The organism is Streptomyces sp. NPDC006544, assembly GCF_040611715.1.
Classification (GTDB): domain Bacteria; phylum Actinomycetota; class Actinomycetes; order Streptomycetales; family Streptomycetaceae; genus Streptomyces.
On record NZ_JBEXOV010000040.1, the window covers coordinates 1 to 57236 of the forward strand.

48 protein-coding genes, 1 tRNA gene and 1 riboswitch (1 of these 50 running past the window's edge) are annotated in these 57236 nt (G+C 72.3%); of the genes, 32 read left to right on the forward strand and 17 right to left on the reverse strand.

The annotated features are described in order from the left end of the window. Nucleotides 1-119: 119 nt before the first annotated feature. The gene (locus ABZY44_RS19710; RefSeq protein WP_356655456.1) at nt 120-2549 is read right to left on the reverse strand and encodes a YfhO family protein; all 2430 of its coding nucleotides are present in this window, start codon (nt 2547-2549) and stop codon (nt 120-122) included. Nucleotides 2550-2741: 192 nt separating this feature from the next. Between ABZY44_RS19710 and ABZY44_RS19715 the strand changes: the two genes are divergently transcribed. Together ABZY44_RS19715 and ABZY44_RS19720 are read left to right on the forward strand one after the other, a co-directional pair. Continuing rightward, nucleotides 2742-3362 (forward strand): SurA N-terminal domain-containing protein, encoded by a 621-nt coding sequence (locus tag ABZY44_RS19715; RefSeq protein WP_356655458.1) that lies wholly within the window; start codon nt 2742-2744, stop codon nt 3360-3362. A gap of 23 nt (nt 3363-3385) precedes the next feature. Next, nucleotides 3386-4375: a nucleoside triphosphate pyrophosphohydrolase gene (locus ABZY44_RS19720; protein ID WP_356655460.1), complete on the forward strand. Its 990-nt coding sequence runs from the start codon at nt 3386-3388 to the stop codon at nt 4373-4375. 71 nt (nt 4376-4446) lie between these two features. Here ABZY44_RS19720 and ABZY44_RS19725 read toward each other — a convergent pair whose 3' ends face one another. After that, complete coding sequence (locus tag ABZY44_RS19725) at nt 4447-5736, reverse strand: globin domain-containing protein (protein WP_356655462.1); 1290 nt, start codon at nt 5734-5736, stop codon at nt 4447-4449. Between the two features lie 172 nt (nt 5737-5908). Between ABZY44_RS19725 and ABZY44_RS19730 the strand changes: the two genes are divergently transcribed. From ABZY44_RS19730 to ABZY44_RS19760, 7 genes are all read left to right on the forward strand, one after another. Beyond that, nucleotides 5909-7147 carry a cytochrome P450 gene (locus ABZY44_RS19730; protein ID WP_356655548.1) on the forward strand — a complete coding sequence of 413 codons (1239 nt, stop codon included), beginning with the start codon at nt 5909-5911 and terminating at the stop codon, nt 7145-7147. 142 nt (nt 7148-7289) lie between these two features. Further along, complete coding sequence (locus ABZY44_RS19735; RefSeq protein WP_356655464.1) at nt 7290-8315, forward strand: transglycosylase family protein; 1026 nt, start codon at nt 7290-7292, stop codon at nt 8313-8315. 276 nt (nt 8316-8591) lie between these two features. After that, nucleotides 8592-8763, forward strand: a riboswitch (cyclic di-AMP (ydaO/yuaA leader). A 2-nt stretch (nt 8764-8765) separates the two neighbouring features. Then, entirely contained in the window at nt 8766-9470 is a 705-nt protein-coding gene (locus ABZY44_RS19740) for a transglycosylase family protein (RefSeq protein ID WP_356655466.1), read from the forward strand. Between the two features lie 320 nt (nt 9471-9790). Continuing rightward, nucleotides 9791-11077: a phosphopyruvate hydratase gene (eno, locus tag ABZY44_RS19745; protein ID WP_356655468.1), complete on the forward strand. Its 1287-nt coding sequence runs from the start codon at nt 9791-9793 to the stop codon at nt 11075-11077. Between the two features lie 99 nt (nt 11078-11176). Next, nucleotides 11177-11665, forward strand: coding sequence for a septum formation initiator family protein (locus tag ABZY44_RS19750; protein WP_356655470.1), 489 nt, complete (start codon nt 11177-11179; stop codon nt 11663-11665). Nucleotides 11666-11717: 52 nt separating this feature from the next. Continuing rightward, nucleotides 11718-12284: a DUF501 domain-containing protein gene (locus tag ABZY44_RS19755; protein WP_356655472.1), complete on the forward strand. Its 567-nt coding sequence runs from the start codon at nt 11718-11720 to the stop codon at nt 12282-12284. Further along, a complete protein-coding gene (locus ABZY44_RS19760; protein WP_356655474.1) occupies nt 12281-13252 on the forward strand; it encodes a Ppx/GppA phosphatase family protein in 972 nt (323 codons plus the stop codon). The genes ABZY44_RS19755 and ABZY44_RS19760 overlap by 4 nt, the downstream gene beginning before the upstream one ends. Nucleotides 13253-13315: 63 nt before the next feature. Here the strand turns inward: ABZY44_RS19760 and ABZY44_RS19765 are convergent, their stop codons facing one another. Beyond that, nucleotides 13316-13573 carry a type II toxin-antitoxin system RelE/ParE family toxin gene (locus ABZY44_RS19765; RefSeq protein WP_356655476.1) on the reverse strand — a complete coding sequence of 86 codons (258 nt, stop codon included), beginning with the start codon at nt 13571-13573 and terminating at the stop codon, nt 13316-13318. Further along, nucleotides 13570-13842, reverse strand: a complete 273-nt coding sequence (locus ABZY44_RS19770) for a type II toxin-antitoxin system Phd/YefM family antitoxin (RefSeq protein WP_356655478.1) — start codon at nt 13840-13842, stop codon at nt 13570-13572. Before ABZY44_RS19770 ends, ABZY44_RS19765 begins: the two co-directional genes overlap by 4 nt. A gap of 481 nt (nt 13843-14323) precedes the next feature. Between ABZY44_RS19770 and ABZY44_RS19775 the strand changes: the two genes are divergently transcribed. Continuing rightward, complete coding sequence (locus ABZY44_RS19775) at nt 14324-15703, forward strand: NAD(P)/FAD-dependent oxidoreductase (RefSeq protein ID WP_356655480.1); 1380 nt, start codon at nt 14324-14326, stop codon at nt 15701-15703. 243 nt (nt 15704-15946) lie between these two features. Continuing rightward, complete coding sequence (locus ABZY44_RS19780) at nt 15947-17272, forward strand: cyclopropane-fatty-acyl-phospholipid synthase family protein (RefSeq protein ID WP_356655482.1); 1326 nt, start codon at nt 15947-15949, stop codon at nt 17270-17272. Nucleotides 17273-17371: 99 nt separating this feature from the next. Here ABZY44_RS19780 and ABZY44_RS19785 read toward each other — a convergent pair whose 3' ends face one another. Next, nucleotides 17372-19924, reverse strand: a complete 2553-nt coding sequence (locus tag ABZY44_RS19785) for an FtsX-like permease family protein (RefSeq protein ID WP_356655484.1) — start codon at nt 19922-19924, stop codon at nt 17372-17374. A gap of 65 nt (nt 19925-19989) precedes the next feature. Further along, nucleotides 19990-20754: an ABC transporter ATP-binding protein gene (locus ABZY44_RS19790; protein ID WP_356655550.1), complete on the reverse strand. Its 765-nt coding sequence runs from the start codon at nt 20752-20754 to the stop codon at nt 19990-19992. A gap of 606 nt (nt 20755-21360) precedes the next feature. On the opposite strand from ABZY44_RS19790, the gene ABZY44_RS19795 reads away from it, so the two are divergent. Further along, nucleotides 21361-21442: transfer RNA gene (locus ABZY44_RS19795), tRNA-Leu, on the forward strand. 246 nt (nt 21443-21688) lie between these two features. Then, a complete protein-coding gene (locus tag ABZY44_RS19800; RefSeq protein WP_356655486.1) occupies nt 21689-22540 on the forward strand; it encodes a Bax inhibitor-1/YccA family protein in 852 nt (283 codons plus the stop codon). 120 nt (nt 22541-22660) lie between these two features. On the opposite strand, the gene ABZY44_RS19805 is transcribed toward ABZY44_RS19800, so the two are convergent. Continuing rightward, nucleotides 22661-22891, reverse strand: a complete 231-nt coding sequence (locus ABZY44_RS19805) for a DUF4287 domain-containing protein (RefSeq protein WP_356655488.1) — start codon at nt 22889-22891, stop codon at nt 22661-22663. A gap of 101 nt (nt 22892-22992) precedes the next feature. Between ABZY44_RS19805 and ABZY44_RS19810 the strand changes: the two genes are divergently transcribed. Continuing rightward, nucleotides 22993-23358, forward strand: a complete 366-nt coding sequence (locus tag ABZY44_RS19810; protein ID WP_356655490.1) for a hypothetical protein — start codon at nt 22993-22995, stop codon at nt 23356-23358. Here the strand turns inward: ABZY44_RS19810 and ABZY44_RS19815 are convergent. The 3 genes from ABZY44_RS19815 to ABZY44_RS19825 all read right to left on the reverse strand — a co-directional run bounded on the left by ABZY44_RS19815 (nt 23342) and on the right by ABZY44_RS19825 (nt 26921). Further along, nucleotides 23342-24160 carry a hypothetical protein gene (locus tag ABZY44_RS19815; protein ID WP_356655492.1) on the reverse strand — a complete coding sequence of 273 codons (819 nt, stop codon included), beginning with the start codon at nt 24158-24160 and terminating at the stop codon, nt 23342-23344. The genes ABZY44_RS19810 and ABZY44_RS19815 overlap by 17 nt on opposite strands. Nucleotides 24161-24547: 387 nt before the next feature. Beyond that, nucleotides 24548-25768, reverse strand: a complete 1221-nt coding sequence (locus tag ABZY44_RS19820; protein ID WP_356655494.1) for an acetyl-CoA C-acetyltransferase — start codon at nt 25766-25768, stop codon at nt 24548-24550. Nucleotides 25769-25835: 67 nt separating this feature from the next. Then, nucleotides 25836-26921: an SGNH/GDSL hydrolase family protein gene (locus ABZY44_RS19825; RefSeq protein WP_356655496.1), complete on the reverse strand. Its 1086-nt coding sequence runs from the start codon at nt 26919-26921 to the stop codon at nt 25836-25838. Nucleotides 26922-27052: 131 nt separating this feature from the next. Between ABZY44_RS19825 and ABZY44_RS19830 the strand changes: the two genes are divergently transcribed. Further along, a complete protein-coding gene (locus ABZY44_RS19830; protein ID WP_356655552.1) occupies nt 27053-28441 on the forward strand; it encodes a cystathionine beta-synthase in 1389 nt (462 codons plus the stop codon). A gap of 344 nt (nt 28442-28785) precedes the next feature. On the opposite strand, the gene ABZY44_RS19835 is transcribed toward ABZY44_RS19830, so the two are convergent. Beyond that, a complete protein-coding gene (locus tag ABZY44_RS19835; RefSeq protein WP_356655498.1) occupies nt 28786-29157 on the reverse strand; it encodes a hypothetical protein in 372 nt (123 codons plus the stop codon). A gap of 264 nt (nt 29158-29421) precedes the next feature. On the opposite strand from ABZY44_RS19835, the gene ABZY44_RS19840 reads away from it, so the two are divergent. Further along, nucleotides 29422-30264 (forward strand): MurR/RpiR family transcriptional regulator, encoded by an 843-nt coding sequence (locus ABZY44_RS19840; protein WP_356655500.1) that lies wholly within the window; start codon nt 29422-29424, stop codon nt 30262-30264. 232 nt (nt 30265-30496) lie between these two features. Here the strand turns inward: ABZY44_RS19840 and ABZY44_RS19845 are convergent, their stop codons facing one another. Then, nucleotides 30497-31948, reverse strand: a complete 1452-nt coding sequence (locus tag ABZY44_RS19845) for a diaminopimelate decarboxylase (protein ID WP_356655502.1) — start codon at nt 31946-31948, stop codon at nt 30497-30499. Between the two features lie 105 nt (nt 31949-32053). On the opposite strand from ABZY44_RS19845, the gene hutU reads away from it, so the two are divergent. The 8 genes from hutU (at nt 32054) to ABZY44_RS19885 (ending at nt 41890) form a co-directional block, all read left to right on the forward strand. After that, a complete protein-coding gene (gene hutU / locus ABZY44_RS19850; protein ID WP_356655504.1) occupies nt 32054-33718 on the forward strand; it encodes a urocanate hydratase in 1665 nt (554 codons plus the stop codon). Between the two features lie 35 nt (nt 33719-33753). Continuing rightward, nucleotides 33754-34944: an allantoate amidohydrolase gene (locus tag ABZY44_RS19855; protein WP_356655554.1), complete on the forward strand. Its 1191-nt coding sequence runs from the start codon at nt 33754-33756 to the stop codon at nt 34942-34944. After that, complete coding sequence (locus ABZY44_RS19860; RefSeq protein ID WP_356655506.1) at nt 34935-36323, forward strand: formimidoylglutamate deiminase; 1389 nt, start codon at nt 34935-34937, stop codon at nt 36321-36323. Before ABZY44_RS19855 ends, ABZY44_RS19860 begins: the two co-directional genes overlap by 10 nt. A 26-nt stretch (nt 36324-36349) precedes the next feature. Then, nucleotides 36350-37528, forward strand: coding sequence for an imidazolonepropionase (gene hutI / locus ABZY44_RS19865; protein ID WP_356655508.1), 1179 nt, complete (start codon nt 36350-36352; stop codon nt 37526-37528). Between the two features lie 165 nt (nt 37529-37693). After that, a complete protein-coding gene (locus ABZY44_RS19870; protein ID WP_356655510.1) occupies nt 37694-38380 on the forward strand; it encodes an LPXTG cell wall anchor domain-containing protein in 687 nt (228 codons plus the stop codon). 17 nt (nt 38381-38397) lie between these two features. Further along, nucleotides 38398-39414: a hypothetical protein gene (locus ABZY44_RS19875; protein ID WP_356655512.1), complete on the forward strand. Its 1017-nt coding sequence runs from the start codon at nt 38398-38400 to the stop codon at nt 39412-39414. Continuing rightward, nucleotides 39411-40622 carry a hypothetical protein gene (locus ABZY44_RS19880; protein ID WP_356655514.1) on the forward strand — a complete coding sequence of 404 codons (1212 nt, stop codon included), beginning with the start codon at nt 39411-39413 and terminating at the stop codon, nt 40620-40622. The genes ABZY44_RS19875 and ABZY44_RS19880 overlap by 4 nt, the downstream gene beginning before the upstream one ends. A gap of 14 nt (nt 40623-40636) precedes the next feature. Further along, nucleotides 40637-41890, forward strand: coding sequence for a hypothetical protein (locus tag ABZY44_RS19885; RefSeq protein WP_356655516.1), 1254 nt, complete (start codon nt 40637-40639; stop codon nt 41888-41890). A 75-nt stretch (nt 41891-41965) separates the two neighbouring features. Here the strand turns inward: ABZY44_RS19885 and ABZY44_RS19890 are convergent, their stop codons facing one another. Continuing rightward, nucleotides 41966-43483, reverse strand: a complete 1518-nt coding sequence (locus ABZY44_RS19890) for an oligopeptide:H+ symporter (RefSeq protein WP_356655518.1) — start codon at nt 43481-43483, stop codon at nt 41966-41968. Between the two features lie 488 nt (nt 43484-43971). Between ABZY44_RS19890 and ABZY44_RS19895 the strand changes: the two genes are divergently transcribed. After that, nucleotides 43972-44649: a response regulator transcription factor gene (locus ABZY44_RS19895; RefSeq protein ID WP_267753822.1), complete on the forward strand. Its 678-nt coding sequence runs from the start codon at nt 43972-43974 to the stop codon at nt 44647-44649. A gap of 98 nt (nt 44650-44747) precedes the next feature. Continuing rightward, a complete protein-coding gene (locus tag ABZY44_RS19900; protein ID WP_356655520.1) occupies nt 44748-46013 on the forward strand; it encodes an ATP-binding protein in 1266 nt (421 codons plus the stop codon). A 24-nt stretch (nt 46014-46037) separates the two neighbouring features. Here ABZY44_RS19900 and ABZY44_RS19905 read toward each other — a convergent pair whose 3' ends face one another. Beyond that, nucleotides 46038-46571: a GtrA family protein gene (locus ABZY44_RS19905; protein ID WP_356655522.1), complete on the reverse strand. Its 534-nt coding sequence runs from the start codon at nt 46569-46571 to the stop codon at nt 46038-46040. A gap of 222 nt (nt 46572-46793) precedes the next feature. Here ABZY44_RS19905 and ABZY44_RS19910 point away from each other — a divergent pair, with 222 nt between their 5' ends. The 4 genes from ABZY44_RS19910 to ABZY44_RS19925 all read left to right on the forward strand — a co-directional run bounded on the left by ABZY44_RS19910 (nt 46794) and on the right by ABZY44_RS19925 (nt 51034). Continuing rightward, nucleotides 46794-47933, forward strand: coding sequence for a 5-(carboxyamino)imidazole ribonucleotide synthase (locus ABZY44_RS19910; protein WP_356655524.1), 1140 nt, complete (start codon nt 46794-46796; stop codon nt 47931-47933). After that, the gene (gene purE, locus ABZY44_RS19915; protein ID WP_356655526.1) at nt 47930-48466 is read left to right on the forward strand and encodes a 5-(carboxyamino)imidazole ribonucleotide mutase; all 537 of its coding nucleotides are present in this window, start codon (nt 47930-47932) and stop codon (nt 48464-48466) included. Before ABZY44_RS19910 ends, purE begins: the two co-directional genes overlap by 4 nt. Before the next feature lie 5 nt (nt 48467-48471). Further along, entirely contained in the window at nt 48472-49686 is a 1215-nt protein-coding gene (locus tag ABZY44_RS19920) for a dipeptidase (protein ID WP_356655555.1), read from the forward strand. A 256-nt stretch (nt 49687-49942) separates the two neighbouring features. After that, nucleotides 49943-51034, forward strand: a complete 1092-nt coding sequence (locus tag ABZY44_RS19925) for a membrane dipeptidase (RefSeq protein ID WP_356655528.1) — start codon at nt 49943-49945, stop codon at nt 51032-51034. 42 nt (nt 51035-51076) lie between these two features. Here the strand turns inward: ABZY44_RS19925 and ABZY44_RS19930 are convergent, their stop codons facing one another. Together ABZY44_RS19930 and ABZY44_RS19935 are read right to left on the reverse strand one after the other, a co-directional pair. Continuing rightward, nucleotides 51077-52417, reverse strand: a complete 1341-nt coding sequence (locus tag ABZY44_RS19930; protein WP_356655530.1) for a glycosyltransferase family 87 protein — start codon at nt 52415-52417, stop codon at nt 51077-51079. A 141-nt stretch (nt 52418-52558) separates the two neighbouring features. Continuing rightward, nucleotides 52559-53914 carry a UDP-glucose/GDP-mannose dehydrogenase family protein gene (locus ABZY44_RS19935; RefSeq protein ID WP_356655532.1) on the reverse strand — a complete coding sequence of 452 codons (1356 nt, stop codon included), beginning with the start codon at nt 53912-53914 and terminating at the stop codon, nt 52559-52561. A 226-nt stretch (nt 53915-54140) separates the two neighbouring features. Here ABZY44_RS19935 and ABZY44_RS19940 point away from each other — a divergent pair, with 226 nt between their 5' ends. Both ABZY44_RS19940 and ABZY44_RS19945 read left to right on the forward strand, forming a co-directional pair. Next, nucleotides 54141-55313, forward strand: a complete 1173-nt coding sequence (locus tag ABZY44_RS19940; RefSeq protein ID WP_356655534.1) for an acyl-CoA dehydrogenase family protein — start codon at nt 54141-54143, stop codon at nt 55311-55313. Between the two features lie 203 nt (nt 55314-55516). Next, on the forward strand, nt 55517-56599 hold the full coding sequence (locus tag ABZY44_RS19945) for an NDP-sugar synthase (protein ID WP_356655536.1): 1083 nt from the start codon (nt 55517-55519) through the stop codon (nt 56597-56599). A 64-nt stretch (nt 56600-56663) separates the two neighbouring features. Here ABZY44_RS19945 and ABZY44_RS19950 read toward each other — a convergent pair whose 3' ends face one another. Next, nucleotides 56664-57236: the 3' portion of an LCP family protein gene (locus ABZY44_RS19950; RefSeq protein WP_356655538.1), read on the reverse strand. 807 nt of this gene lie beyond the right edge of the window; 573 of the gene's 1380 nt are visible here — the last part of the coding sequence; its start codon lies off the right edge, out of view; the stop codon is at nt 56664-56666.

Sequence of the window (57236 nt, forward strand, 5' to 3'; positions counted from 1 at the left end):
CCCTCGGGGGGCCGGGCCCGCGGCGCCCCCCCCGCCCCCCCCCCCCGCCTCCCACCCCCCCCCGCGGTGGGGGCGGCGGGCCCCGCCCGGCCCCCCCCCCGGCCCCGTGTCGTGCGGGGTCAGAGCGCGCGGACCCGGTCCCGGCGGCGCGGAACCCCCGCACGCGGCGGACGGTTCGCCGGCCCCGCCGTCCGGCCGCTCCGGCCGCCGCCGCCCCTCCAACTCGTCCGCAGGAGCACCGCGAGCGCCGCCAGGGCCGTGCCCGCGACCGCCGCCCCCGCCAGCAGGCCCGGAGGGCGGAAGGCGCAGCTGAGGGTGGTGGTGCGGCCGTCCAGGGGGACGGCGACCAGGCCCAGGCGGCCGGCGGCCGGGCTGCCGTTGCAGGTCCAGCCCGCGACGGCGGGCACCGAGAGCACCGCCGTACCCCGGCTGCCCGGGGGGAGGGTGGCGCGGACGGACGAGGACGACACCTCGACGGACACCGCCGCCGTGGCGCGCAGGCGCGTGACCGCCCCGGTCAGCAGGGACCGGTCCAGGCAGGACAGTTGCCAGTGCGCCGGGGCGCCCGCGTCGAAGACCAGCCCCGAGGCCGGCCCGTGCGAGACGCCCATCGGCTGCATCGCGGCCCGGTTGCGCGGCGGGTTCGCGTTCAGCCGGAAGGCCGGCCCGTCCGCGAGGCGGGCCGTCGCGTTGTACTCCGGGGCCCACAGGAAGGCCTCCGTGCCCGCGCGGCAGACCCCGGGGGCGAGCGGATCCTCGTACACCCGTGCGCCCAGCAGGAGTTCCTGGTTCGCGAAGGGCGAGGCGCCGAAGACGGGCTCCGGGCCCGGCGGCCGGGTGGTGACCAGGGGCGGGACCTCGGCGCGGGCGACCGTGCCGTCCGGCCGCAGGCGCGCCCCGACGGCGAAGACGGCGTCCGTCACCGGGTTGTCCAGGCTCTGTACGTTGCGTCCGCGCGAGGTCCAGCCCGCCCCGAGGGCCGCCATCGTCCGGGTGAACAGATCCGGGGTGTGGCTGCTGTAGTACGCGCCGCCCTCCCCGCCCAGCAGGATCGGATCGTTGCCCGTCAGTGCCGGCCGCCCCGCGTCCGTGCGGTACGCGGGCCAGCCACCGGCGCCCGCCAGGGCCTCGGCGCGGGCGGTGTGGGCCGGGCCCCAGGGCGGGTAGTCGTCCAGGCCCGCCAGTTTCCCCTTCTCGCCGTACGCGGTCGTCGCCGCCGCCTGGGCCAGCAGGACCAGGACCAGCGCGCCGGCCGCCGGGAACACCAGCCGGGGACGGCGCAGTGCCCACCAGGCCGCGCCGGAGAGCGCCAGTCCGCCGCCGAAGAGCGCGAGGCCCCACGCCGTCGCCAGTGCGCTGCCGCTCGCCGCGAGCAGGACGGCCGCCATCACTCCGGCGCCGCCCGCCAGCGCCCGCGGCCCCGGGACCCCCGCCGAGAGCCCGGCCCAGGCGGCGATCACGACGGTCCCGGCCAGCACGAAGGTCTGCCGGTACGGGCTCCCGTTCGGCGTCGCGAAGAGGTGCCAGGCCAGGTGTGTCGCCCTCCACTGGAAGGACAGCAGCACCAGGAGCACCAGCCCCGCCCAGTACAGCCGGGTCCGCCCCGCCACGGCCCGGTGGAACGGCAGGGCCGCCACCAGCAGCAGGGTCCCGGTCCCGATGAAGAGGGCGGGGGAGGAGAAGGAGTACGTGGCCGGCAGCAGGCGGGCCAGCAGGTCCGGCGCGGGCACCGGCTGGAACGGTTTGAACCAGCCCGGATAGGCCCCCTTCGAACTGAGGAAGAGGGGGAGGAGGACCGGAGCGGACAGCGCGACCCCGAGCACGGTCGCCGACGCCGCCCGCGCGCGGACCCGCAGCCGGTTCTTCACCCCCTCCCGCACGAGCACCACCCGCACCAGCAGCACCAGGAGAGCGCCCAGCGTCGCCATGTAGGCGGTGTAGAAGTTCGCCGTCCAGCAGACCGCGACCACGACGACGGCCGCCGCCGGACGGCGAGAGCGCAGCGCCCACTCACCCGTCAGGCACAGGAGCGGGAAGGCGATCAGCCCGTCCAGCCACATCGGGTTGTACGAGGCCTCGATCACCGACCAGCCGCACAGCGCGTACGAGGCCCCGAGCAGCCCCGCCGCCCACCACGGGCCGCGTCGCTGGGTGCGCAGCAGCCATGCCATCGCCGCCGCCGCGGCCGCCGTCCTGAGCACGATGACCGCGTACACCGCGAGGTCGACGTCCTGCCGCGGGAAGAGCCCCACCAGGACCGCGAACGGACTGCTCAGGTAGGTCCCGAAATCCGGCAGGAAGCTGGTCCCGTACCCGGACTGCCAGTTCAGCAGCAGGCCGCCCTCGGCGCGCCCGTGCAGCAGGTCCCACAGACGGGCGTGGAAGGGTACGAACTGATTGCCGAGATCGTTGACGCCGCGATGGCGCGGCCCGTACGGGAAGACGCGAGCGACGGCGTCCCCGGCGCACACGGCCACCGTCGCGACGAGGGCGCCGAGGGCCGAGCCGAGCAGGCTCGTGCGGCGCGGGGAGCGGTGCGGTGTCGACATGGTGGGCCGACCTTGGCATCGCCACAGGACCGGAGGGTGGCCACCGGATGGCGCTGGCACGAACGGCGCAGCACCCCAACACCCCCGGAATCGTTGGTCGAACCGGTGGCTCTGGTCACCTCTACTGCATAACATCGATCATCGCACGGCCCTTGTGCACCGACGCACAATCTCCCGGCCCTGGAGGCTCCTTTGCACCGTCGCACAGCGCTCTCCGTCTCCGCCGCCCTCCTGGTGGCGGCCCCCTTGCTGTCCGCCTGCTCGGGCCAAGCCCGCCCCGGCACCGCGGCCGTCGTCGGCGGCGAACGGATCACCACCTCCGCGCTCCAGGCCCAGGTGAACGACGTCCGCACCGCGCAGAACCGCTCCGAACACTCGGCCGAGCTCATCGCGGCCATCCCCCAGCTGGACCGGGTCAAGCTCGGCGCGATGATCCAGAGCCGGATCCTGGACCGGATGGCCGAGGACGCCGGGATCGCCCTCACCCCGAAGGAACTGCAGGAGGAGCGCAAGGCCTACGACCAGGGCAACGGCGGGACCGAGGCCTTCGAGGCGACGATCCTGCAGAAGGCCGCCATGGCACCCGACCAGATCGACCGCTGGGTCCGCGACCAGGTCCTGTTCACCAAGCTCAACGCCAAGTACGGCGAGGGCAAGCTCTCCGAGCCCGCCTCGAAGGCGGCGTCCGGGCTCGGCATCGAGGTCAACCCGCGCTACGGCGCCTGGGACGCCCAGAAGGTCGGCCTCGGCGAGGCCAAGACCTCCTGGATCACCCAGGTCACCCGCCCCGAGCAGCCCCCGGCCGGAGCGTAGGCGCGGAGAGGTAGGTTCGGAGGGTGACTGACGACGTACCCTCCGAGCCCACCGGCCGCATCGTCCTGCTGACCACCAGCCACCGGGTCGCCCCCGGCGTGCTGTCCTGGCCGGCCTGGCAGACCCTGCACGCCGCGGACCGGGTGCTGTGCGCCGACCCCGGCCATCCGCAGCTCCCGTACCTTCGTGAGGCCGGCATCGAGGTGGTGCACGCGGTCCCGGACGCCCACGAGCTCGTCGAGGCCTGCGCCGGCGGGCGCACGGTCGTGGTGATCCCCGGGGGCGAGGGCGACCAGCGGCTCACCGACGCACTCGCCCGCCTGGCCGGCTCGGGCCGCGTCAGCATGCCCGACCTGGAACTCCTACCGGGCTCCTACGACCTGCCGGGCGCCCGCCTGATCGACCTCGTCCAGGTCATGGACCGGGTCCGGCGCGAATGCCCCTGGACCTCGCAGCAGACGCACGAGGGCCTGGTGAAGTACGCCATCGAGGAGGCGTACGAGCTGGTCGAGGCCATCGAGGACGGCGACCGCGAGGAACTGCGCGAGGAGCTCGGGGACGTCCTGCTCCAGGTCGTCTTCCACGCCCGCATCGCGGAGGAGGGCGGCCCCGGTGAAGAGGACGAACCGTTCTCCATCGACGACGTGGCCGGCGCCCTCGTCGAGAAGCTCATCCACCGCCACCCCCACGTCTTCGGCGACGCCGAGGCGCACACGGCACAGGACGTCAACGAGCACTGGCAGCGCACCAAGCAGGTGGAGAAGCAGCGGGAGTCGGTGACCGACGGGGTCCCGCTCGGTCAGCCCGGTCTCGCGCTCGCGGCCAAGCTCGTCGGCCGGGCCCGGGCGGGCGGCGTGGCCGTGGAGCTCCCGCGCGGCGAGGGCATCGGGTACGAACTGCTGGAACTGGCCGCGCGCGCCGAGGCGGCGGGCACCGATCCCGAGACCGCGCTGCGCGCGGCGGCCCGGGTGTACCGGGAAGCGATCCGGGCGGCCGAAGGCGTCGGCGCGTAGCCGCCGGCGCCGCGAGGCCTCCGCCGTCCAGCCGGTCGTCCGGTCGTCCGCTCGTCCGCTCGTCCGCTCGTTCAGTACGGCCGCGGCGCGCGCCCCGAGGGGTTGTGCCAGTACGGGTCCGGCCGGTTCAGGAACCACTCCCCGAAGCCCGTCGGCCGGTCCCGCCGGCCCTGGCCGGGGTCGTGGTCGCGGTCCGGGCCCTCGTCCGGGTCATCGTCCGGGTCCTCGTCCGGCCCTTGGTTCCGGCCGTGGCCCCTGCCACCGCCGGGTACGGCGTCGTAGAAGACCCGGCCGGGGTGGGCGCCGAGCTCCTCCACCAGGTACGAGGTCTCCTCGACGAACCGCGGCGGACCGCTGAGGTAGACGTCCTGGTCGGGCCAGAGCCCCCGGTTGCTGAGCGCGGTCGCCAGCCGGTCGGTGGCCTGGTTGCGGTGGCGCCCGGGGGCCGGGGTGATGTACGTGACGCTCAGCCAGTCGAAGGCGGCCGCGCACGCGTCGATGAGCGGGCGGTCGTAGAGGTGCGCGGCGTCCCGGGCGACCACGAAGAGCCGTACGTCCTGATCGGGAGGGCGGCCCGCCAGCTCCTCCAGCATGGCGCGGATCGGGGCCCAGCCGGTGCCGGCGGCTATGAAGGAGACGGGGCGGTCCTCGCGGCGGAAGGTCAGCCGCCCGCCGGCCGCGCCGAGGCGCAGAACGTCGCCGGGCCGTGCGTCGCGGACCAGGGCGGTGCTGAGGCGGCCCCGCTCGATCCGGCTGACGTGCAGGTCGACGGTGCCGTCGGCGCGGGGCGCGTTGCCGAGGGAGTACGTGCGCCAGGTCCTCGGGACCCGCGCGCTGCTCACGCTCGTGTACTGGCCGGGCAGATAGGGGAAGGGCGCGTGCGGGCGCAGCGTCAGGACGGCCATGTCCTGCCCGTACAGCAGGTGGCGCACGACCTCGGCGTCCCACCACGGCGGGTCCTCGCCGGCGGCGGCGCCGGCCATCATCGCGTCGGCGATGACCTGGTACGCCTCGGACCAGGCCTTCTCGACCTCGCGGGACCAGGCCTCGCCGGAGGCTTGCGCGAGCGCGGCGAGGAGGCTGGCGCCGACGGCGGCGTAGTGCTCGGGGGTCGCGAGGAACTTGCGGTGGTCGCGGCCGAGGTCGTGGAGATAGGGGAGGAGGGTCTCGTTCTCCAGGTGCGCGATCACGTGCGTGAGGGCGGCGAAGAGCCGGTCCCGCTGGCGTTCCATGTCCTCGGGGGCGGCCGGGAAGAGCTCACGGACTCCGGGGTTGTGCCAGAACAGGTGGGTGTAGAAGAACTTGGCCGCGTGCTCGGCCCGTCTCTCCACCACCGCGAAGCTGCTTTTCAAGATCCTCACATCCACAAACCCGAAAGTAGGAACACAGGGGAAGGTGAGGTCAAGCCTTGGATGATCTGCGGACAGCCGCGACGAACCACGCATATGGGTTGGTGGTCCCGGGGCGGGATACGGTCTCCAGGTGCACGAGCAGACCCCCGCAGCCCCCGAAGACCCCTCCGCCGCCCGGTCCGTGGACGGATCCGGCCCGACCCTGTTCGACTGGGAGTTCGCGACCGATCCGTACCCGGCGTACGCCTGGCTGCGCGAGCACGCCCCCGTGCACCGCACGAAGCTCCCCAGCGGGGTCGAGGCCTGGCTGGTCACCCGGTACGCCGACGCCCGCCAGGCCCTCGCCGACCAGCGGCTCAGCAAGAACCCGGTCCACCACGCCGAGCCCGCGCACGCCAAGGGCAAGACGGGGATCCCGGGGGAGCGCAAGGCCGAGCTCATGACCCACCTGCTCAACATCGACCCGCCGGACCACACGCGTCTGCGGCGGCTGGTGTCGAAGGCGTTCACCCCCCGCCGCGTCGCCGAGTTCGCCCCGAGGGTCCAGGAGCTGACCGACCACCTGATCGACCGGTTCGCGGCCAAGGGGGAGGCCGACCTCATCCACGAGTTCGCGTTCCCCCTCCCCATCTACGCCATCTGCGAGATGCTCGGCGTACCGCGCGAGGACCAGGACGACTTCCGCGACTGGGCGGGGATGATGATCCGCCACGGCGGCGGGCCCCGGGGCGGCGTAGCGCGGTCGGTGAAGCAGATGCGCACCTACCTCGGCGAGCTCATCCACCGCAAGCGCGAGGATCCCGGGGACGACCTCATCTCCGATCTGATCCGGGCCAGCGACCACGGCGACCACCTGACGGAGGCCGAGGCCACCGCCATGGCCTTCATCCTCCTGTTCGCGGGTTTCGAGACCACGGTCAACCTCATCGGCAACGGCGTCCACTCCCTCTTCATGAACCCGGACCAGCGCGAGCGCCTCCAGAGATCCCTGGCCGCGGGCGAGAGCGAGCTGCTCGCCACCGGGGTCGAGGAGCTGCTGCGCTACGACGGCCCCGTGGAGCTGGCGACCTGGCGGTTCGCCACCGAAGCGTTCGTCCTCGGCGGTCAGGACATCGCGGCGGGCGACCCGGTCCTGGTGGTCCTCGCGGCCGCCGACCGCGACCCCGACCGGTTCGCCGAGCCGGACACCCTCGACCTCTCCCGGACCGACAACCAGCACCTCGGATACGGGCACGGCATCCACTACTGCGTCGGCGCCCCGCTCGCCCGCCTCGAAGGGCAGACCGCCCTCGCGACCCTGCTGACGCGGCTGCCCGACCTGGAACTGGCCGTGCCGGCCGCGGAGCTGCGCTGGCGCGGCGGCCTCATCATGCGCGGGCTGCGGACGCTTCCGGTTCGGTTCACGGGGCAAACAGGCTGAAAACGTACTGACCTGAAGTCAGCCAACGCCCAAACTTGTGACAGGCGTTCGAAGCCCGCTAGGTTCTGCCGTTACCCCGCCGTTATGCGAAAGGTGCAACCTCATGGGTTCCGGGAACGGCCGCCACAGACGCCCCCGACAAGTGCCCGCACTTGTCGTCACCGCCGGAGTCGCCGGCTCCGCACTCGCCCTGCCGCTGTTCGCGGCGACCGGCGCGAGCGCGGCAGAGACCACCACGTGGGACAAGGTCGCCGAGTGCGAGAGCGGCGGCACGTGGAGCGCGAACTACGGCAGCGGCTCCTACGGCGGGCTGCAGTTCACCCAGGAGGAGTGGAGGAGTGCCGGGGGCCTCGACTTCGCCCCGCGCGCCGACCTCGCCAGCCGGTCCCAGCAGATAGCCGTGGCCGAGCGGGTCCTGGCCTCCGAGGGCCCGGCGGCGTGGTCGCAGTGCGGGACCTCGGCGGGACTGTCGCAGCAGGCGCCCGCCGCGGGCGTGGACCCGGGCGTTCCCCGGGAGTCCAGGCCCGCGTCCCCCTCCGTGGCGCGGCCGGACTCCGTCGTCCCCTACCTCGGCTCGGACACCCCGTCCACGGACTTCGGCGCCCCGACGCCCGCCGTGCCGTCCCCGACGGACACGCCCTCGTTCATGCTCCCCGACTTCCCGCTGCCCGTGATGCCGCATCCGGACCAGCCGACCGGGCCCACGCTCCCGGTGGACCCGACGGCGCCCACGACCCCGTCCGCGGGCCCGACGGATCCCACGACGCCCACGGCACCCACGACTCCGCTCCCGCCCGTGGACCCGACGGCGCCCGCCGTCCCGTCCCTCCCCGCGGACCCGACGGCGCCGACCGGTACGACGGCACCCGTCTCGCCGACCGCCCCGGCGACCCCCGACGCCACTGCCGGCCCGGCCGGCACGACGGCCGACGGGACGCAGGGCGGCGGCAAGCACCGCGGCCCGGCCGCGGTCGAGGCGCCGGTCACACTTGATGCGGTGTCGGACCCGAAGTACACCGTGAAGACGGGCGACACCCTGGTGACCATCGCGGACGCCAACGGAGTGACGGGCGGCTGGAACGCGCTCTACGAGGCCAACGAGCAGGTCATCGGCGGGAACGCCAACCTCATCAAGCCGGGCCAGAATCTGGATCTAACGCACGAATAGGGACACTTGAGGCGCCCGGGAAGAACCTGATTGTCCGTTTTCCGTAAGTGAGACATGTGTCTCTTCCGGTCAACTGGCGTGTCCGGTTCCCCGGGTTCCGCAAACCCCGTCCTCACCTGCGCAAACACCCCTGGGAAGAGCGCAAGTAGGCACCGTTTCCCCCCGGTGGCCCTCGTTGAACATCGGGGGGAGACCTGTCTACCTTCTGAATCGCTCGCCACCGCGGGCTCCTTCGACCGCATCGCCGAATCCTGCCGGCGGCCGGGGGGAACACTCGTCGCGCAAGCGCCGAAGGCAGGAGCGGGGGAACCAAGGTAGGCGCCGGAACCGGCCGTTGAGAGACGGTCACGGAACCGGCTAGGGGTTAAGACAGGCGCTAGGTCGCCTGGCCGGGCACTCACTCGCCCGAACCCGACAGCTCACCTCGAAGGCGTCGGTGAGGAGAACTCCATGCTGCTTTCCGCCAAGGGCAAGCACCGCCGCGGCTCCAAGGCCGTCCGCATCGTCACGCTCGCCGGCGTCGCCGGTGTGGCCGTCGCGGCCCCGCTGATGGCCGCGGGCACCGCTTCCGCTGCGACCACCTCCGAGTGGGACCGCGTCGCCTCCTGCGAGGCCGGCGGCAACTGGGCCATCAACACGGGCAACGGCTACTACGGCGGCCTGCAGTTCTCGTCCTCCACCTGGGCCGCCTACGGCGGCAAGGCGTACGCCGCGCAGGCCAACCAGGCCTCCAAGAGCCAGCAGATAGCCATCGCCGAGAAGGTCCTCAAGGGCCAGGGCAAGGGTGCCTGGCCGTCCTGTGGCGTGGGCCTGTCGAACTCCGCGTACAACGGTGGCGCGGCCGAGGCCGCTCCGAAGGCGGAGACGAAGAAGACCGAGACCAAGAAGACCGAGCCGAAGAAGACCGCGCCGAAGACGGAGAAGCGCTCCGAGGCCACCTCCCGCTCCGAGCGTCCGGCCGCCCCGGCCAAGCCGAAGACCGAGGCCCCCAAGACCGGCAACGGCTCCTACGAGGTCAAGTCCGGCGACACGCTGGGCACCATCGCCTCCTCGGCCGGCGTCTCCGGCGGCTGGGAGAAGCTCTTCGAGCTCAACAAGGACGTCGTCTCGGACGCCGACCTGATCTTCCCGGGTCAGAAGCTGAAGCTCAGCTGAATCCCGCGGTGACACCTCCGCGGCCGCGTTCGCGGCACACGTGATTCCCGCCGCCCGGCGCGTGGCCCCCACGCGCCGGGCGGCGCCGTGCGTCCTGACGATCCGCCGGGTGACGGCCGCGCGAAGGCCGGGCGCCGGGTGCGGCGAGTCTCTGCGATCAAGAGCCCTATGTCCTGTAAGAGGGGCATTCAGACCCTTTTTCGTCCCACCACACGGGCGGTCGGGCGGCCCGGTGCCCGGAGACGGTTAGGCTCTAAGCGGCAAGGCCATCCCACGGCCTGACACGCCACCGCACACCCAGCGTCACATCCCAGAAGGAGATGCTCGTGCCGTCCATCGACGTCGTCGTAGCCCGGGAAATCCTGGACTCCCGAGGCAACCCCACGGTCGAGGTCGAGGTGGGCCTCGACGATGGCAGCACCGGCCGTGCTGCAGTCCCGTCCGGCGCCTCCACCGGAGCGTTCGAAGCCGTAGAGCTCCGTGACGGTGACCCCAACCGCTACATGGGCAAGGGCGTCGAGAAGGCCGTCCTCGCCGTCATCGAGCAGCTCGGCCCGGAGCTCGTCGGCTACGACGCCACCGAGCAGCGCCTGATCGACCAGGCGATGATCGACCTGGACGCCACCGAGAACAAGGGCTCCCTCGGCGCCAACGCCATCCTCGGTGTCTCCCTCGCCGTCGCGCACGCCGCGTCCGAGGCCTCCGACCTCCCGCTCTTCCGCTACCTCGGCGGTCCGAACGCGCACCTGCTGCCCGTTCCGATGATGAACATCCTGAACGGCGGGTCGCACGCCGACTCCAACGTCGACATCCAGGAATTCATGATCGCCCCGATCGGCGCGGAGTCCTTCTCCGAGGCCCTTCGCTGGGGTGCCGAGGTCTACCACACCCTGAAGAAGGTCCTGCACACCAAGGGCCTCTCCACCGGTCTGGGTGACGAGGGCGGCTTCGCGCCGAACCTCGAGTCGAACCGCGCCGCTCTCGACCTCATCGTCGAGGCCGTCAAGCAGGCCGGCTACGTCCCGGGCAAGGACATCGCGCTCGCGCTCGACGTCGCCGCGTCCGAGTTCTACAAGGACGGCAAGTACGAGTTCGAGGGCCAGTCCCGCTCGGCCGCCGAGATGACCGACTACTACGCGGAGCTCGTCGACGCGTACCCGCTCGTCTCCATCGAGGACCCGCTGTTCGAGGACGACTGGGCCGGCTGGAAGACCCTCACCGACCGCCTCGGTGCCAAGGTCCAGATCGTCGGCGACGACCTCTTCGTCACCAACCCGGAGCGCCTCGCCCGCGGCATCGAAGAGGGCTCGGCCAACGCCCTGCTCGTGAAGGTGAACCAGATCGGTTCGCTGACCGAGACCCTCGACGCCGTCGAGATGGCCCAGCGCAACGGCTTCAAGTGCATGATGTCGCACCGCTCCGGCGAGACCGAGGACGTCACCATCGCCGACCTCGCGGTCGCCGTGAACTGCGGCCAGATCAAGACCGGCGCCCCGGCCCGTTCGGACCGTGTCGCCAAGTACAACCAGCTGCTGCGCATCGAGGAGATCCTCGACGACGCCGCGGTGTACGCGGGCCGCTCCGCCTTCCCGCGCTTCAAGGGCTGATCAGTCCTTCAGGGCGCAAGCCTCCCTACGTCCCCGCACTCGGTCCCGTACCGTGTGCGGGGACGTATTGCGTCGCGTGTACATAGGGGAGGCGGATCAATGGCCGGGAACCGGGACCGGTTCGCCACGTTCTCGACGGCGACCAGGCTCAAGCAGCTGGGCGAGCGGACCGCGGCACACGTCTACCGCTCGCAGTCCCGCCGCCAGGTGCGCCGCAGCCGGCTCACCGGCCGGGCCGCCCTGCTCGTCCTCGTCCTCTGTACCCTGGTCGTCGCCCTCGCGTATCCGATGCGCCAGTACGTGTCCCAGCGTTCGGAGATCGCGAAGCAGCAGAAGGCCGCCGCCTCCGCGCGGGACCGGCTGGAACGGCTGCGCGACGAGAAGGCACGCTGGCAGGACGACGCGTACGCGGAGCAGCAGGCGCGCAAGCACCTGCACTTCGTCCGGCCGGGCGAGATCAGCTACATCATGAGCGACCCCGGGGCCGAGGCCGCCGAGCACCGACGCAAGGGACAGGCCGCGACCGACCGCCCCTGGTACTCCAACGTCTGGGACGGCGTCGACAAGGCCGACCGCCCGGGCGACTGAGACGCACCCCCGCACGAGCCCATCCACGAGAACGAAAAGACTTCCTCCAGGCATGCAGACGCCCCCGCCCCAGACCGACCGGACCGAGCCGACCGCCGCAGACATCGAGGCGTTCGAGCAGCAGCTCGGCCGCCCGCCGCGCGGGCTGCGCGCCATCGCGCACCGCTGCCCCTGCGGGCAGCCGGACGTGGTGGAGACCGCCCCGCGGCTCCCCGACGGCACCCCCTTCCCGACGCTGTACTACCTGACCTGCCCCCGCGCCGCCGGTGCGATCGGCACGCTCGAGGCCAACGGCGTGATGAAGGAGATGCAGGGCCGCCTCGCCGGGGACCCGGAGCTGGCCGCCGCCTACCGGGCCGCGCACGAGGACTACCTCACCCGCCGCGACGCCATCGAGGTGCTCCAGGGCTTCCCCAGCGCCGGCGGCATGCCGGACCGGGTGAAGTGCCTGCACGTGCTGGTCGGCCACTCGCTGGCCGCGGGCCCGGGGGTGAACCCCTTCGGTGACGAGGCCCTGGCCATGCTGCCCGAGTGGTGGGCCAAGGGTGCCTGCGTCACGCCGTGCGCCGAGAGGAACGACGCGGAGAAGAAGGACGCGGAGAAGGAGTCCGGCGCATGACCCGGGTCGCGGGCGTCGACTGCGGTACGAACTCCATCCGGCTCCTCGTCGCGGACTGCGACCCCGGTACGGGCGAGCTCGTCGAGCTGGACCGCCGGATGACCGTCGTCCGCCTCGGCCAGGGCGTCGACAAGACGGGCCGGCTGGCCCCCGAGGCGCTGGCGCGCACCTTCGCGGCCTGCCGCGAGTACGCGGCGGTCATCAAGGAACTCGGGGCCGAGCGCGTGCGCTTCGTGGCGACCTCGGCCTCCCGGGACGCCGAGAACCGGGACGAGTTCGTCCAGGGCGTGCTGGACATCCTGGGCGTCGAACCCGAGGTGATCTCCGGCGACCAGGAGGCGGAGTTCTCCTTCTCGGGCGCGACCAAGGAGCTGACGGGCCGCACCGACCTGGAACGCCCCTTCCTGGTCGTGGACATCGGCGGCGGCTCGACCGAGTTCGTGGTCGGCGACGACCACGTCCAGGCGGCCCGCTCGGTCGACGTGGGCTGCGTCCGGATGACCGAGCGTCACCTGACGGTCGACGGGGTCGTCAGCGATCCGCCGACCGAGGCGCAGGTCGCGGCCATACGGTCCGACATCGAGGCGGCGCTGGACCTGGCCGCCGGGACGGTCCCGCTGGCGCGGGCGCGCACGCTGGTCGGCCTGGCCGGCTCGGTGACGACGGTCGCCGGGATCGCGCTCGGTCTGACGGAGTACGACTCGCAGGCGATCCACCACGCGCGGATCCCGTACGAGACGGTCCGCGCGATCAGTGAGCGGATGCTGACGCTGACCCACGCCGAGCGCGCGGCGATCCCGGTGATGCACCCGGGCCGGGTCGACGTGATCGGCGCGGGCGCGCTGGTCCTGCTGGCGGTCATGGAGCGCGTGGGCGCCTCGGAGGTCGTGGTCTCGGAGCACGACATCCTCGACGGCATCGCGATCAAGACCGCGGAAGAGGTCGAGGCCGGCAAGCAGCGGTCCTGATCGGCCGCATCGCTGAACGGTTGGGGCTCGCGGTCAGCTGACCGCGAGCCCCAACCGTCGTCCTCAGAGGGTGCGGTAGACGTCACGGCGGTCGCCGACCTCGACGACGAGGATGACGAGCTCTCCGTCCAGGACCCGGTAGCTGCCGACCCGGAGTCGGTAGAGGCCACAGGGGCCGGTGAGCTTCTTGATGTCGGCGTCCTCGCGGAAGGGGTCGTCCCCCAGCGCGGTCAGTGCGGCCAGGACGCGCATCGCGGCAGGCTTGTCGATCGTCCGAAGCTGCCGCTGTGCCGCGGTGGTGAACCGGAAGGCGTACTTCACGCCGGGTCGTCACCGCTCTCGGTGAACAGGTCGGCCAGCAGCTCGGCCATGGTCACCGTCGCGCCGCCTTCGGCCAGCACTGCCTCCGCCTCGCGTGCGAGCAGTTCGTCGGCCGCCTCTTCGAGCGCGTTGAAGTCCGCGATGGGGACCAGGGCGGCCACGGGGGCGCCGTTGCGGGTGATTATGGTCGGTGCGCCCTGCTGGGCACGGTTGATGTGGTCCGCGAGGTGGGCGCGGGCTTCGCGCACGGTCACAGCGTTCTCACTCATGACGCCGGCGTACGCACGCCTGTGTACACGTGCGCTGCACGCGCAACGAGGTGTGGGTTCACCGGAGCGCCGCCGCCGTGTTCCGGGTTCACCCGGCCCGGTTGATGTGGTCCGCGGGCCTCGAATCCCGCCCTCCGGATGAAGTTCGTGAAGTTCTTCACAAGGAAAAGATGTGCAGGAGGCCGCTGGAGGAGCCTTTTGGGTGCCTCGAGAGCCACTCGAGCCTTCATTTGGTGAGCGTTCGTGCGAATGGAGCCCGGCGCGAAGGTCTGCCGGTAGGTATCCACGAACCCGGTGGTCTACTCCGCTTACGGGGCTGGAGGCCAGTTCAGCACTGGTGTTCAACGACTCCCGTTACCTCCTGGTTCCCGCTTCGCGCCATGACCTGGGTCACGTGGGCGGCGGAGTGTAGCAGAGGGGCTCGAGGTCCTTGTGAAGGGGCTCACGAGCGTCACTCCGTGGGGTGCTGGATACTTTTCCCATGAGCACCACGGAGCGTCCCAGGATCCTCGTTGTAGGAGGTGGGTACGTAGGCCTGTACGCAGCCAAGCGCATCATGAAGAAGATGCGCTACGGCGAGGCGACCGTCACGGTCGTCGACCCGCGCTCGTACATGACCTACCAGCCCTTCCTCCCTGAAGTGGCCGCAGGCAGCATCTCGCCTCGGCACGTCGTCGTCCCGCTGCGACGCGTGCTGCCCAAGGCTGAGGTTCTCACCGGCCGGGTCACGAACATCGACCAGGACCGCAAGGTCGCCGTCGTCACGCCGCTGGTCGGCGAGGCGTACGAGCTGCCTTTCGACTACCTGGTGATCGCGCTCGGCGCCGTCTCCCGCACCTTCCCGATCCCCGGCCTCGCCGAACAGGGCATCGGCATGAAGGGCGTCGAAGAGGGCATCGGCCTGCGCAACCACGTACTCGAGCAGCTCGACAAGGCCGAGTCCACGACGGACGAGGACGTCCGCCGCAAGGCCCTCACCTTCGTCTTCGTCGGCGGCGGCTTCGCCGGTGCGGAGACCATCGGCGAGGTCGAGGACATGGCCCGCGACGCCGCGAAGTACTACTCCAGCATCAAGCGCGAGGACATGCGCTTCATCCTGGTCGACGCGGCCGACAAGATCCTCCCCGAGGTCGGGCCCAAGCTCGGCACCTGGGGCAAGGAGCACCTCGAGTCCCGCGGCATCGAGATCTACCTCAGCACCTCCATGGACTCCTGCGTGGACGGCCACGTCGTGCTGAAGAACGGCCTCGAGGTCGACTCCAGCACCATCGTGTGGACCGCCGGCGTCAAGCCCAACCCGGCGCTGGCCCGCTTCGGCCTGCCGCTCGGCCCCCGCGGCCACGTGGACGCCCAGCCGACCCTCCAGGTCACGGGCACGGACTACATCTGGACCGCCGGCGACAACGCCCAGGTGCCCGACCTCGCCGCCCGCAAGGCCGGCGTGGAGAACGCCTGGTGCCCGCCGAACGCCCAGCACGCGCTGCGCCAGGCCAAGGTCCTCGGCGACAACGTCATCTCGGGCATGCGGGGCTTCCCGCAGTCGGACTACTCGCACTCCAACAAGGGTGCGGTGGCGGGTCTCGGCCTCCACAAGGGCGTCGCGATGATCGTCATGGGCAAGATGAAGATCAAGCTCAAGGGCCGGCTCGCCTGGTACATGCACCGTGGCTACCACGGCATGGCCATGCCGACCTGGAACCGCAAGATCCGCGTCTTCGCCGACTGGACCCTCGCCATGTTCCTCAAGCGCGAGGTCGTCTCCCTCGGTGCTCTGGAGACCCCCCGCGAGGAGTTCTACGAGGCCGCCAAGCCGGCTCCGGCCGCCGTCGCCGCCCCGGCCGAGAAGGCCAAGGCCTCCTGACCCCGTCCGGCGGGACCAGCGGGACCGGCGCCGGGCCGAGCACGCCCGGTACGGACCAGTAGGACCAGCAGGACCAGCACGACCCAGCGTGACCCGAAGGGGCCGCCCGCCATCCGTGGTGCGGGCGGCCCCTTCGGCGTACCTCGAGCACCGCTCGGATGCGCGGGCGGTGGACCCGTCCGGCGGCTTATCCGCCGCCCAGGACGGGTAGACGCTTGGGTCGGACCTTTCTGGAGGTGGGCCATGACCGACGCCGCGCTGCGGCTGGCCGCTACGGCCGAGACCCTGCTCGGCACCCCCCTGCCCGTGCGCGTGAGGGCCTGGGACGGCAGTGAAGCGGGACCGCCCGGCGGCCCCGTGCTCGTCCTGCACCGCCGCCGCGCCCTGCGCCGGCTGCTGTGGAAGCCGGGCGAGCTGGGCCTGGCACGGGCCTGGGTCTCGGGGGAGATGACGGTGGAGGGCGATCTGTTCGCCCTCCTCGAACAGGTGGCGCCGCTGCTGTGGGAAAGCGGCAGGCCGCCCGGCGAAGAGCCGGCGGACCGGGCGCCCGACGGACTGCGGTCCCTGCTGCGCGACCCCGCGCGGCGGGCGGCCGTACGGGACCTCGTGCGCCTGGCCCGGCCGTGGCCGGCGCCCGCGCCGCCGTCCGAGGAGGCCGAGCGGCGCGGCGGACCGCGCCACACCAGGGGCCGCGACCGCGATGCCATCAGCCACCACTACGACGTGGGCAACGAGTTCTACGCCCACGTGCTCGGCCCCTCGATGGTGTACTCCTGCGCCTATTGGAGCCCGGGCGGCACGTTGGAGGAGGCCCAGCGCGACAAGCTCGACCTGGTCTGCCGCAAACTGGCCCTGCGTCCCGGGGACCGGCTCCTGGACGTCGGCTGCGGCTGGGGCTCCATGGCCCTGCACGCGGCGCGCGAGTACGGCGTCCGGGTCACCGGGATCACCCTCTCGCGCGAGCAGGCCGCCTTCGCGCGCAAGCGGGTGGCCGAGGAGGGCCTGGCCGACCTGGTCGAGATCCGGGTGCAGGACTACCGGGACGTCAAGGACGGTCCGTACGAGGCCATTTCCTCCATCGGCATGGCCGAGCACGTGGGCTCCGACCGCTACCGCGCGTACGCCCGGACCCTGTACGGGCTGCTGCGGCCCGGCGGCCGGCTGCTGAACCACCAGATCGCCCGGCGCCCCGAGCCCGACGAAGAGGCGTACCGGATCGACGAGTTCATAGACGCCTACGTCTTCCCCGACGGCGAGCTCTCCCCGCTCGGCACCACCGTCGGGGAACTGGAGCGGGCCGGTTTCGAGGTCCGCGACGTGGAGGCGCTGCGCGAGCACTACGCGCTCACCCTGCGGGCCTGGGTGGCGCGGCTGGAGAAGCACTGGGACGAGGCCGTCCGGCTGACCTCCCCCGGGCGGGCCCGCGTCTGGCTGCTGTACATGGCCGCCTCGGCGCTCGGCTTCGAGCGCAACCGGCTCGGCGTCAACCAGGTGCTGGCCGTGCGCACCGACGGCCGGGGCCCGGCGGACTCCGGGATGCCGCTGCGCGCCCGCGAGTGGCGGGCGTAGCGCGCGCGGGCTGACGGGGAAAACGGCCGGGGGCCCCGCGACGTGACGTCGCGGGGCCCCCGGCCGTCGTGCGGACGGTCCTGGTGCGGCAGCGGTCGGCTACTCCGTCTTGATGGCGGTCAGCATGTTCAGCCGGGCGGCGCTGCGGGCCGGCCACATGGCCGCCAGGGCGCCGACGATGCCGGCCAGCAGCATGAAGATCGCGATCCGGTCGAAGGGGATGACCAGGGCGTAGTCCGGGATCGAGGCCTTGAGGGTCTCGCCGACCGCCCAGGCGATGAAGGTGCCGAGGACCACCCCGATCACCGCGCCGAAGAGGGAGATCACGATGGCTTCCAGGCGGATCATGTTCTTGACCTTGCCGCGGTCCAGGCCGATCGCCCGCAGCATGCCGATCTCCTGCGTCCGCTCGTACACGGACATCGCCAGGGTGTTGACGACGCCGAGGACCGAGATGATCAGGGCCATGCCGAGCAGGCCGTACATGATGTTCAGGGCGGTGTTGATGATGCCGCCCATCTCGTTGCGGATGTCCTGCTGGGTGGCGAAGGTGATCGCCGGGTTCTTGCCGAGGGCGTCGACGAGGGACTGCTCGGCCTTCTCCGAGGCGCCGCCGTCCATCTTGACGTAGACCTCGCGGATGTGCGGCTCCTCGCTGTGCCGGTCGAGCACGGTGTGGTCGATCACGTAGGGGGAGAGCATGCCCTGCATGTCCTTGTAGATCGCGCCGACCTTGAGGTCCGCCTTCTGGTCGTCCTCGAAGGTGGCCTTCAGCGTGGAGCCGACCGACAGACCGGCGCTCTTCGCGGTCTTCTCGGCGACCGCCACCTCGCCCTTGGCGAGGCTGTCCATCTGCCCGCTGACCACGTCGAAGTGGAGGAGCTGGCCGATGGCGGCCGGGCTGACGCCGGAGACGGAGTGGAACTCCTCGCCGTCACCGGTCCGCAGGAACCCGTCCTGCTGCGGGGAGACCGCCTTGACGCCCGGGGCCTTCGCCAGGGCCGGGAGCACGGAGGGGTCCAGGGTGCCCATCGTGTTGCCCATGGAGACCTTGTAGTCGGCCTTGAGGTGGTCCGTGGTCATCCGGTCGATGGCCTCGCCCATGGTGATGCCGAGCACCGACAGGGCCGTGACCAGGGTCAGGCCGATGGCGAGGGAAGCGGCGGTGACGGCGGTGCGGCGCGGATTGCGGACCGCGTTCTGCGCGGCGAGCTTGCCGGCGACGCCGAAGACCTTCTCCAGCAACGGGCGGACGGCGGTGATGACCGGACGGGAGAGCGCCGGCAGCAGGATGATGATGCCGATCATCGTGAAGAAGGCGCCGGCGCCGATCATCGTCTTGCCGTCCTTGCCGGTCATCGCGCCGCCGAGGATGGCGAGCAGACCGAGCAGGGTGAACGCGCCGCCGATGCTGTTGCGCAGCACCAGGGACTTCGCGGTGGCCGGCAGGTGGGCGCTGCCCATGGCGGCGACCGGGGCGATCTTCGCGGTGCGGCGGGCGGGCAGCCAGGCGGCGAGCATCGTGACGAAGACGCCGATGCCGATCGCGGCGGCGACGGTGAGGGGGGCGACGACCAGCGGGCCGGCCGGGATCTTCGCGCCGAAGGCGCCCATCGCGGAGCGCATGCCGATGGCGAGGCCGACACCGGCGATCAGGCCTACGGCGGAGGAGACCACGCCGACGACCAGGGCCTCGGCCAGGACCGAGCGCTTGACCTGGCCGCGGTTGGCGCCCACGGCGCGCAGCAGGGCCAGCTCCTTCGTGCGCTGGGCGACCAGCATGGTGAAGGTGTTGTAGATCAGGAAGACGCCGACGAAGAGTGAGATCAGCGCGAACGTCAGCAGCATCTGGTTCATGCTGGTCATGCCGTCGCTGATGTTCTTGGCCTGTTCGGCGGCGAGCTGCGCGCCGGTCTGGGCCCTGGCGTCCTTGCCGATGAGGGGCTTGATCTCGGCGAGCAGCCTGTCGGCGTCGGCGCCGGCCTTGGCGCTGATGGAGAGCTCGTCGTAGAACCCGGGTGCCAGGTAGAGCTGCTGGGCGGTCGGGGTGTCGAACAGGACCAGCGAGCCGCCCGCGTTCACCTGGCCGTCCTCCGTGGTGAAGACGCCGGCGAGGGTGTACTCCTTGGCCGGTCCGTTCTCGGCCACGCGGACCTTGTCGCCGACCTGGTACTTGCCGCGCCGGGCCGTCTCCTTGTCGAGCGCGATCTGGTCGGCGCCGGCCGGGCCGTTGCCGTCGAAGAAGGCGTAGCGGGGGTCCTTGCCGTCCTTCAGCGGGACGAAGTTGGCGCCGGCGTTGGACCAGCCGGTGCCGATCAGCTTGCCGTCCTGGTCGCCGACGGCGGCGAAGCCCTGGACGCGGCCCGAGGCGGCGTCCACATCGCGGAGCGCCTTGACCCTGTCGAGGGTCTGCTGGCTGATGCCCGGCTCGCCCTCCTTGACGCCCTGATCGTTGCGGGAGGGGCCATAGGAGGTGACCGAGACGGCTACGCCCTCGAAGCTCTTGGCGGACTGGTTCGACATCGCCTTGCCGACGGTGTCGGTGAAGACGAGCGTGCCGGAGACGAAGGCGACGCCGAGGACGACGGCGAGCACCGTCATCAACAGCCGGGCCTTGTGCGCGAGCACGTTGCGCAGGGCGGTACGGAACATGGTGGAGGAGTCCAGGTGGTCAGGGGTCGGCGGGGACGGGCGTCGGAGCGGGGAGCGGGCGTCCCTCAGCTGGTGCGGCCCTTGGCGTCGAAGGCCTTCATGCGGTCGAGCACGCCGTCCGCGGTCGGGTTCAGCATCTCGTCGACGATGCGGCCGTCGGCGAGGAAGATGACGCGGTCCGCGTAGGAGGCGGCGACCGGGTCGTGGGTGACCATCACCACGGTCTGGCCGAGCTCGCGGACCGAGTTGCGCAGGAAGCCGAGGACTTCGGCGCCCGAGCGCGAGTCCAGGTTTCCGGTCGGCTCGTCACCGAAGATGATCTCGGGGCGGGAGGCCAGGGCGCGGGCGACGGCCACGCGCTGCTGCTGACCGCCGGAGAGCTGCGTGGGGCGGTGGCCGAGGCGGTCGGAGAGGCCGACCATCGAGATCACCGAGTCGAGCCACTGGCGGTCGGGCTTGCGGCCCGCGATGTCCATGGGGAGCGTGATGTTCTCCAGGGCCGTCAGCGTCGGCAGCAGGTTGAAGGCCTGGAAGATGAAGCCGATCTTGTCCCGGCGCAGCTGCGTGAGCTGCTTGTCCTTCAGGGTGGAGAGCTCGGTCTCGCCGATCCGGACGGACCCGGCGGAGAAGGTGTCCAGGCCGGCGACGCAGTGCATCAGCGTGGACTTGCCGGAGCCCGAGGGGCCCATGATCGCGGTGAACTGGCCCGCGGCGAAGTCCACGGAGACGTTCTCCAGAGCGACCACCTGGGTCTCGCCCTGGCCGTACACCTTGGAGAGGCCGGTGGCGCGCGCGGCGACGGCCTGGGTGGTGTGCGGGGCGTAGTTCATGGTGGTCACGGATCGACTCCTCGGGCTGCGGACCGGGCTCACGGTCCGCGGTGGGCGGGACCTCCCCATCGTCAGGGCGCCCACCCCTTCCGCGGATCAGCCGTGGTGCCCGTTCTCCGGCCCACTCGAGTCTGACGCGGACGGGTCCGCCTCCTCCTTTGGGATGACGGCCGCCGGGCCCAAGGAGGGGGTGGGCGGGGGCCGGTGGGCACGCGGCGGGGCGCCGGCCGCGGCCCGCTCGGGTGGCCGGCGCGGGCGCCCGGGCGGCGGCGCGGCGGGGCCGGTACGGGGCGTGCGACGGGGGCGGTACGGGGTGTTGCGGGGCGCGCGGCGGGGCGCGGAGAGGGGCGTGCGGCGGGGCGCGGTGCGAGGAGGGTGGCGCGAGGGGTGGCGCGGGGGTGGCGCGGGCCATCGAAATCCCGTCAATCCCACGGCGCCATGATCGACGCGGGCAGGGGGCCGACCGTGCGTTCTCCGTCCTGACACTCCATCAATCACCAATAAAATCAGACAACATCGGCGAGAACCCCAGGTGGGGGTGCGGGCGTTGCCGATAGGCTCGACCGTAGCGTTCAAGGTTTTTCCAAGGGGGCCGCTACGCCCTGCGCCCGGATGGTGGAATGCAGACACGGCGAGCTTAAACCTCGCTGACCTTCGGGTCGTGCCGGTTCAAGTCCGGCTTCGGGCACGACGACGTTCCGTCCGACCGGAACGTGCGAACGGCGGGGGCGCCCGAAGGGCCCCCGCCGCCGCCCTCGCACGACCCCGTACCCCGTGCCCCGTCGCCGGGCGATGCCGGGCAGGATCACGCGCGGGATTCCGGCCCCTTTGCCGGTCCCGTCCCGGAAAGATCCTCCTCGAGCAGTAGGGCGATTCCTTTGCTACCGCATTACTCTTGACGCGAGGCCGCGCACGGTGGCCACGGAGGAGTGAGATGAGGAGCAGCAACCCGGTCTTCTCGCGACGGGGGTTCAGCCGCGACAACGGCGCTTACGCGGGCTTCGGCACGCAGCAGCCCCAGGCCGGGACCACGACCAACCCGTACGCGACCAACCCGTACGCGACCGACCCGGCCACGGGTATGCCGCAGGCTCCGGTCCGCGGAAATGCGATGACCATCGACGACGTCGTGAGCCGTACGGCCATGACGCTCGGCACGGTCGTCCTGACGGCGGTCATCTCCTGGATCGCGCTGCCCGTCGACCCGGCCAACATCAACAAGTCGTACGGCATCGCCATCGGCGCCGCGCTCATCGCGTTCGTCCTCGCGATGGTGCAGTCGTTCAAGAGCAAGCCCGTACCGGCGCTGATCCTGGCCTACGCGGCGTTCGAGGGTGTCTTCCTCGGTGTCATCAGCTCGGCCACCAGCACCTACATCAGCCCGGGCGTGGTCATCCAGGCCGTGATGGGCACGATGTGCGTCTTCGCCGGCGTACTGATCGCCTACCGGATGCGCTGGATCAACGTGAACCGGCGCTTCGTCGGCTTCGTGCTGGCCGCCGCCATGGGCTTCATGCTCCTGATGGCCGTCAACCTGCTGTTCGCCGTCTTCGGCGGCGGCGACGGCCTGGGCTTCCGCAGCGGCGGTCTCGGCATCCTCTTCGGCGTCATCGGCATCATCCTCGGTGCCTGCTTCCTCGCCCTGGACTTCAAGCAGGTCGAGGACGGCGTGACCTACGGCGCCCCGCGCGAGGAGTCCTGGCTGGCGGCCTTCGGCCTCACCATGACCCTGGTGTGGATCTACATGGAGATGCTGCGCCTGATCTCCATCCTCAAGGGTGACTAGCAGCAGGACCGGCCGGACCCGATGAGCTGAGGAAGGCCCCGCGAGCAAGAGCTCGCGGGGCCTTCCCGCGTGTCGGGGGCCGACGGAATCGGGGGACTTAGGACAGGGGCAGGGGCTCGCTCAGCCGAACTTGCGGGCGGCCCTGCGCAGGTCGTGCTCGTGGATGATCGCCTTGGCCTGGCCGTACGAGAGTTCGTGCGCGCCGAGAAGCCAGCTGACCTTCTCCTCGAACCGGAAGAGGGACGGACCGTCATCCACGGTGCGCAGCCAGTCGGACAGCTCACGACCGGTGCTCCCGGGAATTCTGTCGATCATGTTGCGGTGGGTCTGCTCGGAGAACTCTACGGACATGGGCGCCTCCGGAGGTATCGCCGGTCTGCTCTCGTCACGCCACCGTGCCGGAGAGTTCGCCCGTTGGCAATGGTGCCGTGGCGGCGCGTAAGGTCGGCCGGGTGCTCGATACCTCACCCCTGACCGTCGCCGTGGAACGTTTCGCCGACCGGTTGCGGGCCGCGCCGCAGAGCCGGCTCCAGCGGGGTGCCGCCGAGGCGGCGCTGGAACTGGCCCGGGAACTGTCCGTACGGGCGCAGCGGCTGGAGGCGGCCGCCCGGGGCTCCGCGGACGCCCAGGGGGCGGCTGCGGAGCGCGAGATGCCGGACGCGGGGATCTTCGTCGTCGGCGACCAGGTGGCCGTGGCCGGGCTGGACCTCGCCGAGGCGCTGCGCTCGGCGGCCCCGGACGGCACGAAGGCCCCGTCCGCGATGCTGGACGAGGCCGTACGGCTGGTGGAGCTGGCGGAAGTCAGAGCGATGCGATGACGCGGTCGGCGAGGATGTAGACGTTGCTGTCCGGGTCCTCGGCGTCGCCGCAGGAGAAGGTCAGGGCGTAGGCGCCGGAGATGCCCGAACCGCCCAGCAGGACCGGGGCGCTGCCCGAGCGCAGGGCCTCGGCCAGGCGCTCCGCGGTCTCCCGGTGGCCCGGGGTCATGCAGAGCGTCGTGCCGTCGGTGAAGACGTACACGTCCAGGGTGCCGAGCGGGCCGGGGCGGACGTCCGCGAGGGCCGTACGGGCCTCCGCGAGCTCTTCCAGGCGGCTGACCGTACGCTCGTGGTCGACGCCGGGGTGCGACTGGACCGGTACGAAGTCGGGGTGCGAGGGGTGGCGTCGGCGGGCGGCGGCCAGCTCGGCCGACTCCGCGCCCAGATCGGCGTCCTGGTACTCGTCGGCCGGCTCGTCCCCGAGCAGCGGCTCCAGACCGACCAGGTCCACCTGGCGCGGCAGGAAGACCGGGCTGTCGTCGCCGAGGCCGGACGGCCCGCCCAGCAGCGAGGGGGCGTCGGCGGCGTCACGCGCCTCCTGGGCGGCCCAGAACGCACGCGCCTCGGCGAGCTCGCGCTCGCGCTCCTCGGCGAGGGCCTCGGCCACGGCGGCTCGTATCTCGGCTGCGGGGGACTCCACGGCGGCGCGGGCGTGCGGCACGGACGCGCCGCGCGGGTGCGCCGAGGTGACCAGCTCACCGCGCAGCCCCGTGACCTGCTTGCGCAGGCCGTGGACGGCGTGCAGCGCAGCCGCGCCGACGGCCGTGGCAGCGGCCGTGGACAGCAGTAGGGCAAGAGACATGGCGCTCACTGACTAGCTCCTGGTTGATTCGATCCCCCGACTTCCTACATCAGCTTGTCCTCACCTGGGAATGGCCGGCAGTGCATTACGTCATGAATTGGACAGGCCTTTCGTCCCAGGGCCCCCGCCGGAACATGGTCTGACCTGGGGATATGACGATCCCCCAAGATGAAGGTCACATCCTGGGGGACATTTGGTCACAGATTGGCCGCGACAGGATTGGATTCGCAGTCCGTACGGGGCCCGGGATCGAGCGGATCCCGTGCGGCGCCTGACCTCGGGCCTTGATCGGTCCGGCCGCGGCCGGCCGAGCCGTGTTCGGCCGGTCGCGGAGCGCTCAGGGCGCGCATCCTCCTCGCCCGCGTCCTCGCGACCGGCTCGGCGTACTCAGCTCAGGCGCTCGATGACCATCGCCATGCCCTGGCCGCCGCCGACGCACATCGTCTCGAGGCCGAACTGCTTGTCGTGGAACTGCAGGCTGTTGATCAGCGTGCCGGTGATGCGCGCGCCGGTCATCCCGAAGGGGTGACCGACGGCGATGGCCCCGCCGTTGACGTTCAGCTTCTCCAGCGGAATCCCGAGGTCCCGGTAGGAGGGGATGACCTGGGCCGCGAAGGCCTCGTTGATCTCGAAGAGGTCGATGTCGCCGACGGTCAGGCCCGCGCGCCGCAGCGCCTGCCTGGAGGCCTCGACCGGGCCCAGGCCCATGATCTCGGGGGAGAGGCCGGTGACGCCGGTGGAGACGATCCGGGCGAGCGGGGTCAGGCCCAGCTCGCGGGCCTTGGTGTCGCTCATGACGACCAGCGCCGCGGCGCCGTCGTTCAGCGGACAGCAGTTGCCGGCCGTGACCAGGCCGTCGGGACGGAAGACCGGCTTGAGGCCCTCGACGGCCTCCAGGGTGACCCCGGCGCGCGGGCCGTCGTCGGTGGAGACGACCGTGCCGTCCGGCGTGGTGACCGGGGTGATCTCGCGGGCCCAGAAGCCGTTCTTGATGGCTTCCTCGGCCAGGTTCTGCGAGCGCACGCCGAACTCGTCCATGTCGCGCCGCGTCACGCCCTTCAGGCGGGCCAGGTTCTCGGCGGTCTGGCCCATCTGGATGTACGCGTCCGGGGTCCGGCCGTCCTCGCGCGGGTCGTGCCAGGTGGATCCGGTGCTCTGGGCCACCGAGGCGGTGTGGGCCTCGGACTCGGCGAAGAACGGGTTGTGGGTGCCCGGGATCCCGTCGGAGGAGCCGTTCACGGACCGCGACACCATCTCCACGCCCGCGGAGATGAAGACGTCGCCCTCGCCCGCCTTGATGGCGTGCAGCGCCATCCGGGAGGTCTGGAGCGAGGAGGCGCAGTAGCGGGTGATCGTGGTGGCGGGCAGGTGGTCCATGCCCATCTGCACGGCCACGATGCGGCCCAGGTTGTGGCCCTGCTCGCCGCCCGGGAGGCCGCAGCCCAGCATCAGGTCGTCGATCAGGAGCGGGTCCAGCTCGGGGATCTTCGCGAGGGCGGCCTGGATGACCGTGGCCGTCAGATCGTCCGGTCGGACGTCCTTGAGGGATCCCTTGAAGGCGCGGCCGATGGGAGACCGGGCGGTGGAAACGATGACGGCTTCGGGCATCGGGGCTCCAAGGGAGGTGGTGTCGTACCGGGACCGCATGCGAAGTTACCGCCCCGTACCGTCGAGGTCACGGCCCTTTCGATGTGACTCCGGTCGCTCTGGCCGTGTTCCCGCCCGCCTTTCCGTCCCCCCGCGGGGGCCGGCCCGTCCCGTCGGCTCCTCCGGTCCCCTGCGCGAGGTCCTCGCCCGGCACCCGCCGCCGGCGCCGGTACTTGAGCAGGGCCCACGGTCCCCGCGCCCCCGTGACCTCCGTGCCCGCCAGTCCCGCCGCCGCCGAGGCGGCCTTGGCGACCGGGAGCATGTCCTCGTTGCGCGACACGTCCAGCCGGTCCGACTCGGGCCACAGCTCCAGGGCCGCGCACAGGGTCGGCAGCACGGCCATCGCGGCGGTCGCGTAGCCCTCCGTCGACGGGTGGTAGGAGTCCGGACCGAACATCTCGCGGGGGTTCGCCGCGAACTCCGGCCCCAGCAGATCGCCCATCGAGACGGTACGGGCGCCCAGCGCGAGCACCCCGATCGTCTGGGCCGCGGCCAGCTGCCGCGACACCCGGCGGGCCAGCCACCGCAGCGGCTGGTACACCGGCTCGATGGTCCCCAGGTCCGGACAGGTGGCGACGACGACCTCGGAGCCCGCGAGCCGCAGCCGGCGCACGGCCCCGGTCAGCAGCCGGACCGACTGGGTCGGCGGCATGCGCCGCGTCACGTCATTCGCGCCGATCATGATCACGCACACGTCGGGGGCCGGCTCGTCCCCGTCCAGCAGCAGCCCCGCCTGCCGGTCCAGGTCGTCGGACATGGCCCCGGACAGCGCCACGTTCCGCAGCTCCACCGGCCGCTCGGCCACCGCCGCCAGCCCCGAGGCCAGCAGCGCGCCCGGGGTCTGCCGCGCCCGGTGCACCCCCAGCCCGGCGGCCGTGGAATCGCCCAGCATGCCGAGCCGCAGCGGGCCCGGGCTCAGCTCCGGCCCGCCGAACTCGCTCCCGTACAGCCCGTCCGCACGCGGCGGATCGGCCAGCCCGGAGCCGACCGTCCGCTTCGCGAACTGCAACTCGGCCACGACCAACCCCACCGCGGCGGCCCCGACGAGCCCGAGCCCGCCCCCGCCGTACGCCGCGCCCGCCGCGATCCGGCGGGCCGTCCTCGCCCTGGACACCCTCGTGCCACCTCCTCGGTACCTGGTCCTGATGACCTACCTGCCCCGTACTGCCGGTCGGCCAATCCCTTTGCGCATACTCTGGCCGAGCCTCCCGGAGAACCCGTGGAGTCCCCTCCTTGGAGAACATGGTGCAATTCCACGACTCGATGATCAGCCTCGTCGGCAATACCCCGCTGGTGAAGCTCAACCGTGTGACCGAAGGCCTCCAGGCCACCGTCCTTGCCAAGGTCGAGTACTTCAATCCCGGCGGATCCGTGAAGGACCGGATCGCCGTCAGGATGATCGAGGCCGCAGAACAGAGCGGAGCCCTCAAGCCCGGTGGCACCATCGTGGAGCCGACGAGCGGCAACACGGGTGTAGGACTCGCCATCGTGGCCCAGCAGAAGGGCTACAAGTGCATCTTCGTCTGCCCTGACAAGGTCTCGCTCGACAAGATCAACGTGCTGCGCGCCTACGGCGCCGACGTGGTGGTCTGCCCGACGGCCGTCGACCCCGAGCACCCGGACTCGTACTACAACGTGTCCGACCGCCTCGTACGCGAGACGCCCGGCGCCTGGAAGCCCGACCAGTACAGCAACCCGAACAACCCGCGCTCGCACTACGAGACCACCGGTCCCGAGCTGTGGGACCAGACGGACGGGAAGATCACCCACTTCGTGGCCGGCGTCGGCACGGGCGGCACGATCTCCGGCACCGGCGGCTACCTCAAGGAGGTGTCGGGCGGCAAGGTCAAGGTGATCGGCGCCGACCCCGAGGGCTCGGTCTACTCCGGCGGCTCGGGCCGCCCGTACCTCGTCGAGGGCGTCGGCGAGGACTTCTGGCCGACCGCCTACGACCGCAACGTGACGGACGAGATCATCGCGGTGTCCGACAAGGACTCCTTCCAGATGACCCGCCGCCTCGCCAAGGAGGAGGGCCTCCTCGTCGGCGGCTCCTGCGGCATGGCGGTCGTCGCGGCGCTGCGCGCGGCGGAGGGGCTCGGCCCGGACGACGTGGTCGTCGTCCTGCTCCCCGACTCCGGGCGCGGCTACCTCAGCAAGATCTTCAGCGACGAGTGGATGGCCGGGCACGGCTTCCTGGAGGACGCCGGTCCCGCCGCGCGGATCGGTGACGTGCTGGCGGACAAGGAGGGGGGCAGCATCCCCTCCCTCGTCCACATGCACCCCGAGGAGACCGTCGGCGAGGCCATCGAGGTGCTGCGCGAGTACGGCGTCTCGCAGATGCCGATCGTCAAGCCGGGTGCGGGCCACCCCGACGTGATGGCGGCCGAGGTCATCGGCTCGGTGGTCGAGAAGGAACTGCTGGCGGCGCTCTTCGCGCAGCGGGCGTCCCTCGGCGACCCGCTGGAGAAGCACATGTCCTCGCCGCTCCCGCAGGTCGGCTCCGGCGAACCGGTGTCCGAGCTGATGGCGGTCCTGGGCGAGGCGGACGCGGCGATCGTCCTGGTCGAGGGCAAGCCGACGGGCGTGGTGAGCCGCCAGGACCTGCTGGCGTTCCTGGCGAAGACCGCGAAGTAGTTCCCCGGGGGCCGGTGTCCCGGCCGACGCACAATCGGTACGGTGCCGTCACGTCACGGCAGCACCGGCTTAACACGGCTCCGGCACAGTGGTGGTCGTCGGCGGGGAAAACCGGGGAACCGGGACCCGGCCGGCACCACGAACGGCGTCGGCGCGCCTCCGGAGCGGCTCCCGGACCGCGTGGACGCACGGACGCGCGGACGGCCCTTGACCCGGCCCGTGTCCTTCGCGGGGACCGCCGTCGTCCCGCCCCCGGGCAACCGGGGTGCGGCGGTCCCCGCGCCAACTCCTCGCCGGCCCCCGCCGCCGTACGCCGTACCGGCCCGCGGGCGGGCCGGGGTCAGTCAGTCCCGGGAGCCGGGAGCATGGTGGCGGCGGGACGTGACGGCGTGGACGTAGTTCACGCCCAGGATGCCCAGCCAGACGACGATCAGGCCGCTGAGCCTGGCCTGGGCGGCGCCGATCGCGGAGAGCGGGATCGCCAGCACCAGGGTGATGACCGCGAAGCCGAAGCGCTCTCCGAAGCCGCCGTCCACCGGCTCCGCGGAGCGCCGGGGGCGGGCCGCGGACAGCAGTTCCTCCGCGAGACGCCGCCTGACCTGGGTGTCGACCTTGTCGACGAACGAGTCGAGCAGCGCGGCCTCGTACTCCGGACCCAGCTCCCGCCGGGCGTCGAGCGTGGCCGCGAGTTCCTTCTTCAGCTCCTGGGACTCCATACCGCCACCCTAGGAATCAGCGCCTCGCGCCCGCACTGGGGCTAGCCCCCGTATCAGGCCGCCGGGGCCGCTCACCCCGTGGCCGAGCGAGATCATGGCGACGGCCGTGGCGACGGGCGTGGCGACGGGCATCATCGTGTCGCCCGGCACGGACACGATGCGGGCGGTGCGTCGAAGGCGCGGCTTGCCGTGCTGCATAACCGCATGCAGAGTGCTCCGTGACTGAATATCTCACCGGTTGCGGACGGGACGGAGGGGGACGGGATGAGCGAGAGCCCGGCAGCGCGGCTGCAGAAGCTGTTCGAGGGGCACCGGTTGACGCCGACCCAGCGGCGCATCGCGCACTGCATGGTGCGCGGGGCCGCGGAGGTGCCCTTCCTGTCGAGCGTGGAGCTCGCGGAGCTGGCCGGCGTGAGCCAGCCGTCGGTGACCCGGTTCGCGGTGGCGCTGGGCTTCGACGGCTATCCCGCGCTGCGCAAGCACCTGCGGGAGGTGGCCCCCGCGGAGCGCGCCGGGGCAGAGCACGAGGACGCGTACAACGAGTACCAGCAGGCGGTCCAGGGCGAGATCGAGAACCTGCGGCAGCTGTCCGCGATGCTCGCCGACCCGGCGCCGGTCCAGGAGGCGGGGCGGCTGCTGGCGGCGTCGAGCCCGCTGCCCGTACTGGGGCTGCGCGCGGCCTCCTCGCAGGCGCGCGGGTTCGCGTACTTCGCGGCGAAGGTCCATCCGGACGTGCGGCTGCTCGACGAGGGCGGCACGATGCTCGCCGACCGGATCGACGCGGCCCGCGCCGCCGGGGCGTCCTCGCTCCTGTGCTTCGCGCTGCCGCGGCACCCCAAGGAGGTCGCGGAGGCCCTGGAGCACGCGCGGGCGGCCGGGCTGACGGTGGTGACGGTCGCCGATTCGGCCTTCGCCCCGGTGGCCCGGCACTCGGACCTGCTGATCCCGGCACCGGTCGGGACGGGGCTGGCGTTCGACACGGCGTGCGCGCCGATGCTGCTGGGGCGGGTGCTGCTGGAGGCGATGGCCGACGCCCTTCCGGATGCGCAGGCCCGCCTGGAGGCCTTCGACGCCCGGGCCGTCGCGCGGGGCCTGTTCGTGGAGTAGTCCGGTCGCGGCGACCGCGGCGCCGGCCCCGGTCACGGCACTGGCGACGGCCGGGCTCGGCCGGTTCGGTGGCGAGGCGCCGCCGGGGCCGGAACGCGGGCGAGGAGCGGGAGCAGGGTGTTGCGTACGGCGCGCAGGGCCGGGCTGGGCGGGGGCGTCGGGGGCCGCGACCCTGGCGGCCGGCTGAGGCCCCGGCGCGTCCCCGCGGACGGCGCCGCCCGCGGGCGGCGTGTCAGAGCAGGGCGTCGCGCAGGGCCCCGCCCGCTTCCGCGGTGAGCTCGGCGAGCGACTGCGCCGGGCGGGCCAGGGAGAACCGGACGCCGCCCTCCGGGGTCACCACGAAGCCGTGCACCGCCGGCCGCGGCAGGCTGTTGTAGCCGTAGTGCGCCGTGAAGGCGTACGCGCCCGTGTCGGGCACGGCGACCAGGTCGCCCGGGGACAGGAGCGGCAGCTCCCGCGCCCTCGCCAGGAGGTCGCCGGCGAAGCACGCCGGTCCCGCGACGTCCTGGGCGACCGGCGGGCCCGTCAGGGGGACGCCCCGGGCGTCGTAGGGGAGGATCCGCAGCGGCCAGGCCGCGGGGGCGTAGACCGTGCGGGTGGCCAGCTGCACCCCCGCGTGCGTCAGGGCGATCGGCCGGCCGCCGGTGGTCTTCGTGTACTCGACGCGGGACAGCACCAGCCCGTGCTTGGCCGGCAGTGACCGCCCGAACTCCGTGACCAGGCCGTACGCGCCGGAGAAGAGCCCGGGGACGGCGGAGCGCAGGGCCGAGACGTACTCGGCGTAGACCGGGCTCTCGGTGTCGGAGGCGAAGTTCACCGGCAGGCCGCCGCCGATGTCCAGCGTGTCGACCTGCCGCCGGCCGGCCGCCGCGTTGATCTCCTCGGCCAGCGCGTACAGCTCCCGCACCCCCTCGGCGATCAGCGCCAGCGGGACGCCCTGGGAGCCCGAGTGGGTGTGCAGACGGGTGAGCCACGGCCGGTCCAGGAACGCCCGTACGAGCCATGCGCGCGCGCCCGGATCGCGCAGGGCGATGCCGAACTTCGAGGTCGCCGTGGCGGTGGAGAGGGCGTCGATGGCGCCCGCGCCCGTCTGCGGGTTGATCCGTACGCCGATCGGCGACCGGGTCGGGGCCGAGGCGACGAGCGCGTCGAGGCGTTCCAGTTCCTGCCGGTTGTCGGCGTTGACGGCGACGCCGAGGGTGAGGGCCTCGCGCAGTTCGGCGGCGGTCTTGGCGGGGGAGTCGAGGACGATGCGCTCCGGGGCGATCCCCGCGGCGCGGGCCAGGGCCAGCTCGCCGGGGCTCGCGACCTCGCAGCCCAGCCCGGCGTCGCCGAGCAGCCGCAGTACGGGGACGAGCGGGGCGGCCTTGACGGCGAAGGCGTGCAGGACGGGGGTGCCGGGGGCGACCGCGGCCGCGAACGCGGCGGTCAGGGCGGCGCCGGAGGCGCGGATGCCCGCCGTGTCCAGCAGGCAGACCAGGGGGGAGCCGGCGTCGACCAGGCCCTGCTCGACGGCGGCCCGGACGGCCAGGTCGCGCCGCCGGGCCCGGCGGCCGGCGCTGTCGGCACCGGCACGGGCATCGGCTCGGGCATCGGCTCCGGCATCGGCCGCGCCTTGTGCGGCACCGGCTGCGGCATCGGTGGCGCCGCGGGCGGTCCCGGGCGTGTCAGCGGTCTCGGCCATGTTCTTCATCCCATCATCCGGCGCGGCCGGCCGCAGCTGTTGACTGAATCTATTCAGGGCGCGAGGATGTGAATGGATTTGACCAACACCGGAGGAGGCACCGCCATGTCAGGACCCCGCCCCGTACGTGCCGCACGAGGTACCGACCTGAGCACCCTGGGATGGCAGCAGGAGGCCGCGCTGCGGATGCTCCAGAACAACCTCGACCCCGAGGTGGCCGAGCACCCCGACAAGCTCGTCGTCTACGGCGGCACCGGCAAGGCCGCGCGCGACTGGCGCTCGTACGACGCGATGGTCCGCACGCTCCAGACCCTGAAGCAGGACGAGACGATGCTCGTCCAGTCCGGCCGCCCGGTCGGCGTGATGCAGACCCACGAGTGGGCGCCGCGCGTCCTGCTCGCGAACTCCAACCTGGTCGGCGACTGGGCCAACTGGGAGGAGTTCCGCCGTCTGGAGCACCTCGGCCTGACCATGTACGGCCAGATGACCGCCGGCTCGTGGATCTACATCGGCACCCAGGGCATCCTCCAGGGCACCTACGAGACCTTCGCGGCCGTCGCGGCCAAGAAGTTCGGCGGAACCCTCGCCGGCACCATCACCCTCACCGCCGGCCTCGGCGGCATGGGCGGCGCCCAGCCCCTGGCCGTCACCATGAACGACGGCGTCGCGATCTGCATCGACGTCGACCCGCGCGCCATCGACCGCCGCATCGAGCACCGCTACCTCGACGTCAAGGCCGACAACCTCCGCCACGCGCTCCAGCTCGCCGTCGAGGCCCGCGACGCCCGCAAGCCGCTCTCCATCGGCCTGCTGGGCAACGCCGCCGACCTGCTCCCGCAGATGCTCGCCGAGGGCGCCCCGATCGACATCGTGACGGACCAGACCTCCGCACACGACCCGCTCGCCTACCTCCCGACCGGCGTCGCCTTCGACGACATGGCCGACTACGCCGCCAAGGACCCGGCGGGCTTCACCACCCGCGCCCGCGAGTCCATGGCCACGCACGTCGAGGCCATGGTCGGCTTCATGGACGCGGGCGCCGAGGTCTTCGACTACGGCAACTCCATCCGCGGCGAGGCCCAGCTGGCCGGCTACGACCGCGCCTTCGCCTTCCCCGGCTTCGTCCCCGCCTACATCCGGCCGCTGTTCTGCGAGGGCAAGGGCCCCTTCCGCTGGGCGGCGCTGTCCGGCGAGGCCTCGGACATCCACAAGACCGACAAGGCGATGCTGGAGCTCTTCCCGGAGAACGAGTCCCTGCACCGCTGGATCAAGATGGCCGGCGAGCGCGTCCACTTCCAGGGCCTGCCCGCGCGCATCTGCTGGCTCGGCTACGGCGAGCGCGACAAGGCTGGCGAGCGCTTCAACGAGATGGTGGCCGACGGCACGCTCGCCGCGCCGCTGGTCATCGGCCGCGACCACCTGGACTGCGGTTCGGTGGCCTCCCCGTACCGCGAGACCGAGGCCATGCTCGACGGCTCCGACGCGATCGCCGACTGGCCGCTGCTCAACGCCATGGTCAACGTGGCCTCCGGCGCCTCCTGGGTCTCCATCCACCACGGCGGCGGCGTCGGCATGGGCCGCTCGATCCACGCGGGCCAGGTCACCGTCGCCGACGGCACGAAGCTCGCGGGCGAGAAGATCCGCCGCGTCCTGACCAACGACCCGGGCATGGGCGTCATCCGCCACGTCGACGCCGGTTACGACATCGCCGAGTCCGTGGCGGACGAGCGCGGCGTCCGCGTCCCGATGCGCGAAGGCGACTCGGCGTGACCCAGGAAGCCGCCGCCGGAGCCTCGTTCCACGCGATGTGGGCCGAGCTCCGGCCCATCGGCCGGGACCGGGGCAGCGGCGGGTACCGCCGGTACGCCTGGACCGGGGCCGACGTCGACTGCCGGACCTGGTTCCAGGCGCAGGCCGAGGCGCGCGGGCTCGCGTACGAGACCGACCGCAACGGCAACCAGTGGGCCTGGCTCGGCGACCCCCTGGCCGGTGACGCCGTCGTCACCGGCTCCCACCTGGACTCCGTCCCCGACGGCGGGGCCTTCGACGGCCCCCTCGGGGTGGTGTCCTCCTTCGCGGCCCTGGACGAACTCCGCAGGAGGGGCGCGGAGTTCGCCAGGCCACTTGCCATCACCAACTTCGGCGACGAGGAAGGGGCCCGGTTCGGCCTCGCCTGCGTCGGTTCCCGGCTCAGCGCCGGGCAGCTGACCAAGGAGAAGGCCTACGAGCTCCGCGACGCGGACGGGATCCGCCTGCCGCAGGCGATGGAAGCGGCCGGGTACGACCCCGGGACCATCGGGGCCGACCCCGAGCGGCTCGCCCGCATCGGCGCCTTCGTCGAACTGCACGTGGAGCAGGGGCGCGCCCTGGACCTGTCCGGGGACCGGGTCGGCATCGCCTCGGCCATCTGGCCGCACGGCCGCTGGCGGTTCGACTTCCGCGGCGAGGCCAACCACGCGGGCACCACCCGTCTGGTGGACCGCCGCGACCCGATGATCACGTACGCGCAGACCGTGCTCGCGGCCCGCGCCGAGGCCGCCCTCGCCGGGGCCGTGGCCACCTTCGGGAAGATCTCCGTGGAGCCCAACGGGGTCAACGCCATCCCGTCGCTCGTCCGTGGCTGGCTCGACTCCAGGGCCGCCGACCAGGTCACCCTCGACACGGTCGTGACCGCGATCGAGAAGGCCGCCCGCGAACGCGCCGAACAGGACGGCATCGACCTGGACGTCGTCCGGGAGTCCTTCACCCCGGTCGTCGAGTTCGAGCACGCCCTGCGGGACGAGCTGAACCGGCTCCTCGGGGGCACCGTCCCCGTCCTGGGAACCGGCGCGGGACACGACGCCGGAATCCTCTCCGCGGCCGTCCCGACCGCGATGCTGTTCGTGCGCAACCCCACCGGCGTCTCCCACTCCCCGCGGGAGTTCGCCGCCGAGGACGACTGCGTCGCCGGAGTCCTCGCCCTCGCCGACGTACTGGAAGGCCTCGCGTGCCGCTGAACACGTACTGGCTGGAGCACGCCTGGCTCGGCACCCACGTCGAGCCGGGCGTGGCCCTGACGGTCTCCACGGGCGGCTCCGCCACGGGGGCCGCCGACGGCTCCACCGGCGGATCCGCCGAGGGGCGGATCACCGCCCTGCGCACCGGGGTCGACGCCCCGCCCCCGGGAGCGGAGGTGCTGCGCGGTCTGACGGTCCCCGGCCTGGCCAACGCGCACAGCCACGCCTTCCACCGGGCCCTGCGCTCCACCGTCCAGGTCGGCAGCGGCACCTTCTGGACCTGGCGCGACGTCATGTACAAGGTCGCCCAGAACCTCACCCCCGACACGTACTTCGCGCTCGCCCGCGCCGTGTACGCGGAGATGGCGCTGGCCGGCATCACGAACGTCGGCGAGTTCCACTACGTCCACCACGCGCCGGGCGGCGCCCGGTACGCCGACCCGAACGCCATGGGCGAGGCCCTGATCGAGGCCGCCGCCGAGGCCGGCATCCGGATCACCCTCCTCGACACCGCCTATCTCTCGGCGGGCTTCGGCGAGGCCCCGAACCCGCACCAGCTGCGCTTCTCCGACGGCACCGCCGACGCGTGGGCGGAGCGGGTCAGCGCCCTCACGCCGCGCGGGCACGCGACCATCGGCGCGGCGGTGCACTCGGTGCGCGCGGTGCCGGCCGACCAGCTGGCCGCCGTGGCCCGCTGGGCCGAGGAGCGCGGGGCCCCGCTGCACGTCCACCTCTCGGAGCAGACCGCCGAGAACGACGCCTGCCTGGCCGCCCACGGCCGGACGCCGACACAACTGCTCGCCGACCACGGCGTGCTCGGCCCGCGCACCACCGGCGTCCACAACACGCACCTCACCGACACCGACATCGCGATCCTCGGCGGCAGCGGCACCGGCACCTGCATGTGCCCCACCACCGAACGCGACCTCGCCGACGGCATCGGCCCCGCGACCCGCCTGCAGCGCGCGGGCAGCCCGCTCTCGCTCGGCAGCGACAGCCACGCCGTCATCGACCTGCTCGAAGAGGCCCGGGCGATGGAGCTGAACGAGCGCCTGCGCAGCCGTACCCGGGGTCACTGGACGGCGAACGCCCTCCTCACCGCGGCCACCGCCGACGGCCACGCGTCCCTCGGCCGGCCGGACGCGGGACGCCTGGAGGCGGGCGCGCTCGCCGACTTCACCACGATCGCGCTGGACTCCGTCCGGACCGCCGGCGCGTTGCCCCGACTGGGTGCCGAGACGGCCGTCTTCGCGGCCACCGCCGCGGACGTGCGCCATACGGTCGTGGCCGGCCGTCACATCGTCCGCGACGGCGCGCACACCCTGGTGGGCGACGTCGCCGCGGCCCTTGCCGAGTCGATCGCAGCCGTCCGCGGCTGACGCCGTCGGTCCCCCGAGAGGAACCCGTGACCACCACCCTCATCACCCACATCGGCAGCCTCGTCACCAACGACCCCGCGCTCGGCGACGGCACCCCCCTCGGCCTGATCCGCAACGCGGCCGTCGTCATCGAGGACGACACGATCGCCTGGGTCGGCGAGGCCGCCGCAGCCCCCGCCGCCGACTCCGCGTTCGACGCGGAGGGCCGCGCCGTCGTCCCCGGCTTCGTCGACTCCCACTCCCACCTCGTCTTCGCGGGCGACCGCACCGCCGAGTTCAACGCCCGCATGTCCGGCCTCAGCTACTCCGCCGGAGGCATCCGCACGACCGTCGCCGCCACCCGCGCCGCCTCCGACGCCGAGCTCGAGGCCAATCTGGTGCGCCACCTCGACGAGGCCCGCCGCCAGGGCACGACCACCTTCGAGACGAAGTCCGGCTACGGCCTGACCGTCGCCGACGAGGCCCGCGCCCTGCGGATCGCCGCGGCGCACACCGAGGAGGTCACCTACCTCGGCGCGCACATCGTCTCCCCGGACTACGCGCGGGACCCCGCGGGCTACGTGGACCTCGTCACCGGCGAGATGCTCACCGCCTGCGCCCCGTACGCCCGCTGGGTCGACGTGTTCTGCGAGAAGGGCGCCTTCGACGGGGACCAGGCCCGCGCGATCCTCACCGCCGGAGCGGCCGCCGGGCTCATCCCGCGCGTCCACGCCAACCAGCTCTCGTACGGCCCCGGCGTCCAGCTCGCCGTCGAGCTCGAAGCCGCCTCCGCCGACCACTGCACCCACCTCACCGACGCCGACGTCGACGCGCTGGCGCAGGCCTCGGCCACCACCGTCGCCACGCTCCTGCCCGGCGCCGAGTTCTCCACCCGCGCCCAGTGGCCCGACGCCCGCCGCCTGATCGACGCGGGCGCCACCGTGGCCCTGTCCACGGACTGCAACCCGGGCTCCTCCTACACGAGTTCCGTGCCGTTCTGCATCGCCCTCGCCGTCCGCGACATGCGGATGACGCCGGACGAGGCCCTGTGGTCCGCCACCGCCGGCGGTGCCCGCGCCCTGCGCCGCACCGACATCGGGGCCCTCACCCCCGGGACCCGCGCGGACCTGGTCCTGCTCGACGCCCCCAGCCACGTCCACCTCGCGTACCGGCCGGGCGTTCCGCTGGTCTCCGCCGTCTGGCAGAAGGGCCGCAAGGTGGCCTGAAACCCGCCACATCAGGACGGCGCCGGCGCCGATCACGGTCCCCGGACGGGCCGTTGATCCGGCGCCGTCCTTTGTCTTCCCTCCGCAAGGCCCCCGGCGTACCTTGAGCCACCAATCTGATGTGCCGTCAGTAACTTGTGGCCGAGGTACGAGGGGAAGACGAAGGTGTCCGACCGGAAACGCTCCACCGCCCGCACCGCGTTCGCGCTGGCCTCCACGCTGGCGGGATCGGCGCTCCTGCTGGCCGCCCCCGCAGCCCACGCCGCCGTGATCGACGTCCAGTACGACTGCAAGACCCCGATCGGGGACAAGTCGGCCGTCTCGCCCATCGACATCAAGGCCGTCAAGGAGGGCAGCTCCTACAAGCTCACCATGAGCTTCCAGAAGGGCGTCTCCTCCAGCCCCATCGAGCTCGGCAAGGGCGCCATGAGCCCCAGCGCCGTCATCCTCGTCGACGGAGCCGAGAAGGTCTCCGTCCCGGTCTCCGGGCCGCCCAATCCCGAGGCCGCACCCGCCGACACGCCCATCAAGATCACCGACCTCTCGGGCACCTACACGCCCAAGAAGAGCGGCAAGGTCACCTTCACTCCCGGTGTCCTCACGATCAAGGCGATGAGCACGACCACCACCTGCACCCCCGGCAACAGCCCCGAGCCGTCCCTCGAACTGGACGTGACGGGCGCCGAGGGCGCCGCCCCCGGGCCGGGCGAGGACCCCACCGACGGAACGCTCCCGCAGACCGGTCCCGAGGACTCCGCGATCGCGCTGGGCACCCTCGGCGCCACCGTGGTCCTCTCCGGCGCCGCCGGCGTGCTCTGGCTGACCCGGCGCGGCCAGCGGGCCCGGTCCTGAACGGAGCGCCCCCGGTCATGCCCGTGCACCACACCCCCCGCAGGCCCGCCGCGCTCCTGCTCGCCGCGGCCGCCGCCGCCGTGCTCCACGCCGCGGCCGCGGTCCCCGCCGCGGCCGACGAGCCCGGCTGGACGGCCGAACCCGTCGCCGGCAGCGCCCCGGCGGCGCCGCCGAAGGCCGGGGCCCGTCCGTACTTCTACCTCGCGGGCACCTCCGGCACGGTGCTGGAGGACCGCCTCGCCCTGGACAACACCAGCGACCGGGAGCACACCATCACCCTGCGCGGGGCCGATGCCTACAACACGGCGGGCGGCGCCTTCGCGGTGCGCCCCGCCCGGGAGTCCACCGGCGCGGGCGTCTGGATCAGCTTCGGCGCGGGCGCCACGGTCAAGGTCCCCGCGCACACCCGCGCGGTGGTCCCCTTCACCGTCACCGTGCCACCCGGCTCACCGCCCGGCGACCACCCGGCCGCCGTGGTCGCCACCGAGGCCGGACACGAGGTGGGCGTACGGGTCCACCTGCGGGTCGGCGGCCCGGCCCTGGCGGCGCTCACCGTCGAGGACGTCTCCGTACGCGGCAAGGGCGCGGGCGCCCGGGTCGCCTACACCCTGGTCAACCGCGGCAACGTCGCGCTCACGCCCGAGCTGTCGGTCCGCGCCGACGGAACCTTCGGCAAGGTCGCGGGCCGCGGCGCCCACCCCGTGGCCGTCGAGGTGCTGCCCGGCCAGCGGGTGGAGCTGACCGAACCCTGGCCGGGCGCCCCGGTCTTCGACCGGGTGGCCCTGGAGGTCACCGTCACCGCCCCCGGCGGCGCCCGCGCCACGGGGAGCACCTCGCGGTGGTTCCTGCCCTGGGGGATCGCGGGCCGGACCGGCGTCGGCCTGGCCGGCCTCGGCGCGACCACGGCGGCCGCGCTGCTCCTCGTGCGCAGGCGGCGGACCGGGGGCGGGGACGGCGGGCCGCCGCGGCACGGGAGCGCCGTACCCGACCAGTCCGCAGCACCGGAACACGAGTTGACGGGAGCATCCAGGTGAGCGCCAAGGCCGGTGGGACACGCGGCGGCAAGGTCAGGGCCCTCGCCGCGGCGGGGCTCGCGGGGCTGGTGGGGACGGCGGCCTGTGTGCTGGCGCTGTTCCCGGCTGCGGCCGCCGCGGACGACGGACCCAAGCCCGCCGTGGCGCTCTCCCTCGGCGAGGCCGCCAAGGGAACCGAGCTGTCGGTCACCGGTACGGGCTGGCGGGGCAAGACCATGGTGATGCTGCTGGTCTGCGGGCAGAACATGATCGGGGGCACCAACAGCTGCGCCAACGCCGACGGCGTCGCCGTCTCCGTCGCCGACGACGGGCACTTCGCCGCCCGGCTCCCGGTGGTCGCCCCGCCCAAGCCCTGCCCGTGCGTGGTCAACGTGACCTCGGTCAACGGCGACCAGTCCACCGTGGCCGCCCCGCTGAAGATCACCGACCACCCGGTGGCCGAGCTGCCCGCCGAGGGAGGCACCGCCCGCCTGGCCATGCTCACCGGGGTCCGGCTCAAGGGCGAGGACTCCGTACTGACCTGGTTCGGGGCCCCGCCCGGCCGGACGTTCACGGTCACCGTCGGCAATCTCGGCTCCGCCCCGGTCAAGGACCCGGTCTTCCAGCTCGGCACCGCCCACGGGGTGTTCGCGCCCCTGTGGGAGGAAGTCCGCTGGAAGGGCACCATCCCGCCCGGCGGCAAGGCGGAGGTCTCCCTCGACGCCGCACTCCCGGCGGGCGCCCACGGCGACTACACGCTCTCGCTCAAGTACGGGGAGACGGTCGTGGCCACCCAGCCCTGGGGCGTGGACCGCCCGTACGGGGTGCTGCTGTTCTGGGGCCTGCTCCTCGTGGTCGTCCCGGCCGCGGTCTTCCGCGTCGGCATGGCCGTCGTCGACAGGGTCCGCCCCCGCGACGCGGCCGGCGGCCGCCACCGGGGCCCCCGCCCGCCCGAGGCGCCGGCCGCCGTGACCGCCCGGCTGCCGAGGATCCCGGCGGTACGGGGCTCCGCGCGCGGACCCGTACGCGGCCTCGCGCCCGTCCGCTCCGAGGCGGCGGCCGAACCCCCACAGACCACCACGGCGGTACTGCCGTGGTTCACCCCGGACAGCGCGCCGGGGACCGACGCTCCATCCGAACGACCAGCACCGAAGGCACCACAGGCACCACAGGCACCACAGACGTCCGCACCGTCTGAGAACAGTCCGACGACGAAGGGACAATCGTGAGGACCCAACGGAGGGTGAGCGCGGCCGCGGTCGCGCTGCTGTTCGGCGGCGCGGGCATCCTGCTGGCGGCTAGCCCCGCCCAGGCGGCCGACGTCTCCTACAAGGTGGAGTGCGTTCCGCCGGCGGGCGGTGGCGGTCCGGTCCAGGGCACGACCACCGCCTCGGTCACCGCCCCCGCCACCGCCAAGGTGGGCGACGAGGTCGAGGTGGTCTGGAAGACCGTCAAGCCGGCTTCGAACAACACCGACCTGATGGACCTGCCCAAGGACAGCATCAAGCCGATCGGTTACGCGAAGGTCGGCGGGGCGCAGAGCGGCGAGCTGAAGATGGAGGGGGCGCGGAGCAATCCGCCGATCCCCAAGAAGTCGCCCATGACCATCTCCGACATGAAGGCCAAGCTCAAGCTGACCAAGGCCGGGGACGTCACCGTGTCGCCGGGCAAGTACGACGTCGACTTCAGCGGCCTGCTCACCCACTGCACGCCGCAGGAGTCGGTCGGGGTCGGCGTCACCATCAAGGTCACCGAGGGCGGCGGCGGGACCACCGGGGCCACCACCGGTACCCCGGGCACCACCGGCAGCACCACCAGCGGCAGCGGCAGCACCACCGGCGGGAGCGGCGGCCAGACCGACTTCCCGGGCAAGGCCGTCGAGGTCGCCTACGACTGCGGTGCCTTCCTCCCCGGGGGCATCAAGACCCCGGTGACGGTCAACGCCAAGAAGAACGGCGGCGCCTACGACCTGACCGTCAAGACGGCCAAGGGGGCGATGAAGAGCCCGGCGCCGCTGCCGGCGGGCGCCCTCAAACCCTCGATGAACATCAAGATCGGCGGTGGTGACAGCGGCACGGTCAAGGTCTCCGGTCCCGCGAACACCGCGGCCATCGGCGCGGGCGATCCGGTCACGCTGAGCGACATGACCGGTACCTACAAGCCGGGCAAGACCGGCAAGGCGACGCTGAGCCCCGACCAGATGACCATCGACGTCGTCATGGCCCCGGGCGCCACCCCGATCGTGGTGCCCTGCACCGCCACCACCACCGGGGTCTCCCTGGAGCTGGACACCACCGCGCAGGAGGGCGGCGCGGGCTCGCCCGGCGCCTCGGGCAACACCTCCTCGGGCACGGCCTCCTCGGGCAACCTCGCCGAGACCGGCGCCGCGGACGACGGCGGCATCAGGGCCCTGGCCCTGGTCGCCGGCACGGTGATCCTGCTCGGTGCCGCCGTGTTCACCTTCACGCCGTGGCGGCGCCTGCGCGGCCGCGGCTGAACCACGGGCGCGTAGGAAACGGTGCGGCCCGGCACACCAGTGGTGTGCCGGGCCGCACCGTGCGAAGGAGCGCCGCTAGTGGACGGTGCCCATCAGCGCCTGGACCTTCTTGCGGTAGGCGTAGATCGCCAGACCGGCGACGACGGCGGCCGTCGCCTCCAGGGCGATCACCCCGGTTCCGTTGAGGTCCACGCCACCGATGGAGAGCAGACCGGTGACGCAGTCACCCGCCGTGACGGCGAGGAACCAGACGCCCATCATCTGGGAGGCGTACTTCTGCGGAGCCATCTTCGTGGTGAGCGAGAGGCCGACCGGGGAGAGGCACAGCTCACCGATGGTCTGGATCATGTAGATCGAGACCAGCCACATGGGGGAGACCTTGGTGCCGTCGCCCGCCATGTTCATCGGGACGATGAAGACGAAGAACGAGGCGCCGATCAGGACCAGACCCATCGCGAACTTCACGATGGTGTTCGGCTCCTTGTTCCGGTGCGCCAGCCAGACCCACAGCCAGGCGAAGACCGGGGCCAGCGCCATGACGAACAGCGGGTTCAGCGACTGGTACCAGGTGGCCGGGAAGCCCAGGCCGAGGACCGAGTCCGCGGTCTTGGAGTCGGCGAACAGCGACAGGGTGGAACCACCCTGGTCGTAGATCATCCAGAACGCGGCGGCGGCCACGAAGAACCAGATGTACGCGGTCATCTTCGACTGCTCGGTGCCCGACAGGTCGCGGTCGCGCTTGATCTTCATCAGCACGGCCACCGGGATGGCCAGACCGGCGACGGTGATCGGGACGAGCGCCCAGTTCAGCGTGTACAGGCCCAGGGCGGCGACGGCGCCGTAGAAGACGGCGACGACGCCCGCACCGATGAGGACCTTCGTGATGACGGTCTTGCGCTCCTGCGCCGACAGCGGGTTGGGGACCACGCTGCTCTTGGCGCTCAGGTGCTTGCTGCCGAGCAGGAACTGGACCAGGCCCAGCGCCATGCCGATCGCGGCCAGCAGGAAGCCGAGGTGCCAGTTCACCGTCTCGCCGACGCTGCCGATGACGAGCGGTGCGACGAAGGCGCCGAGGTTGATGCCGACGTAGAACAGCGTGAAGCCGCCGTCACGACGCGGGTCGTCCGGGCCCGAGTAGAGGTGGCCGACCATCGTGGAGATGTTGGCCTTCAGAAGACCGGAGCCGACCGCCACCAGGATGAGGCCGAGGAAGAACATCGCCTGGCCGGGGATGGCGAGCGACACGTGACCGGCCATGATCACGAAGCTGGCGATGGCGACCGTCTTGCGGGCACCCCAGACGCGGTCACCGAACCAGCCGCCGGGCATGGCCATCAGGTAGACCATCGCCACGTACACGGAGTAGATCGCCGTGGCCGTGGCCATCGTGAAGGCGAGGCCGCCGCCCTGGCTGCCGGTCGCGGCGTCGACGCCACCGGAGACCAGGTACAGGACGAGAAGGGCGCGCATGCCGTAGTAGGAGAAACGCTCCCACATCTCGGTCATGAACAGAGTGGCCAGGCCACGGGGGTGGCCGAAGAAGGTCTTGTCGGCGGACGGATCCGCAGAGTCCCTCGTCAGGCTGGAAGCCATGGTCGATCCTTGCTTGCTCGGGACGCTTGGCTTCGTGAGCTCATCAGCGCCCGGTGAGGGTGGCCGGTACCGGCGGCGGTGTCCCGTCCCCACGCCCTGGGGTGCCGCTCCTGGAAGGGTGGAGGCGAAGGACATCCACAACCGGGATCCACGCCCTGTGGCGCACCATCGCGCCAGGGCCCGGCCCATAGGTCATTGACTGCGGCCAGGCCCTGGACGGGCATTCCGGAAAGGGTGCCCGTCCGGTCTGGACAGAAATGGAGACTTCCGGCTTGGTTTGGCGCGAAAGTCTCTGAGGTAGTGCATCAGGCGTCTCGACACCATACGACACGACAGTGGCGCATATGAAAGCACTTGAGATATGGATCACAGGTCATTTAGGAACCGCAGCGCTACATTCTAAGGTCGTTAGTAGATCGAAAGAGCAGATCGGCAGGGGTTTGCGGGCGGTCCTCTGCCAACCCCCGCCGCGGACTACCATCACCCACATGACGCGTGTACTGCTCGCCGAGGACGACGCATCCATCTCGGAACCCCTGGCCCGCGCCCTGCGCCGGGAGGGGTACGAGGTCGAGGTCCGGGAGGACGGCCCCACCGCCCTGGACGCGGGACTGCAGGGCGGCGTCGATCTTGTCGTCCTGGACCTGGGGCTGCCGGGCATGGACGGCCTGGAGGTCGCGCGCAGGCTGCGTGCCGAGGGCCACGGCTTCCCGATCCTGGTCCTGACCGCCCGCGCCGACGAGGTCGACACGGTCGTCGGCCTGGACGCCGGCGCCGACGACTACGTGACCAAGCCCTTCCGTCTCGCCGAGCTGCTCGCGCGGGTCCGGGCCCTGCTGCGGCGCGGCGCCAACGAGGCCTCCCAGACCCCCGCCACCCACGGGGTGCGGATCGACGTCGAGTCGCACCGCGCGTGGATGGGCGAGGAGGAGCTCCAGCTCACGGCGAAGGAGTTCGACCTGCTGCGCGTCCTGGTCCGCGACGCCGGCCGGGTTGTCACCCGCGACCAGCTGATGCGCGAGGTCTGGGACACCACCTGGTGGTCCTCCACCAAGACCCTCGACATGCACATCTCCTGGCTGCGCAAGAAGCTCGGAGACGACGCGGCGAACCCCCGCTACATCGCCACGGTGCGCGGCGTCGGCTTCCGCTTCGAGAAGAGCTGAGCCGGGCGGCGGCGGCCTCTCCGCCGGGCGGCGGCCTCAGAGCCGCCCCGCCTCCGCCGGCCCGCTTCCCGTGCCCGCCGTAGGGCATCCTCTAAGCCATGCGCCGCCGCCTGATCAACTCCACGCTCGCCGTGGTGCTCGTCGTCATCGCCGTCTTCGGCGTCTCGCTCGTCATCGTGGAGACCCGGACCATCACCAGCAGCGCCCAGGACCGCATCGAGTCCGAGGCCCTGAGACTGGTGGGCAGCCTGGAGGGCGACGTCCTCGAGAAGAAGCCGGTCGACGCGGAGGCCGTCGCCGCACGGCTCGACGCCGGACGCTACGCGCGGATCACGCTCCCGGGCCGGCCGCCCGTCGAGGTCGGGCCGCGCATCGAGGGCAGCGTCATCCGGGGCACCGCCCGGGGTGAACAGGGCGAGGTCGTCGTCGTCGAGGAGTCCCGCTCCACGGTCACCCGGGAGGTCGGGCGGACCCTGGCGGTGGTCGGCGCGGTGGCCCTGCTCGCCGTGGTGGCGGCCGTCCTGCTCGCCGTACGCCAGGCCAACCGGCTCGCCTCCCCGCTCACCGACCTGGCCGAGACGGCCGAGCGCCTCGGATCCGGCGACCCGCGCCCCCGGCACAAGCGGTACGGGGTCCCCGAGCTGGACCGCGTCGCCGACGTACTGGACTCCAGCGCCGAACGGATCGGACGGATGCTGACCGCCGAGCGGCGACTGGCCGCGGACGCCTCCCACCAGCTGCGGACCCCCCTGACGGCCCTGTCGATGCGGCTGGAGGAGATCACCGTCACCGATGACCTGGAGACCGTGCGGGAGGAGGCGACGATCGCCCTGACCCAGGTGGAGCGGCTCACGGACGTGGTGCAGCGGCTCCTCACGAACTCCCGGGACCCCCGGACGGGCTCCGCGGTCCCCTTCGACCTCGACGAGGTCGTCAAACAGCAGGTGGAGGAGTGGCGCCCGGCCTACCGCAGCGCCGGACGGGCCATCGTGCGCTCGGGGAAGACCGGCATGCGGGCCGTGGGCACCCCGGGCGCGGTCTCGCAGGTCCTGGCGACCCTCGTGGAGAACTCCCTCATGCACGGCGGCGGCACCGTGGCCCTGCGGACCCGGGTGATCGGGAACCAGGCGGTCCTCGAGGTCACCGACGAGGGGCCGGGAGTCCCGCCGGACCTCGGCAACCGGATCTTCGAGCGGGCCATCAGCGGCCGCAACTCCACCGGCATCGGCCTCGCGGTCGCCCGCGACCTCGCGGAGGCCGACGGCGGCCGCCTGGAGCTGCTCCAGACCCAGCCGCCGGTGTTCGCGCTGTTCCTCAGCCGGACCGCGCCGGAACGCGTCGAGCCGGCCGAGACGGTCCGCTGAAGCGCGGCGCGGGGGAGGGGAACTCTAGTTCGCGGCGGTTTCCGGGGTCCGCAAGGGGACCTCGCCCTGCCCGTCGCGCTGCTCGAACACCAGCGAGGACGCGGCCGGCGCGGGCAGGGCCTTGAAGACCCAGCTCCGGTAGGACCAGAAGCGGAACACCGTGGCGATGCCGATGCCGGTGAACTTGAAGAAGTTCGAGGCCAGCGGACCGTCCCAGTGGAAGCCGTACGTGGCCGTGAAGAGGATGCCGTTCTCGATGACCAGGCCGATCGCGCTGAAGGCGACGAACAGGACGAGCTCGCGGGTGCGCCCCGCCCCGGTCTGGTCGGCGCGGTCGCGGTAGGCGAAGTAGCGGAATCCCAGGTAGTTCGTGGTGATGGCCACCAGGGTGGCTATCACGCTCGCGCGCACCACCTGCAGGTCGGTCACGTGGCGGAGCAGGTTGAAGACTCCGAGGTTGACCAGGACGCCCAGCCCGCCGACAGCGCCGAATCTGGCGACCTCACGGAGCAGCGAGCTCACGCGGGCGAGGGCAGATCCGTTCTCCGGCTTGCTCATAAGAGGCTTCAGTCCTGTCCTCGGGCCCCCCGTATGAGGCATCACGCTTGTCTTCGGCCCCCTCATGTTAAGTGTCGCCCCGCTCATACGTCTGCGCCTTGGGAAGCCGTGCGACCCACGGCACACCCGCCCCACCCCGCCCATCCCTTTCGTCCCGCCGCGAGACGGACACCGGCCAGGGTCCCGTCCATATGGCGCAATACCGCCGGATACTCTGGGGGAGTGACGTTCCCGGTAGTCGGCATGGTCGGCGGCGGACAGCTCGCCCGCATGACCCACGAGGCGGGCATCCCCCTCGGCATCAGATTCAAGCTCCTCAGTGACACACCACAGGACTCGGCGGCCCAGGTCGTGAGCGACGTCGTCATCGGCGACTATCGCGACCTGGAGACCCTGCGTGCCTTCGCGCGCGGCTGTGACGTGATCACCTTCGACCACGAGCACGTGCCCATCGAGCACCTGCGGGCCCTGGAAGCCGACGGCGTACCCGTCCGTCCGGGGCCCGACGCGCTGGTGCACGCCTCGGACAAGGGGGTGATGCGCGCCAAGCTCGACGCGATCGGCGTGCCCAGCCCCCGCCACCGGATCGTGAGCGATCCGGCGGACGCGGCGGCCTTCGCGGACGAGGTCGGCGGCTTCCCCGTCATCCTCAAGACGGTGCGCGGCGGGTACGACGGAAAGGGCGTGTGGTTCGTCCGCACGCCGCAGGACGCGGAGGCCCCGTTCAAGGCGGGCGTCCCGGTCCTGGCCGAGGAGAAGGTGGACTTCGTCCGCGAGCTCGCGGCCAACATCGTCCGCTCCCCGCACGGCCAGGCGGTGGCCTACCCGGTGGTGGAGTCCGTCCAGGTGGACGGCGTCTGCGACACGGTGATCGCCCCCGCTCCGCACCTCTCCGAAGAGCTCGCGGGCGAGGCCCAGGCCCTGGCCCTGCGCATCGCCAAGGAGCTCGGCGTGACCGGCCACCTGGCCGTGGAGCTGTTCGAGACCTCCGACGGCCGGATCCTGGTCAACGAACTGGCCATGCGCCCGCACAACAGCGGCCACTGGACCCAGGACGGTGCCGTCACCTCCCAGTTCGCCAACCACGTCCGGGCCGTCCTGGACCTCCCGCTCGGCGATCCGCGCCCCCGCGCCCGCTGGACGGTCATGGCGAACGTGCTCGGCGGGGACTACCCCGACATGTACGCGGCGTACCTGCACTGCATGGCCCACGATCCCCAGCTGAAGATCCACATGTACGGCAAGGACGTGAAACACGGCCGCAAGGTCGGCCACGTCAACACCTACGGCGACGACCTGGACGATGTGCTGGAGCGAGCACGTCACGCAGCCGGCTACCTCAGAGGAACCATCACCGAATGAGCACCTCCGCAGCAGCTCCCGTCATCGGCATCGTCATGGGCTCGGACTCCGACTGGCCCGTCATGGAGGCCGCCGCCCAGGCCCTCGACGAGTTCGAGATCCCCTACGAGGTCGACGTGGTGTCCGCCCACCGGATGCCGCGCGAGATGATCGCGTACGGGGAGCGGGCCGCCGGACGCGGCCTGAAGGCGGTCATCGCGGGCGCGGGCGGCGCCGCCCACCTGCCCGGCATGCTCGCCTCCGTCACCCCGCTGCCGGTCATCGGCGTGCCCGTCCCGCTGAAGTACCTCGACGGCATGGACTCGCTGATGTCGATCGTCCAGATGCCCGCCGGGGTCCCCGTCGCCACCGTCTCCATCGCCGGCGCCCGCAACGCCGGGCTGCTGGCCGTACGGATGCTGGCCGCGCACGACCCGGAGCTGCTGGGCCGCATGCGCGAGTTCCAGCAGGAGCTGAACGACCAGGCCACCGAGAAGGGCAAGCGGCTGCGTACGAAGGTCGCGGGCCAGGAGTCCTTCGGGTTCGGCAAGTGAGCCCGCTGGGCACGGCGGGCGGGACGGACGCGGCCGGCCACCTGGACGCGGCGCGCGAGCTGCTCGCCGCGTACCCGGTCGTCGACGGGCACAACGACCTGCCCTGGGCGCTGCGCCAGACGGTGCGCTACGACCTGGACCGGCGGGACATCGCCGCCGACCAGTCCGCGCACCTGCACACCGACATCCCCCGGCTGCGCGCCGGAGGGGTCGGCGCGCAGTTCTGGTCCGTGTACGTGCGCTCCGACTACGCGGGGGACGAGGCGGTCAGCGCCACCCTGGAGCAGATCGACGCCGTCGCCCAGCTGATCGAGCGCTACCCCCGCGACCTGGTGCGGGCCCTGACGGCGGACGACATGGAGGCGGCCCGCGCGGACGGCCGGATCGCCTCGCTGATGGGAGCCGAGGGCGGGCACTCCATCAACAACTCGCTCGCCACCCTCCGCGCCCTCCACCGGCTCGGCGTGCGGTACATGACGCTCACGCACAACGACACCATCGACTGGGCGGACTCGGCGACCGACGAACCCCGGCACGGCGGTCTGAGCGACTTCGGCCGCGAGGTCGTCCGCGAGATGAACCGCGTCGGCATGCTCGTCGACCTCTCGCACGTCGCCGCGACGACGATGCGCGACGCGCTCGCGGTCTCGGCGGCGCCGGTGGTCTTCTCGCACTCCTCCGCCCGCGCGGTCTGCGACCACGTGCGCAACATCCCCGACGACGTGCTGGAGCTGCTGCCGGCCAACGGCGGGGTGGCGATGGCCACCTTCGTGCCCAAGTTCATCCTCCCCACGGCCGTCGAGTGGACCCTGGCCGCGGACGAGAACCTGCGCGCCCACGGCTTCCACCACCTCGACACCACCCCCGGGGCGATGGCGCTGCACCGGGCCTTCGAGGAGGCGCGCCCGCGTCCGGTCGCCACGGCCGCCACGGTCGCCGACCACCTGGACCACATGCGCGAGGTGGCCGGGGTCGACCACATCGGCATCGGCGGGGACTACGACGGCACGGCCTTCACCCCGGCCGGGCTCGAGGACGTGTCCGGTTACCCGAACCTGATCGCCGAGCTGCTGACCCGCGGCTGGTCGAAGGCCGACCTGGCGAAGCTGACCTGGTCGAACGCGGTACGCGTGCTGCGCGACGCCGAAGCGGTGGCGCGCGAGCAGTCGGCCGCGCGGGGCCCCTCGAACGCGGTGCTCCCGGTGGGGCAGGAGAGCTAGGGGCTCCTGCGGTGCGGTGCGGGCGGGTCCGGAGGTCCGGGCCCGCCCGCACCCGTCTCCGGCGGTGCCCGTCCGGCCCGGTCTCCGGGGCGCCCGCAAGCCCCCGAAGGCGGCGCCCGCCGGGCCCGTCCGGCCCGGTGACCTGCCGGTTACACCCGAACGCCACATCCGCCGGGCGTCTTTCGCGTCCCACATGACACGGTGGCACCACCTTCCCTGCTTCTCTCCCGCTGCCGCCGAGACCGGAGCGCATGCCATGGCCGACCTGCAGGATGAACCGCACACGAGCCCGGCGACCCCCGTGGGCCCGAGCCCCCTCGGAGCCGAGGACACCCCCGCCGCCCTGGGGGGAGCCCTGGACCGGGCTGCCGCACTGCTGGCCGTCCACCCCGTCGCGGACGGGTGCAACACCCTCGTATGGACCCTGCGCCACAGCCCGTACCACGACATCGACACCCCGGACATGGGCGTCGACACCGACATCCCCCGGCTGCGTGCCGGCGGCGTGGGCGCCCAGTTCTGGTCCCTGATGACGCCGTCCGCGTCCGGTCCGGCCCGCGAGAGCGGACCCGCCGACCAGGTGGTCTCCGACACCCTCGAACAGATCGACGTGGCGCTCGCCCTGATGCGCCGCTATCCCGACGGCCTCCGCCTCGCCCTGAGCGCCGACGACCTCGCCGACGCGCGCAACCGCGGCCGCATCGCCTCGTTCCTGGGCCCCGTGACCGGCCGCACGCTGACGGACTCCCTCGGCGCGCTGCGCGCCTTCCACGCCCTGGGCGTACGCCTCCTCGCGCCCGCCGGAGCCCCCTGGGCCACGGACGGTCTCACCGCCTTCGGCCACGAGGTGGTGCGCGAGACCAACCGGCTGGCGATGCTGCTGGACCTCACCGGGTGCCCGCCGGTCGCGGCCTGCCAGATCGCGGGGGCGTCCAAGGCGCCGGTGATCGTCTCGCACGCGGCCGCGGCCGCGCTCAACCCCCACCCGGGCAACGTCACGGACGAGGTGCTGCTCGCGCTGCGCGCCGCGAACGGCCTGGCCATGGTCACCTTCGACAGCGCGCGCACCGGGGACTCCCTGCACGCGGTCGCGGACCACCTGGACCACGTACGGGCCGTCGCCGGCCCCCACTGCGTGGGCCTGGGCGCCGGCTTCGGCGCCGAGCCGGGCCTCCCCCGGCCGACGGGCCTGACCGACCCCTCCGGCTACCCGCGGCTGATCGCGGAACTCCTGGAGCGGGGCTGGCCGGAGCCCGACCTGGCCTTGCTGACCTGGGGCAACGCCCAGCGGGTGGTGCGCGACGCGGAGTTCACCGCACGCGCCGCGCAGCACCGTAGAACCGCCTAGTGCGGTGACCGGCCCCCCGGGGCGGCCGCGGCACCGGGCGCCTCAGACGCGCGCGGGAACCCCGGGCTGGGCAGCGGTCGCGGAGGCGGCCGCGGGCCCGGGCGCCGGGGCGGCGGTGACGCTGGCCCTCCACAGGCGGACGCAGGACCAGACGGCGGCCCAGGCGAGCAGGCCGTTGCGGACGCAGAGCAGGATCGTTCCGAAGACCGTGCCCGGGAGGATCTCCGAGCCGTAGGTCAGCGGGTAGATCGCGGTGCTGAGCGCGGTGGCGGCGACGATCAGCCAGGCGACCGGCCGCTGCGTGGTGTGCCGGCAGGTGAGGCAGACCGCGGCCAGGCCGACCAGCCAGATCAGGTACTGCGGGCTGAGCACGCGGCTGGTGATGGTGAAGACGAGGATGGCGCACAGCGCCGCGTCGAGCGGGGTCGCGGTCGACCAGCGGCGGGCCTTGACGCGCCACAGCAGCAGCCAGCCGAATCCGACGACCGTGAGCGCGACGGAGAGCACGGCGACGCTGGAGACGTACGGGCCCAGGTACTCGTACGCGCCGTAGCGGACCTCGGTCCTCCCGGACCAGGCGCCGACGAGCTTGCCCAGCATCAGGGCCGAGCCGCCCAGCGACTCCACCTGGATGCCGCGGTTGCCCTGGTTGCCCAGGAAGCCGAGGGTGTCGCGGAAGAACAGCGCGAGGACCGCGAGCAGGACGGCCGCGGCGGCCGCGGCCGAGACGATCGCGTCGCGGGTGGTCCGGCCGCGCGGGGTGCCGATCAGGGTGAGCAGCGGCCAGACCTTCACCAGGGCGCCGATCCCGGCAAGGACCCCGCCGAGCTTGCGGCGGAAGCGCAGGCACAGCAGCGAGCCGACGGCGAGCAGGGTGACCTGGAGGTCGTAGCGCCCGAAGGGCAGCGACAGCAGCAGGGGCAGCGTGGCCAGCCACAGCACGGCTCCGGCCGTGCTGCCGTCGGGGCGGCGGGCGGCGCGGACCAGGCCGACGGCGATCAGGGCGTCGCAGACGACGGTCAGCGCGACGAACGCCTGGAAGTAGCTGAAGAAGGGCAGCAGGTCGGGCGACAGGAAGACGGCCGCCGCGGCCGGCGGGTACTGCCACATGACGTCGTTGTGCGGCATCGTCCCGGTGACGAGGACGTCGTACCAGTTGTTGTAGGTCTCGGTGATCTCCACGCGCACCGAGGAGGTGCCGTGGAGGTTCACCACGAGGAGGACCACCATCAGGGAGCGGGTGGCCAGCCAGAAACCCGCCATGGCCAGGTGGCCGGCGCGCTCCCGCAGGAAGGTGTCGAAGGGTCCCCGACCGGTACGCGGGGCCGGCCCCGGCGCGCCTGCGGTGGGGCGGACAGGGCTTCTCGTGCTCGTACTGGTCATCGGCCGTGAGTCTAGCGATCCATTCTGTGACCCCCGGCGGCTCCGTCCAACAATCCGGTGACGAGATCCGAAACCGCCCATTCCGCAACGAAGTGGATCACTTGCGGGCCGCACTCGGGCCGCACTCGGGCCGGGCCCGGGTCAGGCGCGCGGCCGGCCCATGGCGCGGTACGTCCAGCCGGCCGCGCGCCAGCGCTCGGGGTCGAGGGCGTTGCGGCCGTCGAGGACGAGCCGGTCGGTGACGACCTCGCCGAGCGCGGCCGGGTCGAGGTCGCGGAACTCGCGCCACTCGGTGAGGTGCAGGACGACCTCGGCGCCGCGGGCCGCGCCCAGCGCGGAGTCGGCGTAGCCGAGGGTGGGGAAGACCCGGCGGGCGTTGTCCATGCCCTTGGGGTCGTAGACGGTGACCTGGCCGCCCTGGAGGTGGATCTGCCCGGCGACGTTCAGGGCGGGGGAGTCGCGGACGTCGTCGGAGTCCGGCTTGAAGGTGGCGCCCAGCACCGCGACGCGCTTGCCGAGGAAGGAGCCGCCGACGGCCTCGCGGGCCAGCTCGACCATGTGGCCGCGGCGGCGCATGTTGATGGAGTCGACCTCGCGCAGGAAGGTGAGGGCCTGGTCGGCGCCCAGTTCGCCGGCGCGGGCCATGAAGGCGCGGATGTCCTTGGGGAGGCAGCCGCCGCCGAAACCGATGCCGGCGCGCAGGAACTTCCTCCCGATGCGTTCGTCGTGGCCGATGGCCTCGGCCAGCTTCACCACGTCGCCGCCGGCGGCCTCGCAGACCTCGGCCATCGCGTTGATGAAGGAGATCTTCGTGGCGAGGAAGGAGTTGGCGGCGGTCTTGACGAGCTCGGCGGTGGGGAAGTCGGTGACCACCAGCGGGGTGCCCTCGCCCATGGGGGCCGCGTAGACCTCCCGCAGGAGCTTCTCGGCGCGCTCCGCGTGCTCTCCGTGGACGCCGATGACGATCCGGTCGGGGTGCAGGGTGTCCTGGACGGCGAACCCCTCGCGCAGGAACTCGGGGTTCCACGCGAGGGCGACCTCCTCGCCCGCGGGGGCGAGCGCGGCCAGCTTCGCGGCGAGGCGCTCGGCGGAGCCGACGGGCACGGTGGACTTGCCGACGACGAGGGTGGGCCGGTTCAGCTGCGGGGCGAGCGATTCCACGGCCGCGTCGACGTAACTCATGTCGCACGCGTACTCGCCGTGCTTCTGCGGGGTGTTCACGCAGACGAAGTGGACGTCGCCGTCGAAGGCGCCGATCTCCTCCCACGAGGTGGTGAACCGCAGCCGGCCCGTGGAGCCCGGCAGCCCGGCCACGTGCGAGGCCAGCAGCTCCTCCAGTCCCGGCTCGTACATCGGTACGCGGCCGGAGGCCAGCAGCTCGATCTTCTCCGGCACCACGTCCAGCCCGAGCACGTCGTACCCCAGCTCCGCCATCGCCGCGGCGTGCGTTGCGCCGAGGTATCCGGTGCCGATCACAGTGATCTTCAGGGGGGCCATGCGTGCTCCTGGAGGTGCGGGGCCGTTTGCGGCAACCGAGCATAGTCGCGCGATCCACCGGGTCCGCATTTCGCCCGCCTCCCCGATGGCGAGCCCGGACGGTCAACCGGCCGCACCCGCTGTCACGCAGCTCACGTACGACGCCCGTGTCGCTCTCGGCTACCGGACACTAAGATTGGGTTACTTAACGGTAGTTAGCATCGCACCACTTGGGGAGTGAGAAATCTTGGCGGGTTCTGCCGACTTCGACCTGTACCGTCCGGCCGAAGAGCACGACATGCTCCGCGAGTCCGTCCGCGCGCTCGCCGAGGCGAAGATCATGCCCTTCGCCGCGGCGGTCGACGAGGAGTCCCGCTTCCCGCAGGAGGCCCTCGACGCCCTCGTGGCCAGTGACCTCCACGCCGTGCACGTGCCCGAGACCTACGGCGGTGCGGGCGCCGACGCCCTCGCCACCGTGATCGTGATCGAGGAAGTGGCCCGCGTCTGCGCGTCCTCCTCGCTCATCCCGGCCGTCAACAAGCTCGGCTCGCTCCCGGTGATCCTCTCCGGCTCCGAGGAGCTCAAGGCCAAGTACCTGGGCCCGCTCGCCAAGGGCGACGCGATGTTCTCGTACGCGCTCTCCGAGCCCGACGCGGGCTCCGACGCGGCCGGCATGAAGACCCGCGCGGTGCGCGACGGCGACTTCTGGGTCCTCAACGGCGTCAAGCGCTGGATCACCAACGCGGGCGTCTCCGAGTACTACACGGTCATGGCCGTCACCGACCCGGAGAAGCGCTCCAAGGGCATCTCGGCCTTCGTGGTCGAGAAGGGCGACGAGGGCGTCTCCTTCGGCGCCCCGGAGAAGAAGCTCGGCATCAAGGGCTCGCCGACCCGCGAGGTCTACCTCGACAACGTGCGCATCCCCGCCGACCGCATGATCGGCGCCGAGGGCACCGGCTTCGCCACCGCGATGAAGACCCTGGACCACACCCGCATCACGATCGCGGCCCAGGCCCTGGGCATCGCCCAGGGCGCCCTGGACTACGCCAAGGGCTACGTCCAGGAGCGCAAGCAGTTCGGCAAGCCGATCGGCGACTTCCAGGGCGTGCAGTTCATGCTCGCGGACATGGCCATGAAGATCGAGGCCGCCCGCCAGCTGACCTACTCGGCGGCGGCCCGCTCGGAGCGCGTCTCCGGCGGCGGCCCCCACGAGGACCTCACCTTCTTCGGCGCCGCGGCCAAGTGCTTCGCCTCCGACGTGGCCATGGAGGTCACCACCGACGCCGTCCAGCTCCTCGGTGGCTACGGCTACACGCGGGACTACCCGGTGGAGCGCATGATGCGCGACGCGAAGATCACCCAGATCTATGAGGGCACGAACCAGGTCCAGCGGATCGTCATGGCCCGCAACCTGCCGTAGCCGCAGCGGCGCTTCGCGCGGATCGGCACGGCCCCGGATGCGTCCGGGCGCGGACGAGGAGGCCCCCGGCACGCTGCCGGGGGCCTTCCCACGGGCCGGGCCGGGGCCCCCGCGACCCCGACGAGGGACGCCCCGGCCAGCTCCGTCCCCCCGATGGGCTAGCTTGGGGTCTCGAACGCCCGACCGCTTGGGGGAGAAGGCACATGACGGAAGCGATCCTGCTGGTCGGCGGGCAGGGGACGCGGCTGCGCCCCGTCACGGTGAACACCCCCAAGCCGATGGTCCCCGCGGCCGGTGTTCCCTTCCTCGCCCATCAGATAGCCAGGGCCGCCGCCGCCGGCGTCACCCGCATCGTGATGGCCACCTGCTACCTCGCCGAGGTCTTCGAGCCCTACTTCGGCGACGGATCAGCCTTCGGCCTCAGCCTCGAGTACGTGGTCGAGGACGAGCCCCTGGGCACCGGCGGAGCCATCCGCAACGCCGCCGCACGCCTGACCGGCGGCCCGGACTCCCCGGTCCTCGTCTTCAACGGGGACATCCTCACCGGACTGGACATCGCCGGCCTGGTCGAGTCCCACCTGAAGACCGACGCCGACGTCTCCCTGCACCTCGTACGGGTCGCGGACCCCCGCGCCTTCGGCCTGGTCCCCACCGACTCCGAGGGACGGGTGCTGGACTTCACCGAGAAGCCCGGGACCCCCGAGGAGATCACCACCGACCAGATCAACGCCGGCTGCTACGTCTTCCGCCGCAGCGTGATCGACTCCATCCCGGCCGGCCGCGCCGTCTCCGTGGAACGCGAGACCTTCCCCGGCCTGCTCGCCTCCGGCGCCAGGCTGCGCGGATTCACCGACAGCACCTACTGGCTGGACCTCGGCAAGCCCGAGGCCTTCGTCCAGGCCTCGGCCGACCTGGTGCGCGGGATCGTCTCCTCCCCGGCGGTCCCCGGCCCCCGCGGCGAATCCCTGGTCCTCCCCGGCGCCGAGGTGGCCGACGGAGCGGTGCTCTCGGGCGGGACGGTGGTCGGGGCCGGCGCCCGCATCGGCGCGGGAGCGGTCGTCCGGGGCTCCATCGTGCTCGACGGCGCGGTCGTGGGCCCGGACACCCGGGTCGACGCCAGCCTGGTCGGCGCGCGCGCCTCGGTCGGCCCGCGCACCGTGCTGGACCGCGCCGTCATCGGCGACGGCGCCGTGGTCGGCGCCGACAACGAGCTGCGCGCCGGAGTCCGGGTGTGGTGCGAGGCCGAGGTCCCCGCCGGCGCGGTCCGCTTCTCCTCGGACCGCTGACCGACGAGGGCTTCCACGCCCCCCGAGGGGGCGGCCGCGGAGCCTCCCGGTCACCGCGCTCGTGTTAGTTGCCGCGCACGGTGACCTTCTGGTCCTTCTGGATCTGCTGGACGAGCTGCTGGACCTGCGCCTTGTCCCAGACGAGGTTCCCGCCGCGCTGCCCGGAGATCGGCATGTTCATCGAGACCCCGTCGCCGCTGCTGATGCCCTTCATCGCGAAGAACATCTGGCCCATGTCCCACAGCGACATGTCCTTGTCCACGATCAGCGTGTCCAGGCCCGCGCCCAGCACCGGGTACAGCGTGAACGGGTTGAGGACCGTGGACGGCGTCGCCGCCTGGCTCGCCAGCGCCGACAGGAACTTCTGCTGGTTCTTCGTCCGCTGGAGGTCCGACTCGGCGAAGGCGTAGCGGGTGCGTACGTAGGCCAGCGACTGCTCGCCGTTCAGCGTCTGCGTCCCCTCCTTGAAGTCGGCCCCGGACTTCTCGTCCTTGAACCCCTTCTCGATGTTCAGCTCCACCCCGCCCAGCGCGTCCACGATGTTCGCGAAGCCGGCGAAGCCGATCTCCGCGTAGTGGTCGATGCGCAGACCGGTGTTGAACTCCACCGTCCGGACCAGCAGCTCCGGGCCGTCCTC

Coding starts and splice junctions, on each gene's coding strand:
- ABZY44_RS19710 (WP_356655456.1), bottom strand. CDS start 2,549: ATGTCGACACCGCACCGCTCCCCGCGCCGCACGAGCCTGCTCGGCTCG.
- ABZY44_RS19740 (WP_356655466.1), top strand. CDS start 8,766: ATGCTGCTTTCCGCCAAGGGCAAGCACCGCCGCGGCTCCAAGGCCGTC.
- eno (WP_356655468.1), top strand. CDS start 9,791: ATGCTCGTGCCGTCCATCGACGTCGTCGTAGCCCGGGAAATCCTGGAC.
- ABZY44_RS19750 (WP_356655470.1), top strand. CDS start 11,177: ATGGCCGGGAACCGGGACCGGTTCGCCACGTTCTCGACGGCGACCAGG.
- ABZY44_RS19755 (WP_356655472.1), top strand. CDS start 11,718: ATGCAGACGCCCCCGCCCCAGACCGACCGGACCGAGCCGACCGCCGCA.
- ABZY44_RS19760 (WP_356655474.1), top strand. CDS start 12,281: ATGACCCGGGTCGCGGGCGTCGACTGCGGTACGAACTCCATCCGGCTC.
- ABZY44_RS19770 (WP_356655478.1), bottom strand. CDS start 13,842: ATGAGTGAGAACGCTGTGACCGTGCGCGAAGCCCGCGCCCACCTCGCG.
- ABZY44_RS19775 (WP_356655480.1), top strand. CDS start 14,324: ATGAGCACCACGGAGCGTCCCAGGATCCTCGTTGTAGGAGGTGGGTAC.
- ABZY44_RS19780 (WP_356655482.1), top strand. CDS start 15,947: ATGACCGACGCCGCGCTGCGGCTGGCCGCTACGGCCGAGACCCTGCTC.
- ABZY44_RS19785 (WP_356655484.1), bottom strand. CDS start 19,924: ATGTTCCGTACCGCCCTGCGCAACGTGCTCGCGCACAAGGCCCGGCTG.
- ABZY44_RS19790 (WP_356655550.1), bottom strand. CDS start 20,754: ATGAACTACGCCCCGCACACCACCCAGGCCGTCGCCGCGCGCGCCACC.
- ABZY44_RS19800 (WP_356655486.1), top strand. CDS start 21,689: ATGAGGAGCAGCAACCCGGTCTTCTCGCGACGGGGGTTCAGCCGCGAC.
- ABZY44_RS19805 (WP_356655488.1), bottom strand. CDS start 22,891: ATGTCCGTAGAGTTCTCCGAGCAGACCCACCGCAACATGATCGACAGA.
- ABZY44_RS19815 (WP_356655492.1), bottom strand. CDS start 24,160: ATGTCTCTTGCCCTACTGCTGTCCACGGCCGCTGCCACGGCCGTCGGC.
- ABZY44_RS19820 (WP_356655494.1), bottom strand. CDS start 25,768: ATGCCCGAAGCCGTCATCGTTTCCACCGCCCGGTCTCCCATCGGCCGC.
- ABZY44_RS19835 (WP_356655498.1), bottom strand. CDS start 29,157: ATGGAGTCCCAGGAGCTGAAGAAGGAACTCGCGGCCACGCTCGACGCC.
- ABZY44_RS19840 (WP_356655500.1), top strand. CDS start 29,422: ATGAGCGAGAGCCCGGCAGCGCGGCTGCAGAAGCTGTTCGAGGGGCAC.
- ABZY44_RS19845 (WP_356655502.1), bottom strand. CDS start 31,948: ATGGCCGAGACCGCTGACACGCCCGGGACCGCCCGCGGCGCCACCGAT.
- hutU (WP_356655504.1), top strand. CDS start 32,054: ATGTCAGGACCCCGCCCCGTACGTGCCGCACGAGGTACCGACCTGAGC.
- ABZY44_RS19855 (WP_356655554.1), top strand. CDS start 33,754: ATGTGGGCCGAGCTCCGGCCCATCGGCCGGGACCGGGGCAGCGGCGGG.
- ABZY44_RS19875 (WP_356655512.1), top strand. CDS start 38,398: ATGCCCGTGCACCACACCCCCCGCAGGCCCGCCGCGCTCCTGCTCGCC.
- ABZY44_RS19890 (WP_356655518.1), bottom strand. CDS start 43,483: ATGGCTTCCAGCCTGACGAGGGACTCTGCGGATCCGTCCGCCGACAAG.
- ABZY44_RS19895 (WP_267753822.1), top strand. CDS start 43,972: ATGACGCGTGTACTGCTCGCCGAGGACGACGCATCCATCTCGGAACCC.
- ABZY44_RS19900 (WP_356655520.1), top strand. CDS start 44,748: ATGCGCCGCCGCCTGATCAACTCCACGCTCGCCGTGGTGCTCGTCGTC.
- ABZY44_RS19905 (WP_356655522.1), bottom strand. CDS start 46,571: ATGAGCAAGCCGGAGAACGGATCTGCCCTCGCCCGCGTGAGCTCGCTG.
- purE (WP_356655526.1), top strand. CDS start 47,930: ATGAGCACCTCCGCAGCAGCTCCCGTCATCGGCATCGTCATGGGCTCG.
- ABZY44_RS19925 (WP_356655528.1), top strand. CDS start 49,943: ATGGCCGACCTGCAGGATGAACCGCACACGAGCCCGGCGACCCCCGTG.
- ABZY44_RS19930 (WP_356655530.1), bottom strand. CDS start 52,417: ATGACCAGTACGAGCACGAGAAGCCCTGTCCGCCCCACCGCAGGCGCG.
- ABZY44_RS19935 (WP_356655532.1), bottom strand. CDS start 53,914: ATGGCCCCCCTGAAGATCACTGTGATCGGCACCGGATACCTCGGCGCA.
- ABZY44_RS19945 (WP_356655536.1), top strand. CDS start 55,517: ATGACGGAAGCGATCCTGCTGGTCGGCGGGCAGGGGACGCGGCTGCGC.